The 56,493-nt window shown below is 64.7% G+C and carries 53 protein-coding genes (2 of these 53 only partly in view); 15 read left to right on the top strand and 38 right to left on the bottom strand.

Annotated elements, in window-relative coordinates; all coding sequences use genetic code 11:
* Positions 1-1,553: the 5' portion of a M3 family metallopeptidase gene (locus HUX88_RS13405; RefSeq protein WP_176362157.1), read on the bottom strand. 559 nt of this gene lie to the left of the window's left edge; 1,553 of the gene's 2,112 nt are visible here — the first part of the coding sequence; its start codon is at positions 1,551-1,553; its stop codon lies beyond the left edge, outside the window.
* 229 nt (positions 1,554-1,782) lie between these two features.
* Here HUX88_RS13405 and HUX88_RS13400 point away from each other — a divergent pair, with 229 nt between their 5' ends.
* Complete coding sequence (locus HUX88_RS13400; protein WP_176362083.1) at positions 1,783-2,145, top strand: MmcQ/YjbR family DNA-binding protein; 363 nt, start codon at positions 1,783-1,785, stop codon at positions 2,143-2,145.
* On the opposite strand, the gene HUX88_RS13395 is transcribed toward HUX88_RS13400, so the two are convergent.
* Positions 2,142-2,699, bottom strand: a complete 558-nt coding sequence (locus HUX88_RS13395; protein WP_117012743.1) for a TMEM175 family protein — start codon at positions 2,697-2,699, stop codon at positions 2,142-2,144. The two genes, HUX88_RS13400 and HUX88_RS13395, sit on opposite strands and share 4 nt — an antisense overlap.
* Positions 2,700-2,888: 189 nt before the next feature.
* Here HUX88_RS13395 and HUX88_RS13390 point away from each other — a divergent pair, with 189 nt between their 5' ends.
* Positions 2,889-3,287: a VOC family protein gene (locus HUX88_RS13390; protein ID WP_117012169.1), complete on the top strand. Its 399-nt coding sequence runs from the start codon at positions 2,889-2,891 to the stop codon at positions 3,285-3,287.
* A 7-nt stretch (positions 3,288-3,294) separates the two neighbouring features.
* Here HUX88_RS13390 and HUX88_RS13385 read toward each other — a convergent pair whose 3' ends face one another.
* Positions 3,295-5,604, bottom strand: a complete 2,310-nt coding sequence (locus HUX88_RS13385) for a glycoside hydrolase family 31 protein (RefSeq protein WP_176362082.1) — start codon at positions 5,602-5,604, stop codon at positions 3,295-3,297.
* A gap of 166 nt (positions 5,605-5,770) precedes the next feature.
* Between HUX88_RS13385 and HUX88_RS31855 the strand changes: the two genes are divergently transcribed.
* From HUX88_RS31855 to HUX88_RS13375, 3 genes are read left to right on the top strand one after another with little or no spacing between them, the layout of a single operon-like run.
* Positions 5,771-6,688, top strand: coding sequence for a sialate O-acetylesterase (locus HUX88_RS31855; protein WP_217916319.1), 918 nt, complete (start codon positions 5,771-5,773; stop codon positions 6,686-6,688).
* Complete coding sequence (locus HUX88_RS32295) at positions 6,658-7,734, top strand: sialate O-acetylesterase (RefSeq protein ID WP_217916318.1); 1,077 nt, start codon at positions 6,658-6,660, stop codon at positions 7,732-7,734. Before HUX88_RS31855 ends, HUX88_RS32295 begins: the two co-directional genes overlap by 31 nt.
* A gap of 13 nt (positions 7,735-7,747) precedes the next feature.
* Positions 7,748-9,661, top strand: a complete 1,914-nt coding sequence (locus HUX88_RS13375) for an NPCBM/NEW2 domain-containing protein (protein ID WP_176362081.1) — start codon at positions 7,748-7,750, stop codon at positions 9,659-9,661.
* 163 nt (positions 9,662-9,824) lie between these two features.
* On the opposite strand, the gene HUX88_RS13370 is transcribed toward HUX88_RS13375, so the two are convergent.
* Entirely contained in the window at positions 9,825-10,061 is a 237-nt protein-coding gene (locus tag HUX88_RS13370; protein ID WP_117012173.1) for a type II toxin-antitoxin system Phd/YefM family antitoxin, read from the bottom strand.
* A gap of 178 nt (positions 10,062-10,239) precedes the next feature.
* Here HUX88_RS13370 and HUX88_RS13365 point away from each other — a divergent pair, with 178 nt between their 5' ends.
* Complete coding sequence (locus HUX88_RS13365; RefSeq protein WP_117012174.1) at positions 10,240-10,545, top strand: hypothetical protein; 306 nt, start codon at positions 10,240-10,242, stop codon at positions 10,543-10,545.
* Between the two features lie 4 nt (positions 10,546-10,549).
* Here HUX88_RS13365 and HUX88_RS13360 read toward each other — a convergent pair whose 3' ends face one another.
* A complete protein-coding gene (locus HUX88_RS13360) occupies positions 10,550-10,996 on the bottom strand; it encodes an SRPBCC family protein (RefSeq protein WP_117012175.1) in 447 nt (148 codons plus the stop codon).
* 160 nt (positions 10,997-11,156) lie between these two features.
* Between HUX88_RS13360 and HUX88_RS13355 the strand changes: the two genes are divergently transcribed.
* Both HUX88_RS13355 and HUX88_RS13350 read left to right on the top strand, forming a co-directional pair.
* On the top strand, positions 11,157-12,791 hold the full coding sequence (locus HUX88_RS13355; protein WP_176362080.1) for a TonB family protein: 1,635 nt from the start codon (positions 11,157-11,159) through the stop codon (positions 12,789-12,791).
* A 49-nt stretch (positions 12,792-12,840) separates the two neighbouring features.
* Positions 12,841-13,308: a heme-degrading domain-containing protein gene (locus tag HUX88_RS13350; protein WP_117012177.1), complete on the top strand. Its 468-nt coding sequence runs from the start codon at positions 12,841-12,843 to the stop codon at positions 13,306-13,308.
* Here HUX88_RS13350 and HUX88_RS13345 read toward each other — a convergent pair whose 3' ends face one another.
* From HUX88_RS13345 to HUX88_RS13335, 3 genes are read right to left on the bottom strand one after another with little or no spacing between them, the layout of a single operon-like run.
* Complete coding sequence (locus tag HUX88_RS13345; RefSeq protein WP_008443009.1) at positions 13,309-13,524, bottom strand: SlyX family protein; 216 nt, start codon at positions 13,522-13,524, stop codon at positions 13,309-13,311.
* 37 nt (positions 13,525-13,561) lie between these two features.
* The gene (locus HUX88_RS13340) at positions 13,562-14,023 is read right to left on the bottom strand and encodes a cache domain-containing protein (protein WP_176362079.1); all 462 of its coding nucleotides are present in this window, start codon (positions 14,021-14,023) and stop codon (positions 13,562-13,564) included.
* A 57-nt stretch (positions 14,024-14,080) separates the two neighbouring features.
* Positions 14,081-16,141 carry a UvrD-helicase domain-containing protein gene (locus tag HUX88_RS13335; RefSeq protein ID WP_176362078.1) on the bottom strand — a complete coding sequence of 687 codons (2,061 nt, stop codon included), beginning with the start codon at positions 16,139-16,141 and terminating at the stop codon, positions 14,081-14,083.
* A 135-nt stretch (positions 16,142-16,276) separates the two neighbouring features.
* Between HUX88_RS13335 and HUX88_RS13330 the strand changes: the two genes are divergently transcribed.
* Positions 16,277-16,759 carry an SRPBCC family protein gene (locus tag HUX88_RS13330; RefSeq protein ID WP_117012179.1) on the top strand — a complete coding sequence of 161 codons (483 nt, stop codon included), beginning with the start codon at positions 16,277-16,279 and terminating at the stop codon, positions 16,757-16,759.
* A gap of 91 nt (positions 16,760-16,850) precedes the next feature.
* Here the strand turns inward: HUX88_RS13330 and HUX88_RS13325 are convergent, their stop codons facing one another.
* Positions 16,851-18,293, bottom strand: a complete 1,443-nt coding sequence (locus HUX88_RS13325; protein ID WP_176362077.1) for a dihydrolipoyl dehydrogenase — start codon at positions 18,291-18,293, stop codon at positions 16,851-16,853.
* Positions 18,294-18,438: 145 nt separating this feature from the next.
* Here HUX88_RS13325 and HUX88_RS13320 point away from each other — a divergent pair, with 145 nt between their 5' ends.
* Positions 18,439-19,329: an ArgP/LysG family DNA-binding transcriptional regulator gene (locus HUX88_RS13320; RefSeq protein ID WP_176362076.1), complete on the top strand. Its 891-nt coding sequence runs from the start codon at positions 18,439-18,441 to the stop codon at positions 19,327-19,329.
* Between the two features lie 105 nt (positions 19,330-19,434).
* Here HUX88_RS13320 and HUX88_RS13315 read toward each other — a convergent pair whose 3' ends face one another.
* A complete protein-coding gene (locus HUX88_RS13315) occupies positions 19,435-21,468 on the bottom strand; it encodes a primosomal protein N' (RefSeq protein ID WP_176362075.1) in 2,034 nt (677 codons plus the stop codon).
* Here HUX88_RS13315 and HUX88_RS13310 point away from each other — a divergent pair.
* The gene (locus tag HUX88_RS13310; RefSeq protein ID WP_147330374.1) at positions 21,467-21,685 is read left to right on the top strand and encodes a hypothetical protein; all 219 of its coding nucleotides are present in this window, start codon (positions 21,467-21,469) and stop codon (positions 21,683-21,685) included. The genes HUX88_RS13315 and HUX88_RS13310 overlap by 2 nt on opposite strands.
* A 567-nt stretch (positions 21,686-22,252) precedes the next feature.
* On the opposite strand, the gene hemE is transcribed toward HUX88_RS13310, so the two are convergent.
* Entirely contained in the window at positions 22,253-23,335 is a 1,083-nt protein-coding gene (hemE, locus tag HUX88_RS13305) for a uroporphyrinogen decarboxylase (RefSeq protein WP_117012183.1), read from the bottom strand.
* 115 nt (positions 23,336-23,450) lie between these two features.
* Here hemE and HUX88_RS13300 point away from each other — a divergent pair, with 115 nt between their 5' ends.
* The 4 genes from HUX88_RS13300 (at position 23,451) to HUX88_RS13285 (ending at position 32,187) form a co-directional block, all read left to right on the top strand.
* Positions 23,451-25,412, top strand: coding sequence for a S9 family peptidase (locus HUX88_RS13300; protein ID WP_176362074.1), 1,962 nt, complete (start codon positions 23,451-23,453; stop codon positions 25,410-25,412).
* A 6-nt stretch (positions 25,413-25,418) separates the two neighbouring features.
* Positions 25,419-29,582, top strand: a complete 4,164-nt coding sequence (locus HUX88_RS13295) for an SNF2-related protein (RefSeq protein ID WP_176362073.1) — start codon at positions 25,419-25,421, stop codon at positions 29,580-29,582.
* A gap of 103 nt (positions 29,583-29,685) precedes the next feature.
* Positions 29,686-31,635 (top strand): DUF885 domain-containing protein, encoded by a 1,950-nt coding sequence (locus HUX88_RS13290; RefSeq protein ID WP_176362072.1) that lies wholly within the window; start codon positions 29,686-29,688, stop codon positions 31,633-31,635.
* 108 nt (positions 31,636-31,743) lie between these two features.
* Positions 31,744-32,187 (top strand): coiled-coil domain-containing protein, encoded by a 444-nt coding sequence (locus HUX88_RS13285; RefSeq protein ID WP_217916317.1) that lies wholly within the window; start codon positions 31,744-31,746, stop codon positions 32,185-32,187.
* Positions 32,188-32,189: 2 nt separating this feature from the next.
* Here HUX88_RS13285 and tatC read toward each other — a convergent pair whose 3' ends face one another.
* The 27 genes from tatC to HUX88_RS13150 all read right to left on the bottom strand — a co-directional run.
* Positions 32,190-32,945 (bottom strand): twin-arginine translocase subunit TatC, encoded by a 756-nt coding sequence (gene tatC, locus HUX88_RS13280; protein WP_161095273.1) that lies wholly within the window; start codon positions 32,943-32,945, stop codon positions 32,190-32,192.
* Positions 32,946-33,440 (bottom strand): Sec-independent protein translocase protein TatB, encoded by a 495-nt coding sequence (gene tatB, locus HUX88_RS13275; RefSeq protein WP_176362070.1) that lies wholly within the window; start codon positions 33,438-33,440, stop codon positions 32,946-32,948.
* Positions 33,441-33,480: 40 nt separating this feature from the next.
* On the bottom strand, positions 33,481-33,684 hold the full coding sequence (tatA, locus tag HUX88_RS13270; RefSeq protein WP_117012745.1) for a Sec-independent protein translocase subunit TatA: 204 nt from the start codon (positions 33,682-33,684) through the stop codon (positions 33,481-33,483).
* Between the two features lie 125 nt (positions 33,685-33,809).
* Positions 33,810-34,181, bottom strand: coding sequence for a histidine triad nucleotide-binding protein (locus HUX88_RS13265; protein ID WP_176362069.1), 372 nt, complete (start codon positions 34,179-34,181; stop codon positions 33,810-33,812).
* Between the two features lie 21 nt (positions 34,182-34,202).
* The gene (locus HUX88_RS13260; protein WP_117012191.1) at positions 34,203-34,541 is read right to left on the bottom strand and encodes a phosphoribosyl-ATP diphosphatase; all 339 of its coding nucleotides are present in this window, start codon (positions 34,539-34,541) and stop codon (positions 34,203-34,205) included.
* Positions 34,538-34,999 carry a phosphoribosyl-AMP cyclohydrolase gene (hisI, locus tag HUX88_RS13255; protein ID WP_117012192.1) on the bottom strand — a complete coding sequence of 154 codons (462 nt, stop codon included), beginning with the start codon at positions 34,997-34,999 and terminating at the stop codon, positions 34,538-34,540. Before hisI ends, HUX88_RS13260 begins: the two co-directional genes overlap by 4 nt.
* A 13-nt stretch (positions 35,000-35,012) precedes the next feature.
* Entirely contained in the window at positions 35,013-35,774 is a 762-nt protein-coding gene (hisF, locus tag HUX88_RS13250) for an imidazole glycerol phosphate synthase subunit HisF (protein ID WP_161089581.1), read from the bottom strand.
* Positions 35,774-36,565 carry a 1-(5-phosphoribosyl)-5-[(5-phosphoribosylamino)methylideneamino]imidazole-4-carboxamide isomerase gene (hisA, locus tag HUX88_RS13245; protein WP_161083055.1) on the bottom strand — a complete coding sequence of 264 codons (792 nt, stop codon included), beginning with the start codon at positions 36,563-36,565 and terminating at the stop codon, positions 35,774-35,776. Before hisA ends, hisF begins: the two co-directional genes overlap by 1 nt.
* A gap of 32 nt (positions 36,566-36,597) precedes the next feature.
* On the bottom strand, positions 36,598-37,236 hold the full coding sequence (gene hisH, locus HUX88_RS13240) for an imidazole glycerol phosphate synthase subunit HisH (RefSeq protein WP_117012195.1): 639 nt from the start codon (positions 37,234-37,236) through the stop codon (positions 36,598-36,600).
* Positions 37,237-37,246: 10 nt separating this feature from the next.
* Entirely contained in the window at positions 37,247-37,837 is a 591-nt protein-coding gene (gene hisB, locus HUX88_RS13235) for an imidazoleglycerol-phosphate dehydratase HisB (RefSeq protein WP_117012196.1), read from the bottom strand.
* 19 nt (positions 37,838-37,856) lie between these two features.
* Positions 37,857-38,951 (bottom strand): histidinol-phosphate transaminase, encoded by a 1,095-nt coding sequence (gene hisC, locus HUX88_RS13230; protein ID WP_176362068.1) that lies wholly within the window; start codon positions 38,949-38,951, stop codon positions 37,857-37,859.
* A 13-nt stretch (positions 38,952-38,964) separates the two neighbouring features.
* Positions 38,965-39,783 (bottom strand): site-specific DNA-methyltransferase, encoded by an 819-nt coding sequence (locus HUX88_RS13225; RefSeq protein ID WP_117012198.1) that lies wholly within the window; start codon positions 39,781-39,783, stop codon positions 38,965-38,967.
* Positions 39,780-41,096, bottom strand: a complete 1,317-nt coding sequence (gene hisD / locus HUX88_RS13220; protein ID WP_176362067.1) for a histidinol dehydrogenase — start codon at positions 41,094-41,096, stop codon at positions 39,780-39,782. Before hisD ends, HUX88_RS13225 begins: the two co-directional genes overlap by 4 nt.
* Positions 41,097-41,102: 6 nt before the next feature.
* Positions 41,103-41,765 (bottom strand): ATP phosphoribosyltransferase, encoded by a 663-nt coding sequence (gene hisG / locus HUX88_RS13215; RefSeq protein WP_176362066.1) that lies wholly within the window; start codon positions 41,763-41,765, stop codon positions 41,103-41,105.
* Position 41,766: 1 nt separating this feature from the next.
* On the bottom strand, positions 41,767-43,017 hold the full coding sequence (murA, locus tag HUX88_RS13210; protein ID WP_117012201.1) for a UDP-N-acetylglucosamine 1-carboxyvinyltransferase: 1,251 nt from the start codon (positions 43,015-43,017) through the stop codon (positions 41,767-41,769).
* Between the two features lie 2 nt (positions 43,018-43,019).
* Positions 43,020-43,256 (bottom strand): BolA family protein, encoded by a 237-nt coding sequence (locus HUX88_RS13205; protein ID WP_117012202.1) that lies wholly within the window; start codon positions 43,254-43,256, stop codon positions 43,020-43,022.
* Positions 43,257-43,272: 16 nt separating this feature from the next.
* Positions 43,273-44,040: an ABC transporter permease gene (locus HUX88_RS13200; protein WP_161089573.1), complete on the bottom strand. Its 768-nt coding sequence runs from the start codon at positions 44,038-44,040 to the stop codon at positions 43,273-43,275.
* Positions 44,037-44,951 carry an ABC transporter ATP-binding protein gene (locus HUX88_RS13195; RefSeq protein WP_117012204.1) on the bottom strand — a complete coding sequence of 305 codons (915 nt, stop codon included), beginning with the start codon at positions 44,949-44,951 and terminating at the stop codon, positions 44,037-44,039. The genes HUX88_RS13200 and HUX88_RS13195 overlap by 4 nt, the downstream gene beginning before the upstream one ends.
* Before the next feature lie 181 nt (positions 44,952-45,132).
* On the bottom strand, positions 45,133-45,558 hold the full coding sequence (locus tag HUX88_RS13190; protein WP_176362065.1) for an STAS domain-containing protein: 426 nt from the start codon (positions 45,556-45,558) through the stop codon (positions 45,133-45,135).
* 11 nt (positions 45,559-45,569) lie between these two features.
* Positions 45,570-46,214, bottom strand: coding sequence for a phospholipid-binding protein MlaC (locus HUX88_RS13185; protein ID WP_117012206.1), 645 nt, complete (start codon positions 46,212-46,214; stop codon positions 45,570-45,572).
* Positions 46,215-46,245: 31 nt separating this feature from the next.
* Entirely contained in the window at positions 46,246-47,109 is an 864-nt protein-coding gene (locus HUX88_RS13180) for a VacJ family lipoprotein (protein ID WP_117012207.1), read from the bottom strand.
* Entirely contained in the window at positions 47,106-47,576 is a 471-nt protein-coding gene (gene mlaD, locus HUX88_RS13175; RefSeq protein ID WP_117012208.1) for an outer membrane lipid asymmetry maintenance protein MlaD, read from the bottom strand. Before mlaD ends, HUX88_RS13180 begins: the two co-directional genes overlap by 4 nt.
* A gap of 36 nt (positions 47,577-47,612) precedes the next feature.
* The gene (gene mlaE / locus HUX88_RS13170) at positions 47,613-48,398 is read right to left on the bottom strand and encodes a lipid asymmetry maintenance ABC transporter permease subunit MlaE (protein WP_117012209.1); all 786 of its coding nucleotides are present in this window, start codon (positions 48,396-48,398) and stop codon (positions 47,613-47,615) included.
* Positions 48,395-49,210, bottom strand: a complete 816-nt coding sequence (locus HUX88_RS13165; protein WP_217916316.1) for an ABC transporter ATP-binding protein — start codon at positions 49,208-49,210, stop codon at positions 48,395-48,397. Before HUX88_RS13165 ends, mlaE begins: the two co-directional genes overlap by 4 nt.
* A gap of 244 nt (positions 49,211-49,454) precedes the next feature.
* Complete coding sequence (locus HUX88_RS13160) at positions 49,455-50,918, bottom strand: glutamate synthase subunit beta (RefSeq protein WP_176362064.1); 1,464 nt, start codon at positions 50,916-50,918, stop codon at positions 49,455-49,457.
* A 35-nt stretch (positions 50,919-50,953) separates the two neighbouring features.
* Positions 50,954-55,681: a glutamate synthase-related protein gene (locus HUX88_RS13155; RefSeq protein WP_176362063.1), complete on the bottom strand. Its 4,728-nt coding sequence runs from the start codon at positions 55,679-55,681 to the stop codon at positions 50,954-50,956.
* Between the two features lie 192 nt (positions 55,682-55,873).
* On the bottom strand, positions 55,874-56,493 hold the 3' portion of the coding sequence (locus tag HUX88_RS13150; protein WP_176362062.1) for a transposase. 82 nt of this gene lie beyond the right edge of the window; only the last 620 of its 702 coding nucleotides appear in the window; its start codon lies beyond the right edge, outside the window — the gene reads right to left on this strand; it ends in the stop codon at positions 55,874-55,876.

Raw genomic sequence — 56,493 nt, 5'->3', positions numbered from 1 at the left:
CGCGGCACGCTGGTGCCGGAGAAGCGCGGATACTTCACGTTGGAGAACATGCCGTGCAGCGCGTGGCCGAACTCGTGGAAGGCGGTCTTGACTTCGTCGTAGGTCAGCAGCGTCGGCTCGCCCGCCGGCGGCTTAGGAATGTTGAGGTGGTTGGCCACCACCGAGTGCGTGCCCAGCAGCGACGATTGCGAGATGTACTCGTTCATCCAGGCGCCGCCCTGCTTGTTGCTGCGGGCGTACATGTCGGCGATGAAGATGGCCAGCTGCTTGCCGTCGGCGTCGAACACGTCGAACACGCGCACGTCCGGGTTGTACACCGGCAGGTCCTTGCGCTCCTTGAACGACAGGCCGTACAGCTTGCCGGCGGCGTAGAACACGCCGTTGGTCAGCACGTTGTTCAGCTCGAAGTAGGGCTTGAGCTGGTTCTCGTCGAAGGCGAAGCGCTGGGCGCGCACCTTGTCGGTGTAGAAGGCCCAGTCGGAAGCGTCGATCTGGAAGCCGCCCTTGTCGGCGTCGACCACGGCTTGCAGGTCGGCCGCTTCCTTCCTGGCGTTGTTGACGGCCGGCTTGGCCAGCTCGCCCAGCAGCTTGTTGACGGCGGCGGTGTCGTGCGCGGTCTGGTCTTCCAGCGAATAGGCGGCGAAGTTGGCGTAGCCCAGCAGGGTGGCCTTCTCGGCGCGCGCCTTGGCGATCTTCAGCACCACTTCGCGGCTGTCGAACTCGCCGCCGTGGCTGCCGCGCGTCAGCGACGCGGCCATCAGACGCTCGCGCACGGCGCGGTTGGTCAGCACGGCCAAAGGCGGCTGGCCGCTGGTGTTGACGATGGCGACCAGGAACTTGCCGTCCATGCCCTTGGCCTTGGCGGCTGCCGCGGCGGCGTCGATGGCGGCGTCGGTCATGCCGGCCAGCTCCTCGCGGGTGTCGACCACCAGCGCCGAGGCGTTGGTTTCCTTCAGCACGTTCTGGGTGAAGGTGGTTTGCAGCGTGGCGATGGCGCCGTTGATGGCCTTCAGTTTTTCCTTGTCGGCGTTGGACAGCTTGGCGCCGGCGCGCACGAAATCGGTGTGGTAGCGTTCCAGCAGGTGCTTGGATTCGGCGTCGAGCTTGAGCTTGTCGCGGTTGTCGTACAGCGACTTCACGCGGGCGTACAGCTTGGGATTCAGGTAGATGGCGTCGCCGTGGGCCGCCAGCTTGGGCGACATCTCGCTGTCGATCGCGTCGAGCTTGTCGTTGGTGTTGGCGCCCTGCAGGTTGCCGAAGGTGGTCTGCACGCGGGTCAGCAGCTCGCCGGATTTTTCCATGGCGACGATGGTGTTCTCGAAGGTGGCCGGCTTCTTGTTGTTGGCGATCGCCTCGATTTCCTTCAGCTGGATACGCATGCCTTCGACGAAAGCTGGCTGGAAGTGCTCGTCCTTGATCTTGTCAAATGCCGGATAGTGGAACGGCAGCGTGCTGGCCGTGGCCAGCGGATTGCCGGCCAGCGATGCCGCCGGAGCAGCGGCCAGCACGGTCGAGGAAAACGCCAGGCCGAGGGCGGCCGCAATGATGAGCATTTGAGGACGGGACATGTGGGTATCTTTCATTAAACGCCGGGGAAAAATGCTGACGCGACAAAGCGCAGCATGGAAGCGCAAGATCATATCAGGGTGATATGGCGGCAGTCACTGGCAAAAAATGCTGCACTGCACTTGATTGGAAAGCGGGCGCTTTTTCCGAAGAATGCTTTGTCGAAATGGCATTTTTGCGGCTACACTGAGGTTCCATTGCAACATGGCCGCAGAAATGAACACTCAACAGCTGAAACGACATTGCCGGCAATATCCCGGCGCGGTGGAGAGCCTGCACGGCGAGCCGTCGAACATCCTGGTCTACAAGGTCGAGGACAAGACCTTCGCCTACTTCAAGACCAGCGAGCCGGAGCAGTGGCGCTTCAGCGTACGCGTGACGCCGGACCGTTTCCTGGAGCTGACCGACATGCCGGGAGTCAAGCCGGCGCGCTACATGGGTCGCTTTCATTGGGTGACCATCGTCGACGTGGGCACGTTCCCTGCCGACTATCTGGCCGAATTGGTGGACGGCTCCTACCGCCGCGCGGTGGAATCGCTCAGCAAGGCCAGGCAAAAGGCTTTGAGCCAGAACGCCTAGCGCTGCTCGAAACGGCGGTCAGGGATAAACCAGATCATCGCAACAATCACATAGACCGCGAAGCCGGCCATCGGTTCCAACAAAGACAGGCCGATGCCGATCAAATACAGCAGCGTCGACAGCTTGCCCTTGCGATCCTTGCCCAATGCTACCCGCAGCGCCTCGTTATTGGCCGCCAAGCACTTCGCCAGCACATAGTAGGCGACGCTGGACATGAACAGGATGAAGCCATAGCAGGCCAGCGGCAGCGCGGCGAAATGGTTCTCGCCCATCCAGCCGGTCACGAACGGCACCAGCGACAGCCAGAACAGCAAATGCAAGTTGCCCCACAGCGCGCCGCCGGTGATCTTGCTGACGGTGTGGATCAGGTGATGATGGTTGTTCCAGTAGATGCCGACGTAGATGAAGCTCAGCACATAGCTCAGGAACACCGGCCACAAAGGCTGCAACGCCGCCCAGTCCGCACCATGCGGCACCTTCAGTTCCAGCACCATGATGGTGATGATGATGGCGATCACGCCATCGCTGAATGCTTCCAACCTGCCTTTGCCCATGCGCCGCTCCTTATCGATCGACGCATTGTGATTCAACTTGTTCTGGCACGCAACTTCCTTCAGGAAGACTTCATTCTTTCAACCATCCTGGAGGAAAATATTTTTCACAAGCGTGTCGATTTTGTGTAACGTCAGCCGTCGTAGGGATGAAGCACCGGTAATCCATTCCACCCTCACCAAGGAAACGCCATGAAAAATCAGATCATCCTCAACCTGCCCGTGAAGAATCTGGACAAATCCAGGGCCTTCTTTTCCGCCCTCGGCTTTAGCTTCGATCCCCGCTTCAGCGGAGAGAACGCGGCGTTCATGAACATCGTCGGCGACACCATCCAGGCCATGCTGACGACCGAACCCTTCTTCCAGTCCCTGATCGACAAGCCCATCGCGAATGCCAAGGAAACAAATGAGCTCGTCATTTGCCTGAATTGCGAGAGCCGCGAAGAGGTGGACAGCCTGATCGCCAAGGCCACCGCCGCCGGCGCCCGCATACCGCATCCGCCCGAGGACAACGGCTTCATGTACGACCAGGGCTTCGAGGACATCGACGGCCACCTGTGGAACCTGGTCTGGACGGCGCCGGAAGCCTGACCCCGAATCAGCGGCAACCCGGCAAGGACACCTCGACCGCCGCATCGCCAGCCACCACATGCACGCCCTTGCCGGCCGGCGTGGCCGCGCAGCGCACCACGAAGGCCTGCTCGCGGCGCATGCCGGGGAAGCCGCCCTCCACCGGCGCGATCGCCAGCTTGCCGCCGGCCTGGCTCCAGGTGATGTGCCGGGTCGCCCGCTCGCCGCGAGCATAGCCCTGTCCGTCGCCGGCATCGTCGTACAGTTCGACGCTGCCGTCGCGGCCCGGATAGACGCGCAGTTCCAGCGGCTGCGCGCTCGGCTCGTCGGCATACTGCAGCACCGGCCCCAGCGGCAGGATGCTGCCGGCGCGGGCGAACAACGGTATGGTCGCGATGTCGGCCTTGGCCGCGATGACCTTGCCGCCGGCGTAGCGCTTGCCGGTCCAGAAATCGAACCACTCGTTCTGCGCCGGCAGGTAGACGGTGCGTACGTCCGTGTGCGGCGTCATCACCGGCGCCACCATCAGCGCCTTGCCAAACATGTACTGGTCGGCCGTGGCCACCGCCTGCGCGTCGGCGCGGAAGTCCATGGCCAGCGCGCGCATCATCGTGCCGTTGCGGCTGGTGACGTCCCACGACGCCGAATAAATGTACGGCAGCAGGCGATAGCGCAGCTGCGTCACGTCGCGCAGGATCTTCTGCGTGGCCGGGCCGAAGCGCCAGATCTCCTTGCCGTCGCCGGTGCCGTGGACGCGGAACATCGGATTGAAGGCGCCGAACTGGTACCAGCGCGTGTACAGCTCGGCATATTCAGGATCGGCCGGATTGCCGCCGAAGAAACCGCCGATGTCGGCCGACCAGTAGGGGATGCCGCTCAACGTGAAGTTCAGCGCGGCCGGCAGCTGGGCGCGCAGCACGTCCCAGGTGCCCATGGTGTCGCCCGACCAGGTGATGGCCGCGTTGCGCTGCTGGCCGCTGTAGGCCGAGCGCGTCAGGATGAAGGGCCGCTTGGCCGGCGCGGCCTGCGTCGAGCCTTCGAACACGGCCGTCGTGTGCAACAGCGGATAGGCGTTGTACACCTGCGCGCCGGGGCCGGCGGCGGTGGCGACGTCGCGCATCTGGCCCCACCAGCCGCCCAGCTCGGCCTCGCTGGCGTCCAGCCACCAGCCGTCCCAGCCGGCCGGGGCCAGCGTGCGGTTGATCTGCTCCCAGTACAGCTGGCGGCCGCGCGGCGAATAGGCGTCGTACCAGCGGCCCTTGCCGGCCGGGTAGACGTTGTTGTACAGCTCGGGATACAGCACGCCGGCCTTCTCCAGCTCGGCCGTGTTGCGGGTGCCGGCGTCGAAGCGGGCCCAGACGGAGAGGATGGCGTGCACGTGCTGCGCGTGCAGCTGGTCGAGCATGCCCTTCGGATCGGGGTAGCGCGCCGGATCCATCTGGTGTTCGCCCCAGGCGCCCGGCTGCCAGTACTGCCAGTCCTGAACCACCGCGTCCAGCGGCACCTTCATCGCGCGGTAGCGGGCGGCGATGTCGAGCAGCTCGGCCTGGGTGGCGTAGTGCTCCTTCGATTGCCACAGGCCCCAGGTCCAGCGGGCCATCATCGGTGCGCGTCCGGTCAGTTCGCGGTAGCCGGCCACCACCTCGTCCAGCTCGGGACCGAGGATGAAGTGGTAGTCGGAGCCCTGTCCCGCCTCGGAGCGGATGACCAGCGGATACGGCCCGGCCGGCAAACCGGCGTCGACCTGCGTGACCGAGGCGTTGTTCCACAGGATGCCGAAGCCTTCCGGCGTGGCCAGCATCGGCACCGCCACGTCGCGGTTGGCCTGCTGCAGGCGCACCGTCGTGCCGCGATAGTCCAGCTTGCCGTTCTGGTGCTGCCCCAGTCCGAACACCGGGCCGGAGTAATCGAATCCCTGCATCACGCCGGCCTTCGAGGCGTCGCGCCCGGACTCGGCCAGCATCTGCTTGCCCTGTGCATCGTGGAAGCTGACGCCGCCCCAGGCCTTGGCCACGCGCACCGACAACGCCGATGTCGCCAGCTGGTAATAGTCCGCCGTTTCGGTGAGGGTCCAGTCGACGCCGCCCGGGCGGGCGATCACGGCCGGGTTGTAGTTGCCGTCCCACGATGCGGCCGGGCCGGACAGCACGTGCACGATGCGCTCGCTCCACGGCTCGATCCGCACGGTGCCCTGCGCGGTGGTCACCGTCAGGCCGCTCGCGCTTCTCACAGCGGCGGACGCGGCCGGCGCGGCGGCCTCCGCGCGGGCAGGCATCGAAACAGCGCACAGCGACGCCAGGGCAAGCGCGACAGCGGTGCGCAGAAGGTTGTTCGTCATCGTAGTCCCCGCATTGAAGAGCACTCATTCTATCGGCTCGCGCGCCGGCCCAAAATCCATGGCGCCCGTTTTCCTCAATAACATTGGGCTCTTTGGCCGTTTTCGTAATTGCTCAGCGGCGGACAAGATCGCAGAATCCGCCCTGCTCCCCCAACGATGAGGATTCATGATGGCGACACTCCGCACCGCCGCGCCCCTGCTGGCGCTTTCACTCGGCTGCGCCGGCCTGCCCGCGCACGCCGCCGAACTCGGCCTGGCGAAGCTCTTCTCCGACCACGCGGTGCTGCAGCGCGACCAGCCCATCGCCGTCTGGGGCACGGCCGGCGCCGGGCGCCCGCTGACCGTCACCCTCGGCGGCCAGACGGTGACCGGCAGCGCGGACGCGCACGGCAAGTGGCGCGTCGAGCTGCCCCCACAACCGGCCGGCGGGCCATACGCGTTGACGGTCGCGTCGGACGGCCGGACGGTCAGCCGCAGCGACCTGCTGGTCGGCGACGTCTACCTGTGCTCGGGCCAGTCCAACATGGAGTTCGCGGTGCGCGCGTCGACCAACGCCATGGGCGCCACCTGGGGCGCCCGCAACGACAGCCTGCGCTACCTGAACATCGAGAAGCACAGCGCGGCGACGCCGCAGGACGAGCTCAAGGGCCCGGTGGCGTGGACGCCGCTGACGCCGGAATCGGTCGGCGACGCCTCGGCGGTCTGCTACTACATGGCGCGCACGCTGCAGGCCCGCTACAAGATCCCGGTCGGCATGATCAACGCCAGCTGGGGCGGCACCACCATCCAGGGCTGGATCGGGGCCGAATCGCTGCGCACCTTCGGCGACTACGCGGCGGGCGTGGCCGCCGTGGCGCAATACGGCGCCGATCCGGCCGCGGGCATGCGCGCCGAGGAGGCCCCAACGACGCCTGGTGGCTCGCCCACGACCCGGCCGCCGCCGCGCAACGCGCGTGGAGCGCGCCGGACTTCGACGACGCCGCCTGGCCCACCGTCACCCCGGCCGGCTCGTGGAAGGACAGCGGCCTGGCCGGCTTCAAGGACTTCGACGGCGTGGCCTGGTACCGCACCGCCGTCACGCTGACCGAGGCGCAGGCCAAGGCGGCCAACACGCTGCGCCTGGGCCCGGTCGACACCTACGACAGCACCTGGGTCAACGGCGTGCGCGTGGGCGGCGCCAGCACGCCGTGGATCTGGCGCGAGTACGCCGTGCCGGCCGGCGTGTTCAAGCCTGGACGCAACGTGATCGCCATGCGCGTGCTGAGCGGAGGACAGGGCGGTGGCCTGTCTGGTTCGCCCGACGGCCGCGTCATCGGCACCACGGATGGCCAGACGATCGCGCTGCCGGCCGCCTGGAAAGTCCAGCGCGGCAGCGTCCTGCGCAACCTGGCCGTGCCGCCGGCGCCGTGGGACGTGCCGAACAGCCTGACCACCCTGTACAACGGCATGATCGCCCCGCTGGTCGGCTACAAATTCAAGCTGGCGGCGTGGTACCAGGGCGAGGCGAACGCGGGCGCCGGGCAGGAATACCGCGCGCTGCTGCCCTTGCTGATGCGCGACTGGCGTCAGCGCTTCGGCCAGCCGGCGCTGCCTTTCCTGGTCGCGCAGCTGACCTCGTTCGCTGGCACGGCCAAGGCGCCCGGCCAGTCCAGCTGGGCCGAGCTGCGCGACGCGCAGGCCGAGGCGGTGGCGCGCGACGCCCACGCGGGCCTGGCCGTCACGCTCGATGTCGGCGACCGCTTCGACATCCATCCGACGCAGAAGACGGTGGTCGGCGAGCGGCTGGCGCGCGCGGCGCGGGCCGTGGCCTACGGCGAGAAGATTGCGCCCGGCAGTCCGTCCCCGGTCTCCGCGCGCCACAGCGGCAAGGACATCGTCATCACCTTCCGCGACACGGGCGGCGGCCTGGCGACGTACTCGTCCGACCGCGCCATCGGCTTTGAAGTATGCGCGGGCGCCAGCTGCCGCTACGCCGACGCCCGCGCGGCCGGCGACACCGTGGTCCTGCCCGGCGCCGCCGCAGCCAACGTCACGCACGTGCGCTACGGCTGGGCCGACGCGCCGTTCGTGAACCTGTTCAGCGGTGACGACCTGCCGGTCGGCACCTTCCAGCTTGAAACCACAAAATAAATCGGAGACCATCATGCAAACGACTTTCCGCCGGCCGCCGCGCCTGGCCCTGATCCCCCTGTTGCTCGCCGCCGTCTCGCTGCACGCGGCGGCCGATCCGCTGGCGCCGACCGCGCGCTGGAGCGCCTACACCGCCGGCCGCGCCGCGACACCGCCGATGGGATGGAGCAGCTGGAACGCCTTCGGCACCGACATCGACGAAGCCAAGATCCTCGGCTCGGCCCAGCGCATCGCCGACAGCGGACTGGCCGCGCGCGGCTACCGCTACATCAACATCGACGACGGCTGGGCGGCGCGCCGCCAGATGCCGGATGGCCGCCTGGTGATACGGGCCGAACGCTTCCCGTCGTCCGTGCAGGGCGGCGGCACCAGCTTCCGCCCGCTCACCGACAAGCTGCACGCGATGGGACTCAAGGCCGGCATCTATTCGGACCTCGGCCGCAACACCTGCTCGCAAGCGTATTCCGGCGTCGACACCGACCTGCCGAAGGGCAGCGTGCTGGAGCGGGAGATCGGCCTGTACGGCCACATCGACCAGGACATCAACCTCTTCTTCGGCGACTGGGGTTTCGACTTCATCAAGGTCGACGGCTGCGGCCTGCGCGCCTACGGCGCCAACAGCGCCAAGGTCCGCTCCGGCCAGTACCGCGCGCTGACGCCGGTGCTGGACCTGGAATCGGTCAGCCGTTCCGACATCCCGGCGGTGCAGGCGGAGTTCACGCAAATCAACGCGGCGCTGAAACGCAACAAGCCGGACGGCGACTTCCTGCTGTCGCTGTGCATCTGGGGCGCGGCCGACGTGCGCGCCTGGGGCAAGAACTACGGCAACCTGTCGCGCACCAGCGACGACATCACGCCGTCGTGGTCCCGCCTGCTGAGCAATTTCGACAGCGCGGCGCGGCGCGAATTGTATGGCCATCCGGGCGGCTGGAACGACCCCGACATGCTGTACATCGGCAAGGGCGACTTCGACGCCGACCATCTGGTGGAGGCGAAGTCGCACTTCGCGCTGTGGGCCATGCTGAACGCGCCCCTGATGCTGGGCGCCGACCTGCGCACCATGCCGCAGCCGCTGATGGACATCGTCGGCAATGCCGACATCATCGCGGTCAACCAGGACCCGGCCGGCAACCAGGCGGTGCTCGCCTACGATGCAGACGACCTGGAGATCCTGGTCAAGCCGCTGGCGTCGGGCCAGAAGGCGGTGGCGATCTTCAACCGCGGGCTGGCGCCGATCGACGTCGACCTGACCGCCGAGCATCTCAAGCTGCGCGGCGACGCGCCGGTCACGCTGACCGACCTGTGGACCAAGGCGGACAGCACGTTCACCAAGGAAACCAAGCTGCGCGTGATGCCGCGCGAGACGCGGATCTTCCGCGCCAACGGCGAGCGGGCACTGGCCCAGGGCGTCTATCTTTCGGAACAGCCGGGCAGCGTGAATCCAGCGGTCGATGGCGTGGTCAGACCGCAGATCGATCCGACGATCTTCCGCTCCTCGTTCGGCTGGACCGGCACCAAGGGTCCGGGCGAACGGCCGATGTACGCCGGCTGGGGCGGCGCGCGCGCCGACAGCACGCCCTACGGCCAGGTCATGCAGATCGCCGGCACGCCTTACGCCGCCGGCATCGGCATCCTGGTCAATTCCCGGCTGGAGGTGCGCAACCAGGGCTATCGCCGGCTGAGCGCGCAGGTGGGCGTGGACGACTCCGCGCAGGACCGCAAGCACGACGTCATCTTCATGATCTACGGCGACGGCAAGCTGCTGGCGAAGAGCAAGCCGCTGCGCTGGGGCCAGACGGCGCAAGCCTTGAGCGCCGACGTGGCCGGCGTCCGCATGGTCGAACTGGTGGCGCGCAGCGCGGCCGGCACCAATGAGCACTTGCCGGTCAGCTGGGGCAACGCCGCCCTGTTCTCATCCGAACGATAGAACTAACGGGCATGATCGCGGCGGCCGAAAGCATGGCCGCCGCATTGTTAGCTGCGCAAAAGCTGGCATCGAAGGCCATTCGCGCGCCAGGCCGCGCGATGAACTTGCGCCGAATCTGTATGGCCAGGGCAGAAAGTATCAAGACTGGTGTCGATATACCGCATCAGAAGCGATCCGAGTCGCGCATTTTACGTATGAATTCCGCTGCTGGCTCACCCAGATAACGAATGCCGGCCCGGTGTTCAGCCAAGCTTGGAACATGCTGGCGGGGGGGATCGCTTTTTACGATCTTGACGACCGCTTTACCGCGCTTGGTGATCGTTACCTGTTCACCACTTTCCACCAATTCGATCAGCTTGCTCAGCTGCGCTTTCGCGTCAGCCAACGAGAATGTGTACATGGGGACCTCCTGACTATCTGGATGGTCACAAGATCATAGCACCACAGGGTGATGACGACATCAATCCCACACCCTTCATCGCCGGGGCCGCCGTACCGTCGCGACCTGCGTCAATGGTGCACGCTATGCCGCGCGCGCGTGCAGGCGTAAAGTGGTGGGTGCCGCCAAGGAGCCCGCCATGAATGGTAACCACCAGCCAGAGCAAGAACAGCACCACATCATCGAACGCATAGCCCGTCTTGAAACGGCGGTCGACTATCAGGACGAAGGCATCTCCGGGCTACGCGAGGAGATGCGCGCTGGCTTCAGCCGAGCGGACGCAAGAATGGACGCAGGTTTCGCCCGTGTCGACGCCGAGTTCGTTCGCGTGCACGAACAGCTGATGAAGATACGCACCACGGATTTCCGCATCCTGTTGAGCATCAGCCTGAGCACAGCCCTGGGCACCATCAGCCTGATCGTCAAGGTCTTCGGCCTGCTCTAGCGCCTCACTCGCGGATTTCCGGCTCCACCAGCTGCCCCAGCAACTGCAGCGACTCCTGCCAGCCCAGGTAGCACGCTTCCGCCGGGATCATGGCCGGTATGCCTTCCTGCACCACCTTCAACTCCACGCCGCAGAACACTTCGCGCAGCGTCACCGTGGTCTGCATGGTGCCGGGCAGGTTGGGATCGTCGAACTTGCCGGTGTAGACCAGGCGCTGGTTCGGCACCAGTTCCAGGTACTCGCCGCCGAAGTGGTGGCCGCCGCCGGTGGTGAAATTCGTGAACGACATGCGATAGCCGCCGCCCACCTTGGCGTCCAGCGCGTGCACCTTGCCGGTGAAGCCGTGCGGCGGCAGCCATTTGGCCAGCGCGTCGGCATCCAGGAAGGCCCGATAAACGCGCTCAGCCTTGGCCTTGAACACGCGGTGCAGTTGTACAGTATTCGTAGTCATGATCGTATCTCCAAAATAAATCAGAGGACATCCCCCTGCCAGCTACGACGAACGACGGTCCGCGAATTCGACACGCCGCGCCTATCCTGTCAGTAATAGACAAATTCCCTATGAGCGCCTATCCTGCATGTTTTCAAATTTGAAATATTAAGGATACGCCATGAGGCAGATTTTTTCCACCTGGCCCCTGCTGGCCGTGGCGCTCGGCGCCGCTGTCTCGTTGAACGCCGGCGCGGCGGAACCGCGCACGCTGGCCGTCGCCGATTTCAGCACCTGCGCCAAGCCGGTCTGGCCGAAAGAGGCGCTGCGCAATGAGCAGACCGGCACGGTCACGCTATCCTTCCTGGTCGACGCCGACGGCGGCGTCGTCGACACCAAAATCACCCGCTCCAGCGGCTTCCCGCTGCTCGACGACGCGGCGGCGACCGGCCTGCGCCAATGCCACTTCAAGCCCGGCATCGTGGACGGCAAAGCCGTCAGCGCCTGGCAGCAGATGCAATACGTGTGGGAACTGGACGGCGTCTCCCGACTGCACGTCGACCAGGCCGGCGTGAACCGGTACCGCGCAGCCGCGCTGGCCGGCGATGCCGAGGCGCTGTACCAGCTGGCCAAGGCCTACAGCAACGGCGCGGCCAACCAGGCGACGACCCTGCAACAGTTCCGCGAGACGCTCGACAAGAACCTGGCGGACGCGCAGTTCGAGCTGGCCCGTCGGCTGGAAACCGGAACGAACGCGCCCAAGGACCAGGCCGAAGCGACGGCCTGGTATCGCAAGGCCGCCGAGGCCGGCAAGGTGGAGGGACAGCTTGAACTGGGCTATCGCTACGAACACGGCAAGGGCATCACGCAAAGCTACGCCGAGGCGATGGCCTGGTATCTGAAGGCGGCGGCCCAGGGCAACCACGTCGCGGAAAACAATATCGGCCTGCTGCACGCCTATGGCCGCGGCGTCGCCATCGATTTCGCCGAGGCGGCCGTCTGGTACCGCAAGGCGGCCGAGGGCGGCAACGCCTGGGGCGAGGCCAACCTGGGCATGTTCCTGCTGTACGGCCGCGGCGTTCCGCAGGACTTGCCGCAGGCGCGGCAATGGCTGGAGCGCGCGGCCGCCCAGCGCAACCCCGCCGCCGAACGCGACCTGGCGCTGATGTACCTGAACGGCAACGGCGTGCCGCGCGACGACGCGGAAGGCTTGCGCTACCTGCGGCTGGCGGCCGAAGGCAAGAACGTCGATTCGCAAATCCGGCTGGGCCTGGTGTTGAGCCACGGCCTGCTGGGCGTCGCCGCCGATCCGGCCGAGGGCGTGAAGTGGCAGCGCGCCGCGGCCAAGCGCGGCAATGCGATCGCCGAGAACAACCTGGGCTATGCCTACGAAACCGGCAGCGGCGTCGCGCAGGACTACGCCGCCGCACGCGACTGGTATCTCCGCGCCGCCAGCCGCGGCAACGGCAACGCGCAGGCGGCGCTGGGCGGCTTGTACGAGCACGGCCTGGGCGGCGACCAGGACCCGGTCCGTGCGGCGGCCCAGTACCAGATGGCGGCCGCGCAAAACAACGCGGACGGCCTGTATCGCCTGGCGGCGCTGCATGAAGCCGGACTGGGCGTGCAGCGCAGCGCGTCCACGGCCGCCGCCATGTACCAGCGCGCGGCCGCGCTGGATTTCGAGGCCGCCATGCGCCGCCTGGCCAGCGCCTACGAAAAGAGCGAACTGGGCCTCAAGCCGGACGCGACGCTGGCCAGCGCGTGGCGGGACAAGGCTGAACAGAAGGCCGCCGCGCCGCGATTCGAGTTCCGCTAAGTCGGCCGGCTCGGCTACACTGCCGTCTTGTACCGCACGAGGATCAATGATGGAAAATTTTGTCGAGCTGCTGGAAACCCTGGCGCAGCAGGAAAAGGAATTGCAATTCACCGCCTTCACCAGCGACACCGCGCTGGCGCTGGGCCTGAAGGTGGTCGAGCTGGCCAGGCAGCGCGAGAAGAGCGTGACGGTCAACGTGACCGTCAACGGCAAGGTGCTGTTCCACCACGCGATGCAGGGCGCCACGCCCGACCAGGCCGACTGGATACGCCGCAAGAGCAATGTGGTGACGCGCTTCGGCCGCTGTTCCTTCCACGTCGGCACCGATTACAAGAATCGCGGCGTGGTGTTCGAGGACGTGAAGTATCTCGACCCGAAAGAGTACGCGCCCTTTGGCGGCTCGTTCCCGGTGGTGGTCAAAAATGTGGGACTGATCGGCACGGCCACCGTCTCCGGCCTGCGCCAGGCGGAAGACCATGCGATCATGGTGGAAGCGCTGCGCGCCGTGCTGGCGTAATCAGTAATGCGGTGGCGGCTCGTGCGCCAGCGCGCCACCGCCGCCGCTGCTTTGCGCCTGGTCGCGCACATGCTGCACCAGCGCCGCGCACATCTGCTCCAGCTTGTCGATCTGTTGCTGCTGCTCGTAGACGCGCTGGTTCAGCGACTCCACGATGTGCTCCTGGTGCGCCAGTTTGATTTCAATATCGATGAAGCGGTCTTCGGTGGTGCTCACGGCATACTCCCTGCTGGAAAGCCCGCATTCTACCGCCTTACTTGAGATAGACCCCGCCGCAGACCACCATGTCGTCCTCCGGCACGCAGTACATGGTCTTCGGCTCGATCTGCTTGCTGACCGGATTGGTGAACTTGTAGTCCTGCCAGAACGGCTGCTTCTTCTTCGCCATCTCGACGCGCTCCTTGACGAAGGCCTTGCCGTCGACGTCCTTAATCTCCATCAGGTTCTTGCCGATCATCTTGGCGTTGGCGCCGTGCGCGCGCACCACGCCGTCCATGCCGTACACGGTCAGGTACAGGTCGCGGTCGACGAACGGGCCGTCCTTCCTGTCGATTTCGCTGTAGGTTTTTTCCTTGCCGTTGGCCTTCAAAAACTTCAGGGCCTTGTGCACCATCGCCTCCGCTTCCGGCTTGGTGGCGAATTCGGCGGCCTGCACCGACGGCAGCAGGGCACAGCTCAATACCAGCGACGCGATTAACTGATTACGCAAGATCATCTCCAACGGAAGCATGCCGGATCGGCACGTGCCGATGCTAGCACAACCTGCGCGGGATTACGTCTTCGGTGTGGTCAAAAGTTCCTTCATCCGTGCCAGCCGCTCCTTCGGCGTCAGCACTTCGGATTCGGCCGGCACGGCGTTGCCGACGTCGAGCTCCATCTCCTTGATGAAACGCGACGGGTCGCAGTGCACCTGCTCGCCCGCGCGCTTGCGCTTCTTGCACCAGGTGATCTGCAGCGTGCGCTGCGCGCGCGTGATGCCGACGTACATCAGGCGCCGCTCCTCCTGCACGCGGGCGGCGATGGTCTCGGCCGGCGCGTCCGGGTCGCCCTTGTGCGGCAGGATGCCTTCCTCCACGCCGACCAGGAACACGTGCGGATACTCCAGTCCCTTCGACGCGTGCAGCGTGGACATGCGCACCGCGTCCGGGTCCTCGTCCTGGCCCTCGAGCATGGACATCAGCGCCACCATCTGCGTCAGCTCCAGCACGTTCTTTTCCTCGCCGTCGCGGTCCTTGCCGCCACGGCCGCGCTCCTTGAGCCAGTTGATGAACTCCAGCACGTTCTGCCACCGGCTCTGCGCGGCGCGCTCGTCGAACATGTCGTACAGATAGGATTCGTAGTTGATCGCTTCGAGCAAGTCGTCCAGCACCTGGGCCGCGTTGTCGCCGCTGCCGCTGGGGCCGGGCCGGCTGGCGCGCGCCTCCAGGTTGTTGATGAAGTTGCAGAAGTCGCGCAGCGGCCCCAGCTGGCGATCGTTCAGCAGCGCCTCGATGCCGCCCTTGAACACCGCCTCGAACAGCGAGCACTGCCATTGGCCGGAGAAGGTGCCCAGCGTTTCCATGGTCGACTGGCCGACCCCGCGCCGCGGCGTGGTCACGGCGCGGATGAAGGCCGGGTCGTCGTCGGTGTTGGCCAGCAGCCGCAGGTAGCTGATGATGTCCTTGATCTCGGCCTTGTCGAAGAAGCTCTGGCCGCCGGAGATCGTGTACGGGATGCGCTCCTTGCGCAGCGTCTGCTCGATGATGCGGGCCTGGTGGTTGCCCCGGTACAGGATGGCGTAGTCGGACCACTTGTTCTTGCGCTGGAAATGGTCGGCCGAGATCATGATGGCCACCTGCTCGGCCTCCTGGTCGTCGTTGGCCATGCCCAGCACGTTGATCGGCTCGCCCAGGCCGTGCTCGGACCACAGCGATTTCTCGAACAGCTTGGGATTGTTGCCGATCACCGCGTTGGCCGCCTGCAGGATGCGGGTGGTGGAGCGGTAGTTCTGCTCCAGCTTGATCACCGCCAGGTCGGGGAAGTCGGTCTGCAGCGTCTTCAGGTTTTCCACCGACGCGCCGCGCCAGGCGTAGATCGCCTGGTCGTCGTCGCCCACGGCGGTGAACATCGGCTTCTTGCCGATGCCCGTCACCATCAGCTTGACCAGCTCGTACTGGCAGGTGTTGGTGTCCTGGTACTCGTCCATCAGCAGGTAGCGCAGGCGGCGCTGCCACTTGTCGCGCACCGGCTCGTTGTTGCGGAACAGCTCCACCGGCAGGCGGATCAGGTCGTCGAAGTCCACCGCCTGGTAGGCCGACAGCGTGGCCACGTAGCTGCCGTAGATGCGCGCCGACTGCGCCTCGTCCTCGTCCTTGGCGTTGTGCAGCGCGATGGCCGGATCGACCAGGCCGTTCTTCCACAGCGAGATGTCGGTCTGGATGCGGCGCACCACCTGCTTGTCGGTGGTGATGGCCAAGTCCTGGATCAGCGAGCCGCAATCGTCGGCGTCCATGATGGAGAAGCGGTCCTTGAGGCCGACGCCGTTGGCCTCCTGGCGCAGGATCTTGACGCCCAGCGAGTGGAAGGTCGACACCGTCAGCTGCTTGGCCTGGCGCGGCTGCTTGAGCAGCTTGGCGATCCGCTCCTGCATCTCCAGCGCGGCCTTGTTGGTGAAGGTCAGCGCGGCGATGGTGCGCGGATCGTAGCCGCGGTCCTCGATCAGGTGGGCGATTTTCTGGGTGATCACGCGCGTCTTGCCCGAGCCGGCGCCGGCCAGCACCAGGCAGGGGCCGTCCAGGTAGGTGACCGCTTCGCTCTGCGGTACGTTAAGGCCGAATTGTGGTGCTTTGGACATCGAAGGACGCTATGGCAGGGTGACAACCAGCCATTGTACAGCGCCTTGCCTGAGCGGGCGCAGAGGTCGTGCCGGCATTTGCGTTACCATGCGGGGATGAGGCGCACGCGCGCCTGGCTTTTAGATGGTTGCCCTATGAAATTCGAACATTTGATTGAAATTAACGACCCGCTCAACCCGCTGATCGACGCGCTGAGCATCAAGCAGTTGTGGAGCGGCCTGGTGCTGCGCGCCGAATCGCCGAAGCTGTTCGTGCCGCATCTGGACGAATGCACGATCACCGAGCGAAGCGAGCTCAGCTTCCGCCGCAGCCTGCGCTACGGCCAGCTGGTCATCGAGGACCGCGTGGTGCTGGAGCCGATGCGCGAGGTGCGCTACGAGGTGGCGGCGCAGCAGGACATCAGCCAGTCCAGCCTGACGATGACGATCGAAACCCCGACCGCCGACACGCTGTACGTGCGCTTCCAGTACGACGACGGCCACGACGCGGCCACCGACGCCGCCAACGCGATGTACGACGATTTCCGCCGCTCGGCCTACCAGGAATCGGACATCGACACCATCCGCGTGCTGCGCGACCTGGCGCAGCAGGGCCGGCTGGACGCGCTGCTGAACTAAGCGACCAGCCGCGCCTCTGGCACGCGGGTTATGGATTCCCGCCTGCGTGGGCAGGGCGGCATGGCCGTAGGGGACGGCGCCCATCCTTGAACTAGGGCGCCGGCGTGCAGTCGATGCAGGCGCAGTCGTGGGCCGGCGCGTTGACCAGCTGGTGCGCCAGGTCGCGCAGCGCGGTACGCACGCCTTCCTCCACCACCGGATGATAGAACGGCATGTCCAGCATGGCGCTGACGGTCAGTCCGGCCTGGCACGCCCAGGACAGCAGGTGCCCGATGTGCTCGGCGCGCGGCCCGATCATCTCGGCGCCCAGGAAGCGGCCGGTGGCATGCTCGGCGTACACGCGCAGCATCCCTTTGTTTTGCAGCATCACGCGGCTGCGGCCCTGGTTCTCGAACGACACCTTGCCGACCGCGAAGCGGCCCTTCTGCGAGGCGCACAACTCCTCGTAGCTGGCGCCCAGCGTGGCGATCTGCGGCTCTGTGAAGGCGATGGTCAGCGGCGTGCGGCGCAGGCCGGGCTGGACCGCCGGGTAGCGCGCCGCGTTGTCGCCGGCGATGCGGCCCTGGTCTGCCGCCTCGGGCAGTTGCGGGCGTTCGTTGTCGGCGTCGCCGGCGATGAAGATGGCGCTGTCGCCGCACTGCATCGTCTGCGGGTTGAAGAACGGGATGCCCTGGTGGTCGCGCGACAGGCCGGTGTTTTCCAGACCCAGCTTGTGGACATTGGGCCGGCGGCCGATGGCCGACAGCAGATAGCTGAACTGCTCGGTGCGCTGCGCGCCGTCGGCGTCCTCGCTGGTGACGGCCAGGCCGCCGGCGTCCGCCAGCACGCGCACCACCTTGGTCTTGAAGCGCACGTCGAGCTCGTCGGCCATGGCGCGCCGCGCCACGGCCAGCACGTCCGGATCGCTGAGCTGGGCGACGCTGCCGCCGCGCCCGAACACGGTCACGCGCACGCCCAGCCGCGCCAGCGCCTGGCCCAGCTCCAGGCCGATGACGCCGGTGCCGGCCACGGCGATCGATTCCGGCAGGTCGTCCCAGTCGAACACATCGTCGCTGCTGATCACGCGCGGACCGGCCGCGCGCCACTCGTCCGGCACGATGGGCGTCGAACCGGTGGCGATGACGAAGCGTTCCGCCTCGACCAGCGTATGGTCGTCGATTTGCAGTTGGGTCGGGCCCAGGAAGCGGGCGTGGCCGTGGAGCTTGTCCTCGGCCGGATAACCGTCCACGCTCTCGACGACGAAGCCGACAAACCGGTCGCGCTCGCTGCGCACGCGCGCCATCACGGCCTTGCCGTCGATGCGCGACTGGCCCGGATGGACGCCGAACGCCGGCGCCGCCTGCAGCACATGGGCCGCCTCGGCCGCCGCGATCAGCAGCTTGCTGGGCATGCAGCCGACGCGGGCACAGGTGGTGCCGTAGACATGGCCTTCGATCAACAGGGTTTTCTTGCCGCCGGTGGAGGCGGCGCGGTAAGCGGTCATGCCGGCGGTGCCGGCGCCGATCACCGCGACTTCGGTGCGTAGCGTTTTCATTTTCAAGAGTCTACACCGTTTGGCCGGACCGCATTCCCTCCCAAAAAGCAAGCTTTTCGCGCACGATAGGATGTAATCGAGTTTTACTTAATTTCCAAATGGCATTAGTATTACTTATCGTTTCCAATTTTTATAAGTGCAGCTTATGGGATCACTGGACTACCGCGCGCTGGCCGTGCTGGACGCCGTCGCCAGCCAGGGCAGCTTCGAAAAGGCCGCCCTGGCGCTGGGCATCAGCCAATCGGCCGTTTCGCAGCGCATCAAGGCGCTGGAGGACGCCGCCGGCCGGCTGCTGATCGTGCGCGGCCAGCCCGCCGTGCCGACCGGCCTGGGGCAGCGGCTGGTGTCGCACCACCGCAACGTCCGGTTGATGGAGGCGGCGCTCGACATTGATATGGGTCACAAAGTGAGCATGCCGGAGATCGCGCTGGCGGTCGACGCGGCCAGCCTGGCGACCTGGTTCCCCATGAGCCTGCAGCCGCTGCTGTCGCCGCCGCGCTGCCAGCTGAAGGTGCAACTGGCCGACCAGCGGCTGGCGCTGCATCTGGTGCAGGAGGGCAGCGTCTTCGGCAGCATCGCCGCCGCGCAAGACCATCCGGACCAGCACGCCAACGGACCGGAAGTCACGCCGCTGGGCAAGCTGCGCTACGTGTGCGTGGCCACGCCGGTGTTTGCCGGGCACTGGTTCGGCGACGGCTTCTCGCGGGAAGCGGCGCGGCTGGCTCCGGCCGTGATCAGCGACCAGGACATGATGACCGGCTTCCTGCGCACGGTGCTGGAGCTGAACGGCCCGTATCCGCACCACACCATGCCGCAATCGGCCGCCACCGCCGAATGCATTTACGGCAGCCTGGCCTACGGCCTGATGCCGCAGATCCAGGTCTCGGGCGCGCTGACCGCCGGCCGCCTGGTCGACATGGCGCCCGGCCACCACGTCGACGTCGCCTTGAACTGGCACGCCTGGAACCTCGACACCCCGTTCACCCGCGCGCTGACCGAACAAATCGTCGCCACCGCACAACGCTTCTTGCTCTAACCCATTTTGGGGTCAAGTCTGACATTCGGACACGAGCTCTGCCGTAGCTCGGCGCTACAGCAGAGCTCGTGTCCGAATGTCAGACTTGACCCCAAATTAGACAAATTAGATATCCAGCGGGTCTACTTCCAGCGACCACTTCACGCGGCTCTTCATTTCTCGCAGAGTGAGTAGCCACTCTCGCAGGAACGCTTGCAGCATGGGCCTTGAGGCTGATTCCACCAGTAATTGCGCGCGGTCGACATTGTGTACCCGCGTCATGCTCATCGGTATCGGATCGTTGATGGTGATGCCCGGATGCTCGACGCAGTCGCGGGCGATGGTCAGGAATTCGATGGCCGTGGCCAACTCGGGCGCCTCGGCCCGCAGCAACGCCTGGTACAGATAGGGCGGCAAGGCGGCCTGCTCGCGCTCCTCCAGCAAGGCCGAGGCGAAATGGTCGTAGTCGTGGTTCACCACCGCGCCGTACAGCGGATGCTGCGGATACCTGGTCTGGATCAACACCTCGCTCACGCTGCCGCCTTCAGTCTGGGCGGCGCGGCCTGCCCGGCCCGCCACCTGCATCAGCTGCGCGAACAGGCGCTCGCTGGCGCGGTAGTCCTGCGAGAACAACGCCGTGTCCGGGTTCAGGATGCCGACCAAGGTCAGGTTCTTAAAATCGTGCCCCTTGGCCACCATCTGTGTGCCGATCAAAATGTCGACCTCGCCCCGGTGCACGGTGTCGAACGCTTCCTGCGCGCTGCCCTTCTTGCGCGTGGAGTCGGCGTCGATGCGCAATACCCGCGCTTCCGGGAACAGCACTTGCAAGCCCTCCTCCACGCGCTGCGTGCCGCGCCCCAGCGGTTGCAGGTCGACGTTGCCGCAGGTGGGGCAATGGCGCGGGATACGCATCTCCAGGCTGCAATGGTGACAGCGCAGCCGGTGCTCGGGACGATGCAGCACCATGAACGAGGTGCAGCGCGTGCATTCGCTGATCCAGCCGCACGATTCGCAGCAGATCACCGGCGCATAACCGCGCCGGTTCAGGAACAGCAGCGACTGCTCGCCCCGCTCCATCCTCTGCCTGATCGCCGCAATAAGTTGCGACGTCAGCCCATCCTTGGGCTTGTCGCGCTCCATGTCCAGCAGCTTCACCTGTGGCAGCACGGCATTCTTGACGGCCCGCTCGCGCAGCTCCAGCTTGCGGTAGCGGCCGGACTGCGCGTGGTGCCAGCTCTCCAGCGACGGCGTAGCCGATCCCAGCACGATGGGGATGCCCAGCTGCCACGCGCGCCACACGGCCAAGTCGCGCGCCGAGTAGCGCAAGCCTTCCTGCTGCTTGTACGAGGGATCGTGTTCCTCGTCGATGACGATCAGCTTCAAATTCGGCAGCGAGGCCAGGATCGCCAGCCGCGTGCCCAGCACGATGCGCGCCTTGCCCTGGTGCGCGGCCAGCCAGTGCAGCATGCGCTCGCCTTCGGACAGGCTGCTGTGCAGGGTCGCCAGCATCACGCCCGGGAAGCGCGCGCGGATGTTGCCTTCCAGCTGGGGCGTGAGGTTGATCTCCGGCACCAGGATCAGGATCTGTGCCTCCGGCTCGCGCGCCAGCACCTGCGCGCAGGATTGCAGGTAGACCTCGGTCTTGCCGCTGCCGGTCACGCCGTACAGCAAGGTCGGCTTGAAACCGGTGGCGCCGCCGATCGCGTCGGCAGCCTCCTGCTGCGAGGGATTCAGCGCCGGCATGTTCAGCGGCGTGCCGTCGTGCGGCGCGTCCAACTTGGCCAGCTTTTTCAGCGCCCGGTCCAGCGCGACCGTGGTCAGCACGCGCAGGTTCTTCGGCAAACCGGGCAGCGCTACCTCGCCCAGCGGACGCTGGTAATAGTCGGCGGCAAAGCCGGCCAGCGCCAGCCACTGCGCCGACAACGGCCCCAGCTGGCTGCGCACGGCCAGCGCATCCTTGAGCTTGTCCACCGGCACATCGGTCTCGGCCGCGATGCCGACGATCAGGCCCATCACCTCGCGCCGCCCGAACGGCACCAGCGCCAGCTGGCCGACCTGCGGCTGCTCTGCCGCATCGCAATGCCAGCGGTAGTCGAAAATCGCGTTCAGCGGCGTATCGAGCGCAATCTGAAGAATGCAATGGTGGAAAAGGCCCTGCATGGATCCCGTCACAGTAGAAAATTCCCGCGGCAATTGGGCGCAAATCCCGCGCCCGCCGGGGCGGTTTGATGTATCCACAGTTTTTGTGGATAACTTTGTGGACAAAGGAATCTTAATCCCCGGAAAGCACAGACTTCAGGCTTGGCATCGTCGTAAACCGGGCAAAAATTCAAAATTATTTCTCTTTAAAATCAAATACTTGGAAAATGCTTCCTAGGAGAAGAAAATTTCGCGTTTTTTCTCCGCCGCTGTGCATAAGTGAAGTATTTAGGATGCTTTTTTTGCCGAAATCAAGCACTTTTTGGGGCTTATCCACCGATATTGCAAAGCACAATGCAATACTTTCAATGGAAGAGCCACCAGGTACTTTATGTATAAGGTTTGTCTGTTCGCAACTTCGTTATCGCGGTCTAAACTTTGCCTAAAAATCGTGCAACGCAACATACACTTCAAGCAAAACAGCAACATTATGGCTAAGTCACGGTTTACTAAGTACTTTTATTTTTTATCCACAGTTTTTGTGGATAACTTTGTGGACAATGAAGAAATAAACTAGTTTCAGCGCACAGTCAAGGTTTACGACTTGCCATCTATTGACTCTTCGTCTACAAAATTTATTCCATGTAATCAATGACTTGCAAGGAGCTCACGGGCTAGAAAAAAAGCACTGCCTAATATTTCCGCAGCAAAAAAAATTGTGCATAAGTCGGTATTCGCTTTCCCGCGCGCACCAACGAAAAAGGGCACGCCTCCGGAGAAACGTGCCCTCTGTTCGCAAATTACATCAGCCTGCGCGCTGGGCCTTGCTGTAGCTGTGAACGGCTTCGACCATGGCGGCGACGTTCTCCGGCGGCGTGAACTGCGAGATGCCGTGGCCCAGGTTGAACACATGGCCATTGCCGGCGGCTGGCGTGCCGTAGGCGTCCAGCACCTTGTGCACCTCGGCGCGGATCTGGTCCGGGCTGGCGAACAGGATGGCCGGGTCCAGGTTGCCCTGCAGGCCGACCTTGTGGCCGACCAGCTTGCGCGCCTGGGTCAGGTTGACGGTCCAGTCCAGGCCGACCGCGTCGGCGCCGATGTCGGCGATCTGCTCGATCCAGTGGCCGCCGCCCTTGGTGAAGACGATGGCCGGGATCTTGACGCCGTCCTTGTCGCGCTTGAGCAGGGACACCACCTGCTGCATGTATTTGAGCGAGAACTCCTGGTAGGCCCCGTCGGCCAGCGCGCCGCCCCACGAGTCGAACACCATCACCGCTTGGGCGCCGGCGTCGATCTGGGCGTTCAGGTACTCGGCCACGGCCTTGGCGTTGATGCTCAGGATGTGGTGCATCAAGTCCGGGCGGTTGTACAGCATCGTCTTGATGGTGTGGAACTCGCGCGAGCCCTGGCCTTCGACCATGTAGCAGGCCAGCGTCCACGGGCTGCCGGAGAAGCCGATCAGCGGCACGCGGCCGTTCAATTCGGTGCGGATCTGGGTGACGGCCTTGAACACATAGTCCAGCGAGCCCAGTTCCGGCGCGCGCAGCGCCATCACGTCGGCCTCGGTCTTCAGCGGACGCTCGAATTTCGGGCCCTCGCCTTCGACGAAGTACAGGCCCAGGCCCATCGCGTCCGGCACCGTCAGGATGTCGGAGAACAGGATGGCCGCGTCCAGCGGGAAGCGGTCCAGCGGCTGCAGCGTGACTTCGGTGGCGTAGTCGGGATTGGTGGCCAGGCCCATGAAGGAGCCGGCCTTGGCGCGCGTGGCGCGGTATTCCGGCAGATATCGCCCCGCCTGGCGCATCAGCCACACAGGCGTGTAGTCGGTCGGCTGGCGCAACAACGCGCGCAAGAAGGTGTCGTTCTGGAGCGGGGCAAATTGTGGCATGGAAGGCAATCGAAATCGGTCAAAGAGCTATTATCGCATCCTGCGCGGGTTTTTTTTTGCTGGATGATCGTCCGTTCATTCACTATCATGCGTAGCACCCGACTTTGGAGACGCCATGACATCCGCCCCACCCATTACCGCCCCTTACGGCGCCTGGCCATCGACCATCAGCGCCGCGCGCGTCGCCGCCGGCGCCCCGCCCCTGTCCACGCTGATGCTGGGTGGCGCCGACGGCAGCGATATCTTCTGGCTGGCCGGCCGCGCCGCCGAAGCGGGCCGCAACACCCTGCTGCGCCACCACGGCGTGACCACCGGCGAGCTGACGCCGGCCCCCTTCAATGTGCGCAGCCGCGTACACGAATACGGCGGCGGCGCCTACCAGGTGGACGGCGATACCATCTATTTTTCGCACTTTGCCGACAACCGCGTCTACAAACTTGATCTGACCGACGACGGCGCCGCGCCGGTCGCGCTGACCGACGACGGCAAGCAGCGCTTCGCCGATTTCGTGGTGGACCGCGCGCGCGGGCGCCTGATCGGCGTGCGCGAGCTGCATGGAGATGACCCGCACGCGCAGCCAACCAACACTATCTGTGCGATCGACGCCGATGGCGGCGAGACCGTGCTGGCGCAGGGCGCCGACTTCTACTCGTCGCCACGCCTGTCGCCGGACGGCCGCGCGCTGGCCTGGCTGAGCTGGGACCATCCGCGCATGCCATGGCAGGGCACCACACTTTGGCTGGCTGACATCGGCGACGACGGCACGCTGGCCGCGCCGTTGCGCATCGCCGGCGGCGACGAGGAATCGGTGTGCCAGCCCGAATGGTCGCCGGACGGCCTGCTGCACTTCGTCTCCGACCGCAGCGGCTGGTGGAACCTGTACCGCCTGTGCCGGGGCCGCGACCGCACCGAGGGCCTGTGCCCGATGGACACCGAATTCGCGTCACCTCACTGGACCTTCGGGAACTCGATGTACGGCTTCCGCTCGGCCTCCGAGATCATCTGCACCTACATCGACAAAGGCGTGAGCCGCCTGGCGCGCCTGCTGCCGGGCAGCGGCAAGCTGGAAGCCATCGCCAACCCGTACGAGGAAATCCGCGAACTGCGCGTGGCCCCGGGCTACATCGCCATGCTGGCCGGCGGCCCAACCATCCCGCTGGAACTGGCGCGCATCGACTTCACCGAGGAGGGGGTGGAGATCCTGGCGCAGTCGATCGAGGAGCTGCCGGACGAGGACCAGCTGTCCATCCCCGCCAGCATCAGCTACCCCAGCGCCAACGGCCGCACCGCGCACGCCTTCTTCTACCCGCCGCGCAACCGCGACGTGGCCGCGCCCGCAGGCAGCAAGCCGCCGGTGATCGTCATCAGCCACGGCGGCCCGACCGGCATGACCGTCAACACGCTGAACCTGAAGACCCAGTTCTGGACCAGCCGGGGCTTCGGCGTGCTCGATGTGAACTACGGCGGCAGCACCGGCTTCGGCCGCGCCTACCGCGACCTGCTCAAGGGCCAGTGGGGCATCGTCGATGTCGAGGACTGCGTGGCCGGCGCGCAGGCGCTGGTGGAGCGCGGCCTGGCCGACGGCGAGCGCCTGATCATCCGTGGCGGAAGCGCCGGCGGCCTGACCACGCTGTGCGCGCTGACCTTCCACAACGTGTTCAAGGTGGGCGCCAGCTACTACGGCGTGTCCGACCTCAAAGGGCTGGATCAGGACTCGCACAAGTTCGAATCGCACTACAACGAATACCTGATCGCGCCGCAGCCGCAGGCCGAGGCGCTGTACCGGGCCCGCTCGCCGATCAACCATACCGACAAGCTGGCGCGCCCGATGATCTTCTTCCAGGGCCTGGACGACAAGGTGGTGCCGCCGCAGCAGTCGGTGATGATGGTCGACGCGCTGAAGGCGCGCGGCGTGCCGGTGGCCTACGTGCCGCTGGAGGGCGAGGGCCACGGCTTCCGCAAGGGCGAGAACATCGTCCGCACGCTGGAGGCGGAGCTGTACTTCTACCAGCGGATGTTTGGCTTGCACGACCCGGCCGCCACGCCGCCGGTACACATCGATAACCTGAAAGACTGACCCCGCATGACCGACGCAAAGCTGCTCGCCGAATTTGACACGCTTGAGTTCAACGAAAAAATGATACTGGCGTTGCTCGCCCTGATCGGCGAGCCGGTGGGGCGCACCTCCATCCTCGATCACCTGAACCGCGCGCGCATCGAGGACAAGGACGGCAACGCCTACAGCGTCGGCACGCTGGACGAGGCGATGCGCAAGCTGGAACGGCTGGCCTTCATCAGCGTGGTGACGGGACGCGGCTTCGTCTGCAACCCCAAGCTGCGCTGGCCGGCGATGCGCGCCTCCATCGGCACGCACGCGCTGGACGATTTGTGCAGCGCCTACGACGAGCTGGTGCCGATGCGCCAGACCTGGAACAGCGTCGAACCGCGCAGCTACCGCGCCGGCATGGCGCGCCTGCGCATGGGCCTCCTGCGCGGCCAAGCGCCGCAGCAGATCCAGCCGATACTGGCCTTCTGCCTGGGCAGCTACGAGGCGGCGCAGCTGCACCCCATCGTCGACATCTTCGGCCGCCCGTTCGAGCCGGGCATGCTGGCGCGCGTGCATCCGCTGCTGCAGGACGACGTGCTGATGGTGCTGCTGCAAAACGCCCAGCATGAATTCCTCACCGTGCCGGTGATACGCGAATTCTGCGAGCAGCACATGCAGCGCCGCCTTTCAGTCAAGGACGACATCAGCCCCGAGCTGCGCATGGCATTGGCGGAAGACGCCATCCTGTGCGGCCGCCTGGACGACGCCAAGCGCTATCTGGAGCGCACCGCCGGCCCGCAGAGCCAATACCTGGCCAGCGCCGTGGTGCTGCTGCGCGGCGCCAGCGGCGCGGCCATCGTCGGCTTCGACACGGCGCTGAAAACGCTGCGGCGCGAGACCGCCAAGCGCAAGCACCTGTTCACCGGCATGGGCGGCTACCTGTACCTGCTGTCGATGCTGCGCAGCGGCGATCCCAAACACCTGAAGGCGGCCGAGGCCTACCTCGAAATCGCCGTGCGCGTACCGCAGAACCGCGACACCGCCGTGCACCAGCAGATCGACATGCTGCGCCAGATCCGCGCCGGCACCATGCCGCCGGCCGCCGTCTCCGCGCTGGCGTGGGAGACCGGCCTGCAGACGCAGATGTTCCAGTGCCTGCTGTATTTCTGGCTGTCGTTGCCGCAGCTGTCCGAGCGCAAGGCGCAGCTGCAGGAGCTGGCGCAGAACGCCGAACGCGCCGGCTACCTGTTCATCGCCGGGCAGGCCGCCTGCCTGCTGGGCCACCTGGGCGACGTCGAACAGCAGCGCCACGCGAACGCGCTGCGCTCACGCCTCGGCTACCCCGACCTGACCGTGTGGTTCGAGCGACAGGAAGCGTGGCAGCGGCAGTTGACGGCGCTGATCAACCTGCAGCAGCCCGCCGCCCCCGACGCCGCCGGCAGCACGCGCCTGGTGTGGATGCTGAACTACGACAACCGCCACGGCCTGACCGACGTCGCGCCGGTGGAGCAGAAGCGCGACGCGCGCGGCCTGTGGAGCAAGGGCCGCGCCGTGGGCCTGAAGCGGCTGCGCTTCGAGGCCGAGCAGTTCGATTTCCTCACGCCGCAGGACGTGCGCGCGTCCGAGGCGATCTCGGTGGCGCACCGCAGCTACCAGTCCAGCGGCCTCGCCTACGAAATCGACCCGCAGCGCGCCGCCTCGGCGCTGATCGGCCATCCGCTGCTGTTCTGGGCCGACGCGCCGGATACGCGCGTGGAGATGCTGGCCGGCGAGCCTGAACTGCTGATCAAGAAAAGCCCCGGCAACCTGGAACTGCGGCTGCAACCGCCGATACCGGACGACAGCTCCTCCGTCATCGTCACCAAGGAGACGCCGACCCGCCTGCGCGTGGTCACCATCCTCGACGAGCACCGCCGCATCGCCGCCATCGTCGGCGATGGCCTGAGCGTGCCGGCCCACGCGGAGCAGCAGGTGCTGCACGCGATCAGCTCCATCTCGTCGCTGGTGACGGTGCAGTCGGAAATCGGCGGCGCCGCGCCGGACATGGAACAGGTGGAGGCCGACATGCGCCTGCACCTGCACCTGCTGCCCTACCAGCACGGCCTGAAGATGCAGGTGCTGGTGCGCCCGCTGGCCAATGGCGCGTACTACGCGCCCGGCGCCGGCGCCGACAGCGTGATCGCCGACGTCAACGGCAAGCCGGTGCAGGCGCGCCGCAAGCTGATCGACGAACGCGACGCCGAACGCGAATTGATCGCCAAGTGTCCGGTGCTGGAATCGGCCGAGCAGGAACACGGCGAATGGCTGCTGGGCCAACCGGCGCTGTGCCTGCAACTGCTGTTGGAGCTGCAGGAGATGAACCCGGACAGCATCGTGCTGGCCTGGCCGGAAGGCGAGAGCTTCCGCGTGACGGCCAAGGTGGAAACCAAGCAGCTGCGCCTCGCCATCAAGAGCAACAAGGACTGGTTCGCGGCCAGCGGCGAACTGCAGATCGACGAAGGCAAGGTCATGGACCTGAAGACGCTGCTGGAGCTGATGCAGAAGAGCCAGAGCCGCTTCGTGGAGCTGGGCGAGAACCGCTACCTGGCACTGACCGAGGAGCTGCACCGCCGCCTGATGGAGGTGTCGGTGTACGGCGAGATCACCGGCGACGGCGTGCGCCTGCATCCGCTGGCGTCGTTCGCGCTGGAGGAGCTGGTCGACGACATCGGCGGCCTGAAATCGGACAAGCTGTGGAAGGAGCACCTGGCGCGCATGGAGGCGCAGGCGGCCTTCGTGCCGCAGTTGCCGAGCACTTTGCAGGCGGAGCTGCGCGACTATCAGCTGGAGGGCTTCAACTGGCTGTCGCGCCTCGCCAGCTGGGGCGTGGGCGCCTGCCTGGCCGACGACATGGGCCTGGGCAAAACGCTGCAGGCGCTGGCGCTGATCCTGTCGCGCGCGCCGCAGGGCCCGACGCTTGTGGTGGCGCCGACCTCCGTCTGCATGAACTGGATCAGCGAGGCCGCGCGCTTCGCGCCGACGCTGAACGTGAAGCTGTTCGGCCCCGGCGACCGCGCCGAGACCATGTCCACGCTGCAGCCCTACGACCTGGTGGTGACCAGCTACGGCCTGCTGCAGCTGGAGTCCGCGCTGTTCGCCGGCGTGCAGTGGAACACCATCGTGCTCGATGAGGCACAGGCGATCAAGAACGGCGCCACCAAGCGCTCGCAGGCCGTGATGGCGCTCAAGGGCGACTTCCGCATGATCGCCACCGGCACGCCGCTGGAGAACCACCTGGGCGAGTTGTGGAACCTGTTCCGCTTCATCAATCCAGGCCTGTTGGGCAGCATCGAGCAGTTCAACCTGCGCTTCGCCGCGCCGATCGAAAAGCCGCAGGACCATCGCGCCGAACTGGGCGCGCGCAACCGGCTGCGGCGTTTGATCCAGCCCTTCATGCTGCGCCGGACCAAGGCGCAGGTGCTGACCGAGCTGCCGTCGCGCACCGAGATCACGATGGAGGTGGACCTGTCGGCGGAAGAGACGGCGCTGTACGAATCGCTGCGCCGCGCCGCGCTGGAAAACCTGGCCGCGGTCGAAGGCCCGGCCGAGAAGAAGTCGATCCAGATCCTGGCCGAGATCATGCGGCTGCGGCGCGCCTGCTGCAATCCCAACCTGATCGCGCCGGAGCTGGGCCTGGCCAGCAGCAAGCTGGCGGCCTTCGCGCATCTGCTGGAAGGCCTGCTGGAGAACCGCCACAAGGTGCTGGTGTTCAGCCAGTTCGTCGACCACCTGTCGCTGATCCGCGCACACCTGGACGCCAACAACATCAGCTACCAGTACCTGGACGGCTCGACCACCATGGCCGACCGCAAGAAGCGCGTGGACCTGTTCCAGGCCGGCGAGGGCGACGTGTTCCTCATCAGCCTGAAAGCGGGCGGCGTCGGCATCAACCTGACCGCCGCCGACTACGTGATCCACATGGACCCGTGGTGGAACCCGGCGGTGGAAGACCAGGCCTCGGACCGCGCGCACCGCATGGGCCAGCTGCGGCCGGTGACCATCTACCGGCTGGTGGCGCGCCACACCATCGAGGAAGGCATCGTCGAGCTGCACCAGCACAAGCGCGACCTGGCCGACAGCCTGCTCGAAGGCAGCGATGTCAGCGGACGCATGTCGGCCGGCGAAATGCTCAATATGCTGCAAGAGGGAATGCGAAAGTAGACGTCCAGTTACAAACCGGGCGCTCTCAAACGGGCCGATTAGTGATAATCTCCATCGCTTCGGCCCGGCACGCCCGGCCACTTTTTCGACAAGGCTGTTCAAGATGATCAAGACAAAAATCGCCCTGGCTGTATTGATGACGACGCTCGCCGTCGCACCAGCCGGCGCCACCACACACCACAAGGCCGCCCACACTGCGGCCAAGGGCAAGAGCAGCGCCAAATCCACGCACGCCACGCACGCCAAGAGCGGCGGCAAGTCCGCCAAGGGCAGCAGCAAACACAGCACCAGCAAAGGCAAGGGCAAGACCAAGGCCGTCGCCGCCACCGCCGTGGCCGCCGCAGCGGTGGCGCCGTCGCTGAAGCCGTCCGGCACGCCGGAGCGCCGCCAGGACCGCTCCTTCGACGGCCAGAGCAGCCAGTTCCTGAACGCGCTGTGGCGCATCGATTCGGAAAGCGCGATCTACGCCGGCAAGTACGACACCGCCGCCACGCTGTCCATCCCCGACAAGGCCGGCCAAGCCAAGGAGCTGGCCTTCATCGACGAGTGGAAGCAGCGTTTCGGCGCCATCAACGCCAGCCAGCTGTCGGCCAAACAGCGCACCGACCTGGCGCTGCTGATCAACAAGCTCGACAGCGACCGCTTCCGCCTGACCACCTTGAAGGAATATGAGTGGAACCCGGCCAGCTACAACGTGGCCGGCCCGATCGACTTGATCTTGAACACGGAATACGCGGCCCAGCCGCAGCGCCTGCGCACGCTGCTCAAGCGCATCGCCGGCATTCCTGCCTACTACGAGGCGGCGCGCGCCAACATCGTCAACCCGACGCGCGAGCACACCCGCCTGGCGATCGCCCAGGCGCCCGGCGTGCAGACCTTGCTGACCGAGGTGGACAAGGCGGCCCAGGCGTCGATCCTGACGCCGGTGGAGAAGCAGCTGTTCACCCAGCGCGTGAACGCGGCGCTGACGGCGGTGGACGGCTACGTCGCCTTCCTGACCGAGATGGACAAGCAGATGGACACCACAGGCCGCCGCACCTTCCGCCTGGGCAAAGACTTGTATGAGCAGAAGTTCGCCTTCGACATCCAGTCCGGCAGCACGGCAGAGCAGACCTACCAGAAGGCGCTGGCCGCGCGCGAGGAGCTGCTGGCCAATATGGAGCGCATCTCCGACGAGCTGTGGGACAAGACCATGGGCGCCACCGCCAAGCCGGCCGACCGCTTTGCCAAGATCGGCATGGTGATCGACAAGCTGTCCGAGCGCCATGTGAAGCGCGAGGATTTCTTCGCCGAGATCCGCCGCCAGGTGCCGGTGCTGCAGGACTGGGTGATCAGCCACAACCTGCTGACGCTGGATCCGAAGAAGCAGCTGGAAGTGCGCGCGACGCCTGCCTACCAGGCCGGCGTGGCGGGCGCCAGCATCGATGCGCCGGGGCCGTATCGCCCGCAGGACCGCACCTACTACAACGTGACGCCGCTCGACGGCGCGACGCCGGAGGCGGCCGAGAGCAGCCTGCGCGAGTACAACTATTGGATCCTGCAGATCCTCAACATCCACGAGGCGATACCGGGGCACTACGCGCAGCTGGTGTATGCGAACAAGTCGCCGTCGATCGTCAAATCCATCTTCGGCAATGGCGCGATGGTGGAGGGCTGGGCGGTGTATGGCGAGCGCATGATGCTGGAGTCCGGCTACGGCGACAACGCGCCGGAGATGTGGCTGATGTATTCGAAGTGGAACCTGCGCAGCGTGACCAACACCATCCTCGACTACAGCGTGCACGTGCTGGGCATGACCGAGGAGCAGGCCATCGATTTGCTGACGCGCCAGGCGTTCCAGACACGCAGCGAGGCGGTGGAGAAGTGGCATCGGGTGCAGGTGTCGTCGGTGCAGCTGACCAGCTATTTCAGCGGCTACAGCGAGATCATGGAATTGCGCGAGCAGCGCAAGCAGCAGTTGGGCGCGAAGTTCAACCTGAAGGAATTCCACGAGCAATTCCTGAGCTACGGCAGCGCGCCGGTGCGGGTGATCAAGGGCTTGATGACGCAGTAGGATCACGGCCGTTTGCGTGCGCGCAAACGGCTCATCCATTGATTCGATAGGGTGGGAGCTGGCCTGCGTTTTGGCTGGCTTCTGCTACTATTTAATCAGGGAGTGATGATGGACATGCCTATCAAATTCGACACACTTGCTTACGCAAAAAAACTCGAGGAAGCCGGGCTGCCTCAGCAGCAAGCCGAGGCTCAGTCGCTGGCCTTGCGCGACGCACTAGCCGAGTCCACTGTAACGCCCGGCGATCTGGTATTGCTGAAGACGGATGTTGTTGCCCGTATAGAGATGCTGCGCAGCGAAGTGCAAGCGCAGATCGAAAAGCTGCGTGGCGACCTGCAAGGGCAAATTGCAAAGCTGCGTGATGATCTGCAAGCGCAGATTGAAAAGCTGCGTGACGACCTGCAAGGGCAGATCGAAAAGCTGCGTGGCGACCTGCAAGGGAGAATCGATGCTTTGAAAGCACATATGGATGCCAGATTCAACATACTATATGTCCTGACCGGGCTGTCCTTGCTGCTGCACGTAGTCACGCTGGTGAAACTGTTTTCCTGAGATCAGGCCTTCTCTTCCGGCGCCGTCGACATGCGCACGAACATCGGCGCCACCAGCAGGCCCAGTTCGAACAGCAGGCACATCGGAATCGCCAGCGAGAACATGCTGACCGCGTCAGGCGGCGTAACGATCGCAGCCACCACGAAAGCGCCCACGATGGCGTAAGGCCGTATCTCCTTCAGCTTGGCCACGCTGACCAACCCCATACGCACCAGGATCACCACCACCACCGGCACCTCGAAGGTCGCGCCGAACGCCAAGCACATCGACATGACGAAATCCAGATAATTCTCGATATCGGGCGTCACCGCGATCGACTGCGGCGAGAACTCGGAGATGAACTGGAACACGCGCCCGAACACCAGAAAGTAGCAGAACGCCACGCCGGACATGAACAGCACCGACGAGGAAATCACCAGCGGCGCGATCAGCCGCTTCTCGTGCGCGTACAGGCCGGGCGCCACGAAGGCCCACAGCTGGTACAGCACCCACGGCAGCGACAGGATGATGGAGATGACCAGCGTCACCTTCATCGGCACCAGGAACGGCGAGATCACGCCGGTGGCGATCATCTTCGAGCCGACCGGCAGCGAGGCGATCATCGGCCGCGCGATGTAATCGTAGATCTGCGACGGACCAGGCCAGATCATCAGCGCGATGCAGACGATGGCAATGCCGATCGATGCCTTGACCAGACGGTCGCGCAGTTCGATCAGGTGAGAGATAAAGGTCTCTTCGCCCTTTTCAGGAGTAGTCATTTAGTAGAACGAAGAAGAGGAGTTGCTGCCGGGGCGGAAGCGCGCCACGCGCGCGGCGCCGGAGGTCACGTGCATCTTGCCGCCGTGGCGCTGCTTGTACCAGCCGGGGATGGCCGAATTGCGCACCAGCTTCTTGCGGCGGAACTCGCGCGCCTTGCGCGACAGATCGTCGGTGGTGACGTGGCTGATGGCCGGCGTGTGGATGGTCGGCGTGTCGTGCCAGGCGTTTTCCACCTCGGCCACGTGCTGCGACATCGAATTCTCGACGTCCGCCTTCACGCTCTCGGCCGCCGCCTGTACTTCCTTCTGGAGGTTCTTCAACTCTTCCAGTTCGATCTCGCGCGAGACTTCGGATTTGACTTCGTTGAGGTAGCGCTGGGCGCGGCCGTACAGCGTCCCGGCCATGCGGGCCACCTTGGGCAGCTTTTCAGGACCGATGACGACCAGCGCAACCACGCCGATCACAGCAAGTTTGGTAAGACCGAGATCGATCATAAGGTGGTTTCAGCCTGGCAGGGAGCAGCGCTCCCCCGGCTTACTTCTTCTCTTTAGCGTCGACGTCGATGGTGCCGGGCGCGGCTGGCGTGGCCGGCTTGTCGTCCTCGCCCTTGACGCCATCCTTGAAGCCCTTGACGGCCTTGCCGATGTCCGAACCCATGTTGCCCAGTTTCTTGGTACCGAAAACCAGCATCACGATGACCAGCACGATCAGCCAGTGCCAAATACTGAATGAACCCATCATATTCCCCTTGCAAGGCGCGCGCGCCCAATTTATCCGTTGATTCGAGAACTGCTGCGACAGTATAAGCGAACCGCAGCCTGTCATGTAGATGTCATGTGGCTAGCGATATCCCGCCAAAGTGACTAGCGTTGCCCGCGCCAAGGGTGCGGGCCGCCGATCACGTGCAGGTGTAAATGGTACACCTCCTGGCCGCCATTCGGTCCACTGTTAATCAGCGTCTTGTAGCCGCCGGTCGGCGAGCCGTCCGCATCATAGCCGACGCCGCAGCCGGCTTCCTCTGCCAGACGGGGGGCCAGCGCCAGCATCTTGCCCAGCAGCGGCGCCTCGTTGGCGCTGCAATCGGACAGCGTCGAGAAATGTTTCTTAGGGATCAGCAGCAAATGCACCGGCGCGGCCGGGTTGATGTCCTTGAAGGCCAGCAGGTCTTCGTCTTCGTAAACGATGGCGGAAGGGATTTTCTTTTCAGCTATCTTGCAAAACAGGCAGTTTTCCACAACGACTCCGTGAGTGGGGGGTTATTCCTTGCGGGCGGCTTTTTCCTCGATGCCGGAGACGCCTTCGCGGCGCGCCAGCTCGTCGAGCACCTGCTGCGGCTTCAAATCGAACTGGGCCAGCAGCACCAGCGTATGGAACCACAAGTCGGCCACCTCGTACAGCACCTTGCCGCTGTCGCCGCCGGCGCGCGCATCCTTGGCGGCCATGACGGTCTCGGTGGCTTCCTCGCCGATTTTCTTCAGGATGGCGTCGTCGCCCTTGGAGAACAGCTTGGAGGTGTAGGACGTGGCGGGATCGCCCCCGTTGGCCAGTTTGCGCGACTCGATGATGTCGGCCAGGCGGTCCAGGATAGTGCTCATGTCGGTTTCTTTGCTTTGGTTTTCGCCACGGTGGCGGGGGTGTAGATTTCCGATGGGTCCTTCAGTACCGGCTCGGTGTTCTGCCAGTCGCCTTCCAGCGCGTCGCCCTCGAACTTCTGGAAGAAGCAGGAATGGCGGCCGGTGTGGCAGGCGATACCGCCGGCCTGCTCGATCTTCAGCAGCACCACGTCCTCGTCGCAGTCGAGGCGGATCTCCAGCACCTTCTGCACGTGGCCGGACTCCTCGCCCTTGTGCCACAGCTTCTTGCGCGAGCGGCTCCAGTAGACGGCCTCGCCCAGCTCGACCGTCTTGGCCAGCGCTTCGCGGTTCATCCAGGCGAACATCAGCACATCGTTGCTGCCCGCTTCCTGGGCGATGACCGGCACCAGGCCGTGCTCGTCCCATTGGACCTTCTTCAGCCATTTAGCCTTGGCCAAGGCGCTTGGGGTAGTCGACATCGTCATTTTCCGTTTAAACCAGGCGCATCGGAATGCCCTGCTGCGCCATGAACCGCTTGGCTTCCTGCACGGTGTGCTGGCCGTAGTGGAAGATGCTGGCCGCCAGCACGGCGTCGGCCTTGCCCAGCTTGATGCCGTCGGCCAGGTCCTGCAGGCCGCCGACGCCGCCCGAGGCGATCACCGGGATGTTGATCGCGTCGGACACGCCGCGCGTCAGGCCCAGGTCGAAGCCGGACTTGGTGCCGTCGCGGTCCATGCTGGTCAGCAGGATTTCGCCGGCGCCCAGCTGTTCCATTTTCTTCGCCCATTCGATGGCGTCGATGCCGGTGGCCTTGCGGCCGCCGTGGGTGAACACTTCCCACTTGCCCGGCGAGGTCTGCTTGGCGTCGATCGCCACCACGATGCATTGCGAGCCGTGCTTTTGCGAGGCGTCGAACACCAGCTGCGGATTCGACACCGCCGACGAGTTCATGGCGACCTTGTCCGCGCCGGCGTTGAGCAGGCGGCGCACATCGGCCACCTCGCGCACGCCGCCGCCCACGGTCAGCGGAATGAACACCTGCGAGGCCACAGCCTCGATGATGTCCAGGATCAGGCCGCGGTTGTCGCTGGTGGCGGTGATGTCGAGGAAGGTCAGTTCGTCGGCGCCCTGCTCGTCGTAGCGGCGGGCGATTTCCACCGGGTCGCCGGCATCGCGCAGCTCGGTGAAATTGACGCCTTTGACGACGCGGCCATCGGTCACGTCCAGGCAAGGGATGATGCGTTTAGCGAGCATTATTCTTCCGTGTCTTCTTCGACCACGTCGCCGCTCAGTTCGTCCGCGCGCAACTGGGCCGAGGCCAGGTCAATGGTGCCTTCGTAAATCGAACGGCCGCAGATCACGCCTTCGATGCCTTCGTCCTGCACCGCGCACAGCGCTTCCACGTCGCCCAGGTTGTGCAGGCCGCCCGAGGCGATGACCGGGATCTTGACCGCCTGCGCCAGCTTGACGGTGGCTTCGATGTTCACGCCACCCATCATGCCGTCGCGGCCGATGTCGGTGTAGATGATCGATTCCACGCCGTAGGCCTCGAACTTCTGCGCCAGGTCGATCACTTCGTGGCCGGACATCTTGCTCCAGCCGTCGGTGGCGACCTTGCCGTCCTTGGCGTCCAGGCCGACGATGATGTGGCCGGGGAAGGCGCCGCAGGCGTCGTGCAGGAAGCCCGGCTCCTTGACCGCGGCGGTGCCGATGATGACGTAGCTGATGCCGGCGTCCAGGTAGCGCTCGATGGTGTCGAGATCGCGGATGCCGCCGCCCAGCTGCACGGGGATCTCATCGAGGTCGTTTTCCTCGGCGTACTCCTGCACCACTTTCAGGATGGCCTTGACCGCGGCCTCGTTCTTCGGCTTGCCGGCGAAGGCGCCGTTCAGGTCGACCAGGTGCAGGCGGCGTGCGCCCTGTTTCAGCCAATGCAGAGCCATGTCGGCCGGATCTTCGGAAAATACGGTGGCGAGTTCCATATCGCCTTGTTTCAAGCGAACGCAGTGACCGTCTTTGAGGTCGATGGCAGGAATGAGCAGCATGATGGTTTAGGTAGATTTAGGGGTAAATGAAATCAAGGGTTCCAGTGAACGAAATTTTTGTACAACTGCAATCCGGCCGCGGCGCTTTTCTCCGGGTGGAACTGGGTCGCAAAAATATTATCACGGGCGACGGCGCAGCTGAACGGCGCACCGTAGACAGTTTGTCCGACGGTGTGCTCGGCCAGCGCGGGCTGGGCGAAATAGCTGTGCACGAAATAGAAGTAACTATCGTCCGCGATATCGCGCCACATCGGGTGAGACGCGGTTTGATGGACTTGGTTCCAACCCATCTGCGGCACCTTGAAGCGCGAGCCGTCCTCCTGGATCTGGCCGTCCAGCTGGAAGCGCACCACCTTGCCGGGCAACAGGCCCAGGCCGGCGGCGTTGCCTTCCTCGCTGACGTCGAACAGCATCTGCTCGCCGATGCATACACCCATCAGCGGCTTGGTTTTGGCGGCCACCAGCAACGCGTCCTGCACGCCGGATTCGCGCAGGCTGCGCATGCAGTCCGGCATGGCGCCCTGGCCGGGCAGCACGATGCGGTCGGCGGATTCGATGTCGGCAACCTCGCCGGAGATCAGCACGTTGGCCTCGGGCGCGACGGCGCGCAGGGCCTGCGCGACCGAGCGCAGATTGCCCATGCCGTAATCAACTACTACGATTTTTTTCATGATGTGTGTTTTACAGACTGCCCTTGGTCGACGGGATCGTGCCGGCGGCGCGCGGGTCCAGCTCGGACGCCATGCGCAGCGCGCGGCCGAAGGCCTTGAACACGGTTTCGCACTGGTGGTGGGCGTTGGTGCCGCGCAGGTTATCGATGTGCAGCGTCACCAGCGCGTGGTTGACGAAGCCGCGGAAGAATTCCAGCGTCAGGTCGACATCGAAGGTGCCGATCATCGCGCGCGTGAACGGGATGTGGTACTCGATGCCAGGCCGGCCGGAGAAGTCCAGCACCACACGCGAGAGCGCCTCGTCCAGCGGCACATACGAATGGCCGTAGCGGACGATGCCCTTGCGGTCGCCGATGGCCTTGGCCACGGCCATGCCCAGCGTGATGCCGACGTCTTCCACCGTGTGGTGGTTGTCGATATGGATGTCGCCGGTCGCTTCCACTTCCAGGTCGAACAGGCCGTGACGGGCGATCTGGTCCAGCATGTGGTCCAGGAAGGGCACGCCGGTGTTCAGCTTCTGCTGGCCGGTGCCGTCAAGGTTGATCGAGACGCGCACTTGCGTCTCGTTGGTGTTGCGGGTGATTTCTGCGGTGCGGTTCATGAAAGGCTCGCGATGGGTCTCAGGATGCCAGCGATGCGGCGAAGGCATCGAGGAAGGCGGAATTCTCTTCCGGGGTGCTGACCGTGATACGCAAACAATTGGCCAGCACATCGTGCATTTTACCTACATTTTTGATTAATACCTTGCGGGACAGCAGTTTCGCATAGGCATCATCGGAATTCGGCACCCGTATCAAGATAAAATTCGCCGCCGACGGGAAGACCTGCACCCCGGGCATGGCGGCCAATGCAGCCATCAGATCGGCGCGTGCGGCGCGCAAATCGGTGGCCTGCTGGTTCAGCACCTCCACGTGGTCGAGCGCGAATTCGGCCGCTGCCTGCGTCAACACGTTGATGTTGTAAGGAGGCCGCACTTTGTCGAATTCGGCCAGCAATTCCGGCGCCGCCGACATGTAGCCGAGGCGGATGCCGGCCAGGCCCAGCTTCGATACGGTCCGCATCACCACCAGGTTGTCGAATTCCGGCAGGCGGTGCATGAAGGTCTGCTGCGCGAACGGCTCGTAGGCTTCGTCGACCACGGCCAGGCCGAAGCCGTCCAGCGCCCTGATGATGGCGACGATGTCGTCCGCCGCGAACAGGTTGCCGGTCGGGTTGTTTGGATAGGACAGAAACACCAGCGATGGCTTGTGCTTGGCGATCGCCGCCAGCATGGCCGGCAGGTCCAGCGTCAGGTCGGCCTTCAACGGCACGCCCACGTAGTCCATGCCCGCGAACTGCGCCGAGCGCTGGTACATGACGAACGACGGCGTCGGCGCCAGCACCACGGCGCGGCGGTCCTGCAGCGCGCAGCCGGTGCACAGGATCGAGATCAGTTCGTCGGAGCCGTTGCCCAGCATGACGTCATAACCGGCCGGCACGCCCAGCTTGGCGCGCACGCGCTCCTTGATGGTGGCGTAGGAGGCGACCGGATAGCGGTTCAGCGTCACGTCCACCAGGCGGTTGGCCAGCTCCTCGCGCAGGTGATGCGGCAGGTGGTAAGGGTTCTCCATCGCATCCAGTTTGATATAGCCACTCGCGTCGGCGACATGGTAGCCATGGATGGCGCGCACGTCGGAGCGGATGGTGGTGTTGACCAGGGTGTCGATGGAAGACATCTTACTAAGGCTCCTATGAGTTGATTAAACTTCGTTTGACGGCTGACTTCTTCTTTTTTTCCGGCGGTGCGGGCACCTCCGGCATCGCCAGGCGTTCGGCGATGATGGCGCAGTAGTCGGGATTGAGTTCGAAGCCGACGAAATTGCGGCCGCAGCGCTTGGCCGCGATGGCCGTCGTGCCGCTGCCCATGAACAGGTCCAGCACCACGCCGTCCGGCGGGCACGAGGCCTTGACCATGCGCTCGATGATCTCCAGCGGCTTCTGCGTGGGATGGTCGGCGCGCTCGGGATGCTCACGGTGCAGGCGCGACACGCTCCACAAATCCTTGGGGTTGTAGCCCACCTCCAGCCACTTGGCGCCGACGAAGATCGAGCGCGAACGGGCCTTCTTGGTTTCGGCGTCGTAGGGAATCCGCACCGAGTCCAGGTCGAAGTAGTAGTCCTTGCGGCGCACGAAGAAGCCGATGGTGTCGTGCACCGACGAGTAGCTGCGCACGCTGCCGCCCATCGACGGCACGCGGCGGTCCCAGATAATCTCGTTCATCATCGTCATGCGCTTTTTCAGCAGCACGAAGATCTCCGGGGAAAAGCGCCAGGTCAGGAAGATGTACAGGCTGCCGTTGGGCTTGAGCTTGGGCAGCGCGGCGTCGATCCACTGCTCGGTCCAGCGCAGGTACTCCTCCACCGTTTGCGAGTCGGAGTCGTTGCCGTAGTCCTTGCCCAGGTTGTACGGCGGGTCGGTCAGTATCAGGTCGATGGAACCGTCCGGGATGCGCGCCAGTCCGGCCAGCGCATCCTCACAGAAGACCTGATTGATCCACGCTTCGCTCATTTGAGGCGCAGCTCCGCGCTGCGGGCGTGCGCCTGCAGGCCTTCGCCGTAGGCCAGTTCCGCCGCGACCTTGCCCAGCGTTTGCGCGCCGGCTTCGCTGACGTGGATGATCGACGAGCGTTTCTGGAAATCGTACACGCCCAGCGGCGACGAGAAGCGCGCGGTGCGCGACGTCGGCAGCACGTGGTTCGGGCCGCAGCAGTAGTCGCCCAGCGATTCGGACGAGAAGCGGCCGAGGAACATGGCGCCGGCGTGGCGGATCTGGTCGGCCCACTGCTGCGGGTTCTCGGCCGAGATCTCCAGGTGCTCGGCGGCGATGCTGTTGGCGATGGCGCAGGCTTCGGCCATGTCGCGCACCTTCACCAGCGCGCCGCGGTCGGTCAGCGAGGTGCGGATCGTTTCCGCGCGCGGCATCGTCGGCAGCAGCTTGTTGATGCTCGCTTCCACCCTGGCGATGTAGTCGGCGTCGGGGCACAGCAGGATGGCTTGCGCCAGCTCGTCGTGCTCGGCCTGCGAGAACAGGTCCATCGCGACCCAGTCTGGATCGGTGGTGCCGTCGCAGATGATCAGGATTTCGGAAGGGCCGGCGATCATGTCGATGCCGACGATGCCGAACACGCGGCGCTTGGCGGCGGCCACGTAGGCGTTGCCGGGGCCGACGATCTTGTCGACCGGCTGGATGGTCTCGGTGCCGTGCGCCAGCGCGGCGACAGCCTGCGCGCCGCCGATGGTGATGACGCGGGTGACGCCGGCGATCGCGGCGGCGGCCAGCACCATCTGGTTCTTCACGCCGTCCGGGGTCGGCACCACCATGGTGATCTCGCCGACGCCGGCGACGTGCGCGGGTATCGCGTTCATCAGCACCGACGATGGGTAAGCCGCCTTGCCGCCGGGGACGTAGATGCCCACGCGGTCCAGCGGCGTGACCTTCTGGCCCAGCACCGTGCCATCGGCTTCGGTGTAGGTGAAGCCGTTCAGCTCCTGCTTCTGGCGCTCGTGGAACACGCGGATGCGCTGCGCGGCGGTGTGCAGCGCGTTGCGCTGCGCTTCGGGAATCGCGGCCAATGCGGCCTGCAACTCGGCCTCGGGGATATCGAAGGCGGCCATGCTGGCGGCGCCGCCGTTCGGGATGCGGTCGAAGCGATTGGTGTATTCCAGCACGGCGGCGTCGCCGCGCGCCTTCACGTCGGCCAGGATGCCGGCGACGGCGCGTTCGATCGCTTCATCGGTGCTCGCTTCAAATGCCAGCAGGGCGTCCAGTGACTTTTTGAAATCGGCTTGGGTGGAATCGAGCTTGGTGATTTGAATCGGCATGATGGTTTACTTTTTAGAGGCGCGTTCGAAGGCTTCGATAATCGGTTGCAGGCGGGCGCGCTTGAGCTTCAACGCGGCCTGGTTGACGATCAGGCGCGACGAGATGTCCATGATCGCCTCGACTTCTTTCAGGTCGTTGGCGCGCAGCGTGTTGCCGGTGCTGACCACGTCGACGATGGCGTCCGACAGGCCGACCAGCGGCGCCAGTTCCATCGAGCCGTACAGCTTGATCAGGTCGACGTGCACGCCCTTCTTGGCGAAGTGCTCGCGCGCGGTCTCCACAAACTTGGTGGCCACGCGCAGGCGCGCGCCCTGGCGCACGGCGGTCTCGTAATCGAAGCCGTTGCGCACCGCGACCGACATGCGGCAGGCCGCGATGTGCAGGTCGATAGGCTGGTACAGGCCTTCGCCGCCGTGCTCCAGCAGCACGTCCTTGCCGGCCACGCCGAAGTCCGCCGCGCCGTGCTGCACATAGGTCGGCACGTCGGTGGCGCGCACGATGATCACGCGCACATCGGGATCGTTGGTCGACAGGATCAGCTTGCGCGAAGTCTCCGGATTCTCGGTGACGGTGATGCCGGCCGCTTCCAGCAGCGGCAGGGTGTCCTCGAAAATACGTCCCTTCGACAGCGCGAGGATCAGCTGCGAGTTGGCCTGGAATGCGCTCATGTTATTTAATCCGTTTGATGTTGGCGCCGACCGCGGACAGTTTTACTTCCATCTGGTCGTAGCCGCGGTCGAGGTGGTAGATGCGGTCGATCAGCGTTTCGCCGCGCGCGGCCAGCGCCGCGATCACCAGCGACGCCGAGGCGCGCAGGTCGGTCGCCATCACGGGCGCGCCCACCAGCTGCTCGACGCCTTTGATGAAGGCGGTGTTGCCATCGGTTTCAATCGACGCGCCGAGACGATTCATCTCCTGCACGTGCATGAAGCGGTTTTCGAAAATCGTCTCGGTCACGCGGCTGGCGCCGTCGGCGATGGTGTTCACCGCCATGAACTGCGCCTGCATGTCGGTCGGGAAGCCGGGGTATTCCGTGGTGCGGAAGGTCACGGGCGTCGGGCGCTTGTCCATCTGCGCGCGGATCCAGTTGTCGCCGATGGTCATCTGCAGGCCGATCTCGCGCAACTTGTCCAGCGCGGCGTCCATGATGTCGACGCGGGTGTTGCGGATCGTGATATCGCCGCCGGTGGCAGCCACCGCGCACAGGAAGGTCGCCGCTTCGATGCGGTCTGAGATCACGGCGTGCTTCGCGCCATGCAGCTCGGCCACGCCCTGGATCGTCAGGCGGTTGGTGCCTATGCCTTCGATCTTCGCGCCCATGGCCACCAGCAGGTTGGCCAGGTCGGTCACCTCAGGTTCGCAGGCGGCGTTTTCCAGCACGGTCTCGCCTTCGGCCAGGGTGGCGGCCATCAGCAGGTTCTCGGTGCCGGTGACGGTGATCATGTCGGTGACAATGCGCGCGCCCTTGAGCTTTTTGCACTTGGCGTAGATGTAGCCGCCTTCGACAGTGATGTCCGCGCCCAGCGCCTGCAGGCCCTTGATGTGCTGGTCCACCGGACGCGAGCCGATGGCGCAGCCGCCCGGCAGCGAGACCTTGGCTTCGCCGAAGCGCGCCAGCAAGGGGCCCAGCACCAGGATCGAGGCGCGCATGGTTTTCACCAGCTCATACGGGGCTTCCAGCTTGTCGATGGCGCTGCCGTTGAGCGTGACCTTGTCGCCGTCCTGCGTCACTTTCAGGCCGGTCTGGCCCAAGAGCTTGAGGATGGTCGCCACGTCGTGCAGGTGCGGCACGTTGGACAGCTCGACGTCGCCCGACGTCAGCAGGCCGGCGCACAGGATGGGCAGGGCCGCGTTCTTCGCGCCGGAGATGTTGATGTCGCCGTTCAGGCGGTTGCCGCCTTGGATGAGGAGCTTGTCCATGCTTATCCTTGGTATTCTTCAGGGGTGAGGGTTTTCATCGACAGCGCGTGGATTTCCTCGCGCATGCGGTCGCCCAGCGCGGCGTACACGATCTGGTGGCGCTGGATCAAACGCTTGCCGGCAAACGCGGGCGAGACGATGATCGCCTGGAAGTGCTGGCCGTCGCCCTCCACTTCGAGGTGGGTGCATTCGAGGCCGGCCGAGATGTAGCCGTGGATCAGTTCTGGAGTGGTAGGCATGATGGGTCCTTAAAAATTAGTGGCGCAACCGGTAGCCGCTGCGCAGCAAGCGTATCGCCAGCAGCGCCAACGCGACCAGGAAGGCGGAGACGATGCTCACGCTGACCAGCGGGTTGACGTCCGACTGGCCGAAGAATCCGTAGCGGAAGCCGTCGATCATGTAGAAGAACGGGTTCAGGTGCGAGACCGTCAGCCAGAACGGCGGCAGCGAATGGATGGAGTAGAACACGCCGGACAGGAAGGTCAGCGGCATGATCAGGAAGTTCTGGAACGCGGCCAGCTGGTCGAATTTCTCGGCCCAGATGCCGGCGATCAGGCCCATGGTGCCGAGGATGGCGGCGCCCAGCAGCGCGAACACCACGATCCACAGCGGCGCCGTGAACGACAGGTGGGCGAACCACGCGGTCACCACGAACACGCCGAAGCCGACCACGATGCCGCGCACCATGGCGGCGATCACGTAGGCCGAGAAGATCTCCCAGTGCGACAGGGGCGTGAGCAGCACGAACACCAGGTTGCCGGTGATCTTGGACTGGATCAGCGACGACGACGAGTTGGCGAAGGCGTTCTGCAGGACGCTCATCATCACCAGGCCGGGGATCAGGAAGGCGGTGTAGCTGACGTCCGAGTATACGGTGACGCGGCCTTCGAGCACGTGGCCGAAGATCAGCAGGTACAGCATGGCCGTCAGGATCGGTGCGGCGACGGTCTGCGTGGCGACTTTCCAGAAGCGCAGCGTCTCCTTGTAGACCAGGGTGCGAAAGCCGGTGGAAATGAAGTTCATACGGTCCCCTTGTCCATGATCTGCAAGAAGATATCTTCCAGGTCAGCTTGTTGCAATTGCATTTCGTCGATCACCGCACCGGATTCGCGCAGGCGCGCCAGCAGGGTTTCGACTTCGGCGTATTCGTTGACGCGCAGGCTGTACTTCTTGCCGTGCTCCGACTCTTCCGGATGCGTGACCAGGTGGCGCAGGTCTTCCGGCAGGTCGCCGGCGGCCAGGTTGACCGTCAGCTGCGAGCCGGAGATGCGGCGGATCAGCGACGCCATCGTGTCGAGCGCCACGACCTTGCCGCTCTTGAGCATGGCCACGCGCTTGCACATGGCCTGCGCTTCCTCCAGGTAGTGGGTGGTCAGCACCACGGTGTGGCCTTCGCGGTTCAGGCGCGAGATGAACTTCCACAGCGTCTGGCGCAGTTCGACGTCGACGCCGGCGGTCGGCTCGTCGAGCACGATCACGGGCGGCTTGTGCACCAGCGCCTGCGCCACCAGCACGCGGCGCTTCATGCCGCCGGACAGCGCGCGCATGTTGACGTCGGCCTTGTTGGTCAGGTCGAGGTTGTGCATCACCTCGTCGATCCATGCGTCGTTGTTCGGCAAGCCGAAGTAGCCCGACTGCAGGCGCAGCGTTTCGCGCACGGTGAAGAAGGGATCGAACACCAGCTCCTGCGGCACCACGCCCAGCTTCTTGCGGGCGGCGCGGAAATCGCCGGTGACATCGTGGCCGTGGATGGTGACCTTGCCGGCGTCGGGCCGGATCAGGCCCGCGATGATGGAAATCAGGGTGGTCTTGCCGGCGCCGTTCGGGCCCAGCAGGCCGAAGAATTCCCCCTCCTCGATGGAAAGGGAGACGCCGCCCAGTGCCTGGAGCGACTTGTAGCGCTTCTCGACATTACTTATTTGGATCGCTGTCATGCTTGACTTATCTGTAAGGTGCGGCGGCGCGAACCGGCGCTGTGTGGCCTAAATGTGCCAAATGGCGGAAGATGCTGCGGGCGCCGCGGCTCTCAGGCAGCGGCAACGTTCAATTATATTGGAAATTCGGATCGGCAGAGCCGGACTGGCTGTTTACCAGGGGAGCGGAGTAGGGCGGGGGTCAATGATGGTGGTGCGAAGACGAGTCGTCGGCGAGACCGGTCTTTTTGGTGAAAAAGGATTCCGGCGCGTCGACCGGGGCAAACTCTTCGTGGGCGGGATTGGCTGGCGCGCCGCAGTCCTGGTCCAGCTTGACGCTGGTCGGGAACAGCAGCGAGCACACGCCGTACAGCTTGGTCAGGCTTTGCAGCGCCGGCGGCAGGTTTTTCAGTTCCAGCTTGACGCCGGCGTCCTGGGCGGCGCGCTGCCACGCCAGCATGACCGACACCGCCACCGAATCCACCGTCAACACATGGCGCAGGTCGAACACGGTCTGGCCGGCCTTGAGGGCCGCCAGGCCGCGCTCCAGCGCCGCGGAGGCGTTGAGCACGGTCAGGGTCGTGAGGGACTGCAGGTTGTCGGTGGCTTCGGAAACGGCGGTGGACATGGCGTTATGGCTTACTTGGCAACGGTTTTCAGGGGCTTGTTGGCCAGCGACTTGTTCTTTTCCGTCAGCGTCTTGATCAGGCCGTCGATGCCGCCCTTGCTGATTTCGGAGGCGAACGTGCCTTTGTAGGTCTCGACCAGCCACGCGCCCAGCACGTTGATGTCGTAGATCTTCCAGCCGGACGGGGTCTTGGCGACGCGGTAGTTCAGCGGGATCGGTTCGCCGCGGGTGACGTTGACCTGCGAGCGCACTTCCACTTCGTTGTCGGACGGGTCGGAACGCATCGGCTTGAACTCGACGGTTTCGTTTTTAATCTGCGACAGCGCGCCCGAGTAGGTGAAGATCAGCAGCGTGCGGAACTGGTCCGACAGCGCTTTTTGCTGCTCGGGGGTGGCGTCGCGCCAGAAGCGGCCGGCCGCCAGCGCGGTCATGCGCTGCGAGTCGACGTAGGGCAGGATCTTGCTTTCGACCAGGTCCAGCACTTTCTTCTGGTCGCCGGCCTGGATGGCCTTGTCGGACTTGGCGGTCTCGATCACTTCCTGGCTGATGCGCTTGACCAGCACGTCCGGCGCTTCGTTGGACGGCGCCGCGGCCGCGTGGGCGTTGACGGCCAGCGCGACAGTTGCCAGGGCGATAAGTTGTTTAATCAATTTCATGTTGTCGTTACCTTTGTGTGGTTCTTCGGGGTCACTGGCTGACGGTTGCCGCAGCCGGTGCGCCAGAGTTTAACTCTTTTGGCGCCGATTCGGATGACACAGGGGTAGAACTTTGTGCGGCGGCGACCGGTTTGGCTTCCGGCTTGGCCTCCGGCTTCACGTCCGGCTCGGCCGAGTCATCCTTGGACGGCTTGCGCGGTGCGTCGTCGCCGTCGGGATGAATCTGGCTTTCGCGGCGCTGCAGGAAGCCGTCGCGGATGAATTCGTAACGGTCCAGCGCGGCGTCTTCCAGCAAACTGGTCGCGTTGAGCAGGTTAGCACGTTGGTCGACGGCGCGGAGCGCGGTACCGGTGTTGCGGATGTAGACCGGCTCCTTGTAGGCCCAGATATCGCCCTTGATGTCCAGCGGCAAGGCCACCGTGTCGCGCACGGTCGAAGGGCCCAGCAGCGGCAGCATCAGGTACGGGCCGGACGGCACGCCCCAGGTGCCCAGCGTCTGGCCGAAGTCTTCCTTGTGCTTTTGCAGGCCGGCTTCCGAGGCGATGTCGAACAGGCCGACGATGCCCAGCGTGGAGTTCAGCGCGAAGCGGGTGACGTCCGACATGCCGGCCTCGCCATGGCCTTGCAGCAGGTTGTTGACGCCGGTCCAGGCGTCGGCCAGGTTGCCGAAGAAGTTGTTGACGCCGGTCTGCACGAAGTTCGGCAGCACGTTGCGGTAGGCCGTCGCGGCCGGCTTGAGCGCGTAGGTGTCGACCGTGTCGTTGAAGCTGAACATGGCGCGGTTGAAGCCCTCGTACGGGTCGCGCGGGTTGGGGCCGGCGCAGCCGGCCAGCAGCACGGTGACGCCCAGCGCCAGTGCGGCGCTGCGGAGGTGTTTCGAGGTGCGTTGCGTCATTTGCTGTCCTTTCCTTCTGCAGCTTTGCTGTAGATGAACTGGTTAATCAGGTCTTCCAGCACGGCGGCCGACTGGGTGCGGGCGATCTTGTCGCCGGCACCCAGGTTGTTGGTGTCGCCGCCGGCTTCGATGCCCACGTATTGCTCGCCCAGCAGGCCGGCGGTCAGGATCTTGGCCGAGCTGTCTTTCGGGAACTTGTAGCCTTCTTCCATGTTCAAGGTTACCAGCGCCTGGTAAGTCTTGTCATCAAACTTAATCTCTCCCACACGGCCTACCACCACGCCGGCCGCCTTGACCGGCGCCTGCGGGCGCAGGCTGCCGATGTTGTCGAACTTGGCGGTGATCGGGTAGGCCTTGCCGAAGGACATGGAACCCATGTTGCCGGCCTTCAGCGCCAGGAACATCAGCGCGGCGACGCCGACGACGATGAACAGACCGACCCAGACATCCAGAGATTTACGTTGCATAGCGATTCCTTAGTTTCTTATCTTGTACTTTTACGCTTATTTGCTGAACATCAGCGCCGTCATCATGAAGTCCAGCCACCAGATCATCAGCGATGAAATCACGACCGTGCGGGTGGTGGCGCGCGCCACGTCTTCCGGGGTCGGCTGGGCTTCGTAGCCCTGGTACAGCGCGATGAAGGTGATGGCGATGCCGAACACCACGCTCTTGGCAAAACCGTTGTAAATATCTTTCCAGATGTCGACGCCGCCCTGCATCTGCGACCAGAACGCGCCCTCGTCGACGCCGATCAGCTGCACGCCGACCAGGTAGCCGCCGAACACGCCGACCGCGCTGAACACCGACGCCAGCAGCGGCACCGAGATCACGCCGGCCCAGAAGCGCGGCGCCAGCACGCGCTGGACCGGGTTGACGGCCATCATCTCCATCGCCGACAGCTGCTCACCGGCCTTCATCAGGCCGATTTCGGCCGTCAGCGAGGTGCCGGCGCGGCCGGCGAACAGCAGCGCGGTGATCACCGGCCCCAGTTCGCGGGTCAGGCCCAGCGCCACCAGCAGGCCCAGCGACTGTTCGGCGCCGTATTTGTTGAGCGTGTAATAGCCCTGCAAGCCCAGCACCATGCCGACGAACAGGCCGGACAGGGTGATGATCAGCATCGAATAATTGCCGATGAAATGCAGTTGCTCGACCACCAGCGACGGCCGGCGCAGCAGACCGGGCGACACGCCCAGCATGTTGGCGAAGCTGCGGCTGCCGTAGCCTATGCTTTCGACGTAATCGCGCAGCGGCGCGCCCAGCTTGGACAACCAGTTCTTCAGACTCATACTTGCACTCCCAGGCCCAGGTCATCGGCCAGGGACTTGCCTGGATAGTGGAACGGCACCGGGCCATCGGCCTCGGCGTTGACGAATTGCTTCACATACGGGTCGGTCGACACCATCATCTCGTCCGGCGTGCCGTGCGCGACGATCTTGCCTTGCGACAGGAAGTACACATAGTCGGCGATGGCGAAGCATTCCTTGACGTCGTGCGACACCAGCACCGTGGTCGAGCCCAGCGCGGTGTTCAGGTTGCGGATCAGGTTGGCGGTGACGCCCATCGAGATCGGGTCCAGGCCGGCGAAGGGCTCGTCGTACATGATCAGTTCCGGGTCCAGCGCGATCGAGCGGGCCAGCGCCACGCGGCGCGCCATGCCGCCGGAGATTTCGCCCGGCTTGAGCTTGGCGGCGTTGCGCAGGCCGACCGCGTGCAGCTTCATCAGCACCAGGTTGCGGATCAGCTCTTCCGACAGGTCGGTGTGCTCGCGCAGCGGGAAGGCGACGTTTTCGTACACGGTCAGGTCGGTAAACAGCGCGCCGTGCTGAAACAACATGCCCATCTTGCGCCGCAGCAGATACAGGCCGGCGGTATTGAGCTTGTGCACCACCTGGCCCTGCACCTTGACATGGCCGCGTTGCGGGCGGATCTGGCCGCCGATCAGGCGCAATACCGTGGTCTTGCCGCTGCCCGAGCCGCCCATCACCGCGACCACTTTTCCGCGTGGGAAGTCCATCTGGAGGCCCGACAAGATCGAGCGCTTTCCATAGGAAAAGTGTAAATCACGGATTTCGACTAGATTAGCCACGACTGAACTCATTTTTTTGAATGCCGTATTGTAGTGCAGAAAGGTTAATCTCTGCTGGCGCCTCCTTCTTTTGTGACAGAGAGAGGCATTGTAAGTAGCGGATAATACAACACTACTGAACCCAAAGTCAGCAATTTACACCTATCAAGAATTGTAACATTGCTGCATCGCACAAACCATGGACGTAAAAAAACCGGTGGGAACGGGGATCACCCGTTCCCACCGGCGCGAAGAAGGCTTTCGCGGACCGCTGGGATTAGCGTGGAAGTTCCGAAGAGCCCATCAAAAACTCGTCGACCGCGCGCGCGCACTGGCGGCCTTCGCGGATCGCCCACACCACCAGCGACTGGCCGCGGCGCACGTCGCCGGCGGCAAACACGTTGGGGGCGGTAGTCTTGTAGCAGCCTTCGCCGTCCGTGGTGGCCTTGGCGTTGCCGCGCGCATCTTTCTCGATGCCGAAAGCGTCCAGCACGTTGGCGACCGGCGACACGAAGCCCATGGCCAGCAGCACCAGGTCGGCCTTCATCTCGAATTCCGAGTTCGGCACTTCGCTCATCTTGCCGTCCTTCCACTCGACGCGGCAGGCGACCAGCTTCTCGACCTTGCCGTTCTTGCCTTCCAGGCGCTTGGTGGCCACCGCCCAGTCGCGCTCGCAGCCTTCCTCGTGCGACGAGGAGGTGCGCAGCTTGGTCGGCCAGTACGGCCACACCAGCGGCTTGTTCTCTTGCTCCGGTGGCATCGGCATCAGCTCGAACTGGGTCACCGAGGCGGCGCCGTGGCGGTTCGAGGTGCCGACGCAGTCGGAACCGGTGTCGCCGCCGCCGATCACCACCACGTGCTTGCCGGTGGCTTTGAGCTGGTCTTTGACCTTGTCGCCGGCGTTGACCTTGTTTTGCTGCGGCAGGAAGTCCATGGCGAAATGCACGCCCTTGAGCTCGCGGCCCGGCACCGGCAGGTCGCGCGGCTGCTCGGCGCCGCCGGCCAGCACGACCGCGTCGAAGTCCTTGGCCAGGTCTTCGGGGAAGATGGTTTCCTTGGCCCAGTTGTTGACGTTGGCCGGGAAGTCCTTGCCGACCAGGACGCTGGTGCGGAACACCACGCCTTCGGCTTCCATCTGCTTGATGCGGCGGTCGATGTGCGACTTTTCCATCTTGAAGTCTGGAATGCCGTAGCGCAGCAGGCCGCCGACGCGGTCGCTCTTCTCGAACACGGTGACGGCGTGGCCGGCGCGCGCCAGCTGCTGCGCCGCCGCCAGGCCGGCGGGGCCGGAGCCGACCACGGCCACTTTCTTGCCGCTCTGCTGGGCGGCCGGCTGCGGCACGACCCAGCCGTGTTCCCAGCCTTCGTCGATGATCTTGTGCTCGATCGACTTGATGCCGACCGGATCGTTGTTGATGCCCAGCGTGCAGGCGGCCTCGCACGGCGCGGGGCAGATGCGGCCGGTGAATTCCGGGAAGTTGTTGGTCGAGTGCAGGGTGTCGAGCGCCTCGCGGTAGTTGCCGCGATAGACCAGGTCGTTCCAGTCCGGGATGATGTTGTTGACCGGGCAGCCGGTGTTGCAGAACGGGATGCCGCAATCCATGCAGCGCGCGCCCTGCACCTTGGCCTGCTCGTTGGTCAGGGTGATGACGAATTCGGAATAGTTTTTCAACCGCGTAGCAGGCGGCAGATAGCCCTCGTCCTGACGCTTGAATTCCATGAAGCCGGTGATTTTACCCACGATAATTCCTTAAATATTGTTCTGTACGGTCAGCATCAGGCTGCGATCGGCTGCGCGGAGGCGGCTTCGTTCGCCACGTCCTCGGCCATCTCGACCAGGGCGCGCTTGTATTCGCTCGGGAAGACCTTGACGAATTTGCCGCGGCCTTCGGCCCAGTTGTCCAGCAACAGGCGGGCACGGGTGCTGCCGGTGTGCTTGAAGTGACGCTCGATCAAGCGCTTCAGGATCACCTCGTCCGCCTCGCGGCCGTGGTCCTTGTGCTGCACGTGCCAGGTCTCGCTCTGGGCTTCCTGCTCCTTGGCGGTCAGCACCGGCTCCAGCGTCACCATCGCGGTGTTGCAGCGCGCCTCGAAATCGCCTTCCGGGTCGTACACGTAGGCGATGCCGCCCGACATGCCCGCCGCGAAGTTGCGGCCGGTGGCGCCCAACACCACCACGGTGCCGCCGGTCATGTATTCGCAACCGTGGTCGCCGGTGCCTTCGACGATGGCGGTGGCGCCCGAATTACGCACGGCGAAACGCTCGCCGGCCACGCCGTTGAAGAAGGCTTCGCCGCTGATCGCGCCGTACAGCACGGTGTTGCCGATGATGATGTTGTTCACCGCCCAGCCACGGAACTCGGTGTTCGGACGCACGATGATGCGGCCGCCCGACAAGCCCTTGCCGACGTAGTCGTTGCCCTCGCCGACCAGGTCGATGGTGATGCCGTGCGCCAGGAAGGCGCAGGCCGACTGGCCGGCCGTGCCTTGCAGCTGGATGTGGATGGTGTCGTCCGGCAGGCCGGCGTGGCCGTAGCGCTTGGCCACTTCACCCGACAGCATGGTGCCGACGGTGCGGTTGACGTTGCGTACCGGCGAGATGAACGAGACGCGCTCGCCCTTCTCCAGCGCGGCCTTGGCTTGCGCGATCAGCTTGTGGTCGAGCGCCTTGTCCAGGCCGTGGTCCTGCTCCATCGTGTGGTAGATGGAGTCGCCGTTCGGCACTTCCGGCGAGTAGAAGATGTTGCTGAAGTCCAGGCCCTTGGCCTTCCAGTGCGTGATCGCCTTGGACTTGTCCAGCAGGTCGACGCGGCCGATCAGCTCGTCATACGTGCGGATGCCCAGTTGCGCCATCAGCTGGCGGGCTTCCTCGGCGACGAAGAAGAAGTAGTTCACCACGTACTCGGGCTTGCCGGAGAACTTGGCGCGCAGCACAGGATCCTGCGTGGCGACGCCGACCGGGCAGGTGTTCAGGTGGCACTTGCGCATCATGATGCAGCCCTCGACCACCAGCGGCGCGGTGGCGAAGCCGATTTCGTCGGCGCCCAGCATGGCGGCGATGACGACGTCGCGGCCGGTACGCATCTGGCCATCGGCCTGGACGCGGATGCGGCTGCGCAAGCCGTTCAGCACCAGGGTCTGCTGCGTTTCCGCCAGGCCCAACTCCCACGGCGTACCGGCGTGCTTGACCGACGACAGCGGCGAAGCGCCAGTGCCGCCGTCATGGCCTGCGACCACAACGTGATCGGCCTTGGCCTTGGTCACGCCGGCGGCCACGGTGCCGATACCCACTTCCGACACCAGCTTGACCGAGATCGAAGCGCGCGGGTTGGCGTTCTTCAGGTCGTGGATCAGCTGTGCCAGATCCTCGATCGAATAGATGTCGTGGTGCGGCGGCGGCGAGATCAGGCCCACGCCCGGCACCGAGAAGCGCAAGGTCGCGATGTACTCGGACACCTTATGGCCCGGCAGCTGGCCGCCTTCGCCCGGCTTGGCGCCCTGCGCCATCTTGATCTGGATCTGGTCGGCCGAGTTCAGGTAGGCCGCGGTCACGCCGAAACGGCCGGACGCCACCTGCTTGATGCGCGAGCGCAGCGAATCGCCCGCCTGCAGCGGAATGTCGACCACCATCTGCTCTTTGCCCATGACCGAGGCCATGGTCTCGCCCTGCTTGATCTTGATGCCCTTCAGTTCCATCGTGTAGCGCGATGGATCCTCGCCGCCTTCGCCGGTATTGGACTTGCCGCCGATGCGGTTCATCGCCACCGCCAGCGTGGCGTGGGCTTCGGTCGAGATCGAACCCATGGACATGGCGCCGGTCGCGAAGCGCTTGACGATTTCCTTGGCCGGCTCGACTTCGTCCAGCGGGATCGCCTTGGTCGGATCGAGCTTGAACTCGAACAGGCCGCGCAAGGTCAGGTGACGCTTGCTCTGGTCGTTGATGATCTGCGCGTACTCCTTGTAGCTGGAGAAGTTGTTGCTGCGGGTCGAATGCTGCAGCTTGGCGATCGCATCCGGGGTCCACAGGTGGTCTTCGCCGCGCACGCGGTAGGCGTACTCGCCGCCGGCGTCCAGGTGGTTGGCCAGCACGGGATCGTCGCCGAAGGCCAGGTTGTGCAGGCGCAGCGCCTCTTCCGCCACTTCGAACACGCCGATGCCTTCCACGTTGGAGGCCGTGCCCTTGAAGTACTTGTCGACCAGCGACTTGTTCAGGCCGACGGCCTCGAAGATCTGCGCGCCGCAGTAGGACATGTAGGTCGAGATGCCCATCTTGGACATGACCTTCATCAGCCCCTTGCCGACCGCCTTGGTGTAGTTATAGACCGCCTTCTCGCCGGTCATGTCGCCCGGCATGCCCAGCGCCATCTCGACCAGCGTTTCCATCGCCAGGTAAGGGTGGATCGCTTCGGCGCCGTAGCCTGCCAGCAGCGCGAAGTGGTGGGTCTCGCGGGCCGAGCCGGTCTCGACGACCAGGCCGGTGGAGGCGCGCAGGCCCTTGCTGACCAGGTGCTGGTGCACGGTCGAGGTGGCCAGCAGCGCTGGAATCGCCACGCGGTCCGGGCCGACCGAGCGGTCCGACACGATCAGGATGTTGTGGCCGGACTTGACCGCGTCGACCGCCTCGGCGCACAGCGACGCCAGGCAGGCTTCCACGCCGTCCTTGCCCCAAGCCAGCGGATAGCAGATGTTCAGCTCATATGACTTGAACTTGCCACCGGTATGCGCGCTGATGCCGCGCAGGCGGGCCATGTCGTCGAAGCCCAGGATGGGCTGCGACACTTCCAGGCGCATCGGCGGATTGACGTTGTTGGTGTCGAGCAGGTTCGGTTTCGGGCCGATGAAGGACACCAGCGACATCACCATCGCTTCGCGGATCGGGTCGATCGGCGGGTTGGTCACTTGCGCGAACAGCTGCTTGAAGTAGTTGTACAGCGGCTTGAGCTTGTTGGACATGACGGCCAGCGGCGAGTCGTTGCCCATCGAGCCGGTGGCTTCTTCGCCGGCGGCGGCCATCGGCGCCATCAGGAACTTCAGGTCTTCCTGGGTGTAGCCGAAGGCTTGCTGGCGGTCCAGCAGCGATGGCGTGGCTTTTTCGCCCTGGGCCGGCGCGACGTCCTTGGCGCGGTTGTGCGCCAGCTGGCTTTCGCTCAGCTTGATTTCGTTGAGCTTGATGCGCACCGCGTTGATCCACGCCTTGTACGGCTTGGCGTTGGCGTAGGTGTCTTTCAGCTCTTTATCGTCGATGATGCGGCCCGCTTCCAGGTCGATCAGGAACATCTTGCCCGGCTGCAGACGCCATTTCTGGATGATCTTGGATTCGGGAATCGGCAGCACGCCCGATTCCGACGCCATCACGACCAGGTCGTCGTCGGTGACGATGTAGCGGGCCGGACGCAAGCCGTTGCGGTCCAGCGTGCCGCCGATGTAGCGGCCGTCGGTGAAGGCCATGGCGGCCGGGCCGTCCCACGGTTCCATCATGGCGGCGTGATATTCGTAGAACGCGCGGCGATTGTCGTCCATCGTGCCGTGATTTTCCCAGGCTTCCGGAATCATCATCATCATCGCCTGGGCGATCGGATAGCCCGCCATCAGCAGCAGTTCCAGCGCGTTGTCGAAGCAGGCGGTGTCCGACTGGCCTTCGTAGATCAGCGGGAACAGCTTCTGCAGGTCGTCGCCCAGCACGGCGGACTTCATCACGCCTTCACGGGCGCGCATCCAGTTGAAGTTGCCTTTGACGGTATTGATCTCGCCGTTGTGGGCGATCAGGCGGTACGGGTGGGCCAGCGGCCATTCCGGGAAGGTGTTGGTCGAGAAACGCTGGTGCACCAGCGCCAGCGCCGACACGCAGCGCGCATCCTGCAGGTCCTTGTAGTACACGCCGACCTGGTCCGCCAGCAGCAGGCCCTTGTAGACGATGGTGCGGGCCGACAACGAGGCCACGAAGAATTCTTTGCCGTGGATCAGCTTCAACGCCTGGATCGCGTGGCCGGACGATTTGCGGATCACGTACAGCTTGCGTTCCAGCGCGTCGGTCACCATGATGTCGGCGCCGCGGCCGATGAAGATCTGGCGGATCACCGGCTCCTTGGCGCGCACGGTCGGGGACATCGGCATGTCGCAGTCGACCGGCACGTTGCGCCAGCCCAGCACGACTTGGCCTTCGGCGCGCACGGCGCGCTCGATTTCCTGTTCGCAAGCGATGCGGGAAGCGTTTTCCTTCGGCAGGAACACCATGCCGACGCCGTACTCGCCTGGCGGCGGCAGTTCCACGCCCTGCTTGGCCATCTCGTCGCGATAGTACTGGTCCGGAATCTGGATCAGGATACCGGCGCCATCGCCCATCAGCGCATCGGCGCCCACGGCGCCCCGGTGATCGAGGTTTTTCAGGATCAACAGACCCTGCTCCACGATGGAGTGGCTCTTGTTGCCCTTGATGTGGGCGACGAAACCGACGCCGCAGGCATCGTGTTCATTGGACGGATCGTACAGACCTTGGGCTTTCATGGGCTCTCCACTGCAATTTTGACTAACGAAAAGCTAGAGTAGTGCAATGCAGCGTAAACTTCAACAATAACAATTAGGGTCGGAGTCGAATTAATTTTTTCCGAGTCGCCGGAAATTTTAATTAGGGACAGAGTGATGGCGATTCTAAAAAAACCGCGGGAACCGGCGATTCCCACGGTGTTGGCTCGTTGTTCAGGCCGCTTCAGGCTTGATTTTGAACGGTCTGCCGCGCTTGGCCGGCAAGACCTGGCGCTTGACCTTGTGCTGCAACGCCGTCTTGAATTGCTCCGTGCCCAACGGCCAGCCCTTGAGCAGCGCCTTGCTGATGAGGGTGATCTCTTCCTCGCTCAAGGCCGGCTCGGCCAGCGCGATGTAGGCCGCCTCGCGCTGGAACGGCGTGTTGCCCAGTTCCCAGAACTTCGGATGGTCGACGATCAGGCCGTCGGAACGCAGGCCGGCGTGGTGCGGATAGCTGGACCACGGATAATCCTCGGCCCGCCCCACCATGCCGTTGCGCACTGGATTGAACTCGATATAACGGCTGCACGACATGAAGTATTGCTCGGCGTCGATCAGCGAGGTTTTGTAGCGTCCATTCCACAAAGTGCCGCTGCGGCCGTATTTTTGATTGAAGTAGGGTACGTAATAGCGGCCTATCCATTGCATCATCTGGCCCAGGCCCTCCTCGTCGGCCGGCGTGACCAGCAAATGCAGGTGGTCCGGCATCAACACATAAGCGTGCACCGCCACTTTGTAGTTCTTGGCGGCTGTGCGCAGCCAGCCGAGGAAGGCCTGGTAATCTTCGGTCTCGC

Origin of the sequence: Duganella sp. BJB1802 (assembly GCF_013369445.1) — a bacterium.
Lineage (GTDB): Bacteria > Pseudomonadota > Gammaproteobacteria > Burkholderiales > Burkholderiaceae_D > Rugamonas > Rugamonas vulcania_A.
The sequence above is the reverse complement of the archived record's forward strand: the minus strand, read 5'-3'. Positions and strand labels throughout refer to the sequence as shown.

Excerpts from the sequence above, each read along its gene's own strand:
- HUX88_RS13185 (WP_117012206.1), bottom strand. The coding sequence starts at position 46,214 with ATGAAATTGATTAAACAACTTATCGCCCTGGCAACTGTCGCGCTGGCC.
- mlaE (WP_117012209.1), bottom strand. The coding sequence starts at position 48,398 with ATGAGTCTGAAGAACTGGTTGTCCAAGCTGGGCGCGCCGCTGCGCGAT.
- hemE (WP_117012183.1), bottom strand. The coding sequence starts at position 23,335 with ATGCCACAATTTGCCCCGCTCCAGAACGACACCTTCTTGCGCGCGTTG.
- HUX88_RS13335 (WP_176362078.1), bottom strand. The coding sequence starts at position 16,141 with ATGTCCAAAGCACCACAATTCGGCCTTAACGTACCGCAGAGCGAAGCG.
- HUX88_RS13180 (WP_117012207.1), bottom strand. The coding sequence starts at position 47,109 with ATGACGCAACGCACCTCGAAACACCTCCGCAGCGCCGCACTGGCGCTG.
- HUX88_RS13390 (WP_117012169.1), top strand. The coding sequence starts at position 2,889 with ATGAAAAATCAGATCATCCTCAACCTGCCCGTGAAGAATCTGGACAAA.
- tatC (WP_161095273.1), bottom strand. The coding sequence starts at position 32,945 with ATGACTACTCCTGAAAAGGGCGAAGAGACCTTTATCTCTCACCTGATC.
- HUX88_RS13285 (WP_217916317.1), top strand. The coding sequence starts at position 31,744 with ATGGACATGCCTATCAAATTCGACACACTTGCTTACGCAAAAAAACTC.
- HUX88_RS13330 (WP_117012179.1), top strand. The coding sequence starts at position 16,277 with ATGAAATTCGAACATTTGATTGAAATTAACGACCCGCTCAACCCGCTG.
- HUX88_RS13205 (WP_117012202.1), bottom strand. The coding sequence starts at position 43,256 with ATGCCTACCACTCCAGAACTGATCCACGGCTACATCTCGGCCGGCCTC.
- HUX88_RS13315 (WP_176362075.1), bottom strand. The coding sequence starts at position 21,468 with ATGCAGGGCCTTTTCCACCATTGCATTCTTCAGATTGCGCTCGATACG.
- hisD (WP_176362067.1), bottom strand. The coding sequence starts at position 41,096 with ATGCCGATTCAAATCACCAAGCTCGATTCCACCCAAGCCGATTTCAAA.
- tatA (WP_117012745.1), bottom strand. The coding sequence starts at position 33,684 with ATGGGTTCATTCAGTATTTGGCACTGGCTGATCGTGCTGGTCATCGTG.
- HUX88_RS13260 (WP_117012191.1), bottom strand. The coding sequence starts at position 34,541 with ATGAGCACTATCCTGGACCGCCTGGCCGACATCATCGAGTCGCGCAAA.
- hisG (WP_176362066.1), bottom strand. The coding sequence starts at position 41,765 with ATGAGCGCATTCCAGGCCAACTCGCAGCTGATCCTCGCGCTGTCGAAG.
- hisA (WP_161083055.1), bottom strand. The coding sequence starts at position 36,565 with ATGCTGCTCATTCCTGCCATCGACCTCAAAGACGGTCACTGCGTTCGC.
- murA (WP_117012201.1), bottom strand. The coding sequence starts at position 43,017 with ATGGACAAGCTCCTCATCCAAGGCGGCAACCGCCTGAACGGCGACATC.
- HUX88_RS13155 (WP_176362063.1), bottom strand. The coding sequence starts at position 55,681 with ATGAAAGCCCAAGGTCTGTACGATCCGTCCAATGAACACGATGCCTGC.
- HUX88_RS13385 (WP_176362082.1), bottom strand. The coding sequence starts at position 5,604 with ATGACGAACAACCTTCTGCGCACCGCTGTCGCGCTTGCCCTGGCGTCG.
- HUX88_RS13325 (WP_176362077.1), bottom strand. The coding sequence starts at position 18,293 with ATGAAAACGCTACGCACCGAAGTCGCGGTGATCGGCGCCGGCACCGCC.
- HUX88_RS13360 (WP_117012175.1), bottom strand. The coding sequence starts at position 10,996 with ATGACTACGAATACTGTACAACTGCACCGCGTGTTCAAGGCCAAGGCT.
- HUX88_RS13190 (WP_176362065.1), bottom strand. The coding sequence starts at position 45,558 with ATGTCCACCGCCGTTTCCGAAGCCACCGACAACCTGCAGTCCCTCACG.
- HUX88_RS13370 (WP_117012173.1), bottom strand. The coding sequence starts at position 10,061 with ATGTACACATTCTCGTTGGCTGACGCGAAAGCGCAGCTGAGCAAGCTG.
- HUX88_RS13300 (WP_176362074.1), top strand. The coding sequence starts at position 23,451 with ATGACATCCGCCCCACCCATTACCGCCCCTTACGGCGCCTGGCCATCG.
- HUX88_RS13310 (WP_147330374.1), top strand. The coding sequence starts at position 21,467 with ATGGATCCCGTCACAGTAGAAAATTCCCGCGGCAATTGGGCGCAAATC.
- hisF (WP_161089581.1), bottom strand. The coding sequence starts at position 35,774 with ATGCTCGCTAAACGCATCATCCCTTGCCTGGACGTGACCGATGGCCGC.
- HUX88_RS13355 (WP_176362080.1), top strand. The coding sequence starts at position 11,157 with ATGAGGCAGATTTTTTCCACCTGGCCCCTGCTGGCCGTGGCGCTCGGC.
- HUX88_RS31855 (WP_217916319.1), top strand. The coding sequence starts at position 5,771 with ATGATGGCGACACTCCGCACCGCCGCGCCCCTGCTGGCGCTTTCACTC.
- hisB (WP_117012196.1), bottom strand. The coding sequence starts at position 37,837 with ATGAACCGCACCGCAGAAATCACCCGCAACACCAACGAGACGCAAGTG.
- HUX88_RS13400 (WP_176362083.1), top strand. The coding sequence starts at position 1,783 with ATGAACACTCAACAGCTGAAACGACATTGCCGGCAATATCCCGGCGCG.
- HUX88_RS13375 (WP_176362081.1), top strand. The coding sequence starts at position 7,748 with ATGCAAACGACTTTCCGCCGGCCGCCGCGCCTGGCCCTGATCCCCCTG.
- HUX88_RS13225 (WP_117012198.1), bottom strand. The coding sequence starts at position 39,783 with ATGAGCGAAGCGTGGATCAATCAGGTCTTCTGTGAGGATGCGCTGGCC.
- hisC (WP_176362068.1), bottom strand. The coding sequence starts at position 38,951 with ATGTCTTCCATCGACACCCTGGTCAACACCACCATCCGCTCCGACGTG.
- HUX88_RS13365 (WP_117012174.1), top strand. The coding sequence starts at position 10,240 with ATGAATGGTAACCACCAGCCAGAGCAAGAACAGCACCACATCATCGAA.
- HUX88_RS13340 (WP_176362079.1), bottom strand. The coding sequence starts at position 14,023 with ATGATCTTGCGTAATCAGTTAATCGCGTCGCTGGTATTGAGCTGTGCC.
- tatB (WP_176362070.1), bottom strand. The coding sequence starts at position 33,440 with ATGATCGATCTCGGTCTTACCAAACTTGCTGTGATCGGCGTGGTTGCG.
- HUX88_RS13350 (WP_117012177.1), top strand. The coding sequence starts at position 12,841 with ATGGAAAATTTTGTCGAGCTGCTGGAAACCCTGGCGCAGCAGGAAAAG.
- HUX88_RS13290 (WP_176362072.1), top strand. The coding sequence starts at position 29,686 with ATGATCAAGACAAAAATCGCCCTGGCTGTATTGATGACGACGCTCGCC.
- HUX88_RS13295 (WP_176362073.1), top strand. The coding sequence starts at position 25,419 with ATGACCGACGCAAAGCTGCTCGCCGAATTTGACACGCTTGAGTTCAAC.
- HUX88_RS13320 (WP_176362076.1), top strand. The coding sequence starts at position 18,439 with ATGGGATCACTGGACTACCGCGCGCTGGCCGTGCTGGACGCCGTCGCC.
- mlaD (WP_117012208.1), bottom strand. The coding sequence starts at position 47,576 with ATGCAACGTAAATCTCTGGATGTCTGGGTCGGTCTGTTCATCGTCGTC.
- hisI (WP_117012192.1), bottom strand. The coding sequence starts at position 34,999 with ATGTCGACTACCCCAAGCGCCTTGGCCAAGGCTAAATGGCTGAAGAAG.
- hisH (WP_117012195.1), bottom strand. The coding sequence starts at position 37,236 with ATGAAAAAAATCGTAGTAGTTGATTACGGCATGGGCAATCTGCGCTCG.
- HUX88_RS13395 (WP_117012743.1), bottom strand. The coding sequence starts at position 2,699 with ATGGGCAAAGGCAGGTTGGAAGCATTCAGCGATGGCGTGATCGCCATC.
- HUX88_RS13200 (WP_161089573.1), bottom strand. The coding sequence starts at position 44,040 with ATGAACTTCATTTCCACCGGCTTTCGCACCCTGGTCTACAAGGAGACG.
- HUX88_RS13195 (WP_117012204.1), bottom strand. The coding sequence starts at position 44,951 with ATGACAGCGATCCAAATAAGTAATGTCGAGAAGCGCTACAAGTCGCTC.
- HUX88_RS13165 (WP_217916316.1), bottom strand. The coding sequence starts at position 49,210 with ATGAGTTCAGTCGTGGCTAATCTAGTCGAAATCCGTGATTTACACTTT.